Origin of the sequence: Bacteroides gallinarum DSM 18171 = JCM 13658, from assembly GCF_000374365.1 — a bacterium.
Lineage (GTDB): Bacteria > Bacteroidota > Bacteroidia > Bacteroidales > Bacteroidaceae > Bacteroides > Bacteroides gallinarum.
This window is the reverse complement of sequence record NZ_KB894115.1, coordinates 115,344-172,662: the sequence shown is the minus strand read 5'-3', so window position 1 is coordinate 172,662 and position 57,319 is coordinate 115,344. Positions and strand designations below refer to the sequence as shown.

Sequence of the window (57,319 nt, the reverse complement as noted above, 5' to 3'; positions counted from 1 at the left end):
CAGACCAGGAACGTAGAAACGGTAAAAAGCCGCATCTTCCTAGCCAAGACGCAGCTGCGCAAACTATTGACACGCGATGGAGAGAAAAGAATGGATTGACGGATGCCGGAGGCTCTTTACACGGCTGGTCCGCACCACGGTGTGGGCGGATTTTGTGTTCCCTACCGGCGGCAAGTCGGACAGGCAGCTCGGGATGTGTTTCGACGGCTTGTGCCGGGAGGTCGTCTCCGTCAGTGCGGAACGCCTGTCCGACTTCTGTATCTGCCAGACATATGCCATTTCCGGATATGATACCGCGTATCGCAGGAAATGGAACGTCTCCCATTCATTCGGAAAGAAAGCCATCGGCCGCTATCTCCGCTCGGGAAAGGAACGCCGCTACCGGGAGGACCGGTGGCTGAAGAGTTTCGGGCTGTCACGGCATGATTTGGCGCGGGCAGTGGAAGACCGCCGCAGCCATCCGTTCGGGCGTTTTATTTATCCGGAATACGAGGAGACGACCAAGCGGCGACTGCTCTCCACCGAAGCGGGATATCTCGTCTGTGCGCTCTCCACGCTGATGTGGACGCCTTTCTCCCCGTCATGCTCAAAATGTGCGAAAGCGGAGCCATGCCGCAGAAGGACACAGGCGCGCTATCCGGAACTGTACCGTATCCGCTGTGAGGCGTGGCGGAAAAAGGAGGCGAAGCCATGAGTGCCGTCAATCCGCTCAGTGCCGAGTTCCTGTATGAACTCTATGCCACGGCGCTCAGACAGGAACCGTTGTGTGCTGTCCTAGCCCGGCATATGCGTAAGGAATACCTGCCGGACCGTTCGTTCCAGCAGGTACAGGAGGCGATAGCCGTACACTTCAAGACATACAAGACACCGCCGTCGTATGCCGTGCTGGCACAGACCTTCCATGAGGATTACGACGCCATCGAGCTGATAGACACTTTCCGGGAGTATGACGAGGGACAGAGTGCCGAGGTGATGACCGACATGCTGGAGTCCTACATCAAGGGGGTCCGGTTGCAGTCGGTCTATGCGGAGGTCGGGAAACTGTATAACGAGAACAAACAGGACAAGGCGGAGAAGACTCTTCGGGAATATGCCGAGTGGCTGGCAGGGTTCACGCTGAAGAGTTCCTCGTTCGTCGATGTGGCCGCGACTTTCAAGGAGCGTTTCGAGAGGAACCGCCGGCGCGAGGAGGAAGAGGAACGCTCGGCCGCCCCTCGTGTGTCCCGCTTCTACATCCCGTATCTGGATGCGCTCAATGCCGGACGTAACCTGCGAGGTCAGCTGACCTGTTTCCTGGCCAGCACAGGCGTGGGAAAGTCGCACATCGCCAAATGGATCGGTGTCAGGGCGGACATCGATGACGGGCTGCATGTGCTGCATTTCCAGCTGGAAGGTTCGGAAGAAGAGGCGTTGAACGCCTATTCCGGCGGACTGATTTCCAGGAACGCCTACTATTACGAGCGGGGAAAGATTTCGGATACGGAGATGAGACATCTGGAAAAACTGGTCGCCTCGTATGCCGGAAGCATCACGGTGCGCAGTTACCCGCGTTTCAATGCCCAGGTCTCGACACTCGACATCAAGAACGGCATTTCGGAATACAGGAAGCTCAAAGGATATAATCCGGACATCGTGATTGTGGATTCGATGGACTTGCTGACGGATGCCAACCGCCGTTCATGGGGAGCCGACCATGAACGGGCGAAGCGTATCGCGGTGGCTAATGACCTGAAGGACCTGGCGGCGGACGAAAAGGTATGGATGGTGGTGACTTACCAGTCTACCATCGAAGACCGGGAGTGGCTGAATGACGAGCGGAACGTGCTGACCGAGTACAACTGTTCGGAGGCCAAAGGTCTGGCCCGCCCGTGCACGCACCTTGTTTCGCTCAACCAGTCATCGGCTGAAAGAAAGGAGAACGTTATGCGCCTGCACGTGGCCAAAAGCCGGTTCTTCAAGAAAGGAGACACTATCAGGATTGCCACCGACTACGACAATGAGGTGTTCTATGACGGGCAGAGGACACTGAATCTGAACAGGGAATAAAAAGCCATCGATCCGGATGCGGCGTGTCGGTGGCTTTTTGACTTGTAACGACTGGAATGTTGAGAATATATGGCAGCTTACATGCGTAAAACCAATTCCGGACAGATACGATTTTTATTGTATGCCCTTTGTATTCCGCCATATCGTCCGTTCCCCATGTTATCAACAGCAGGTTTTCACATTTCAATTCCTCTGCCGCCTCCAAGACTTTCAGTTTCCGCTCACGGGTCTTGGCGTTCGAGATATCATACGACCTTTGTTCGAGGAAAGTTCGAATGACCTCGCAAATACAAATCCGTTATTTGTAGTAATTGGAAAACGATACTTTTCATTCAGTATGTTTATTGTACTGCACAAAAAATACGCTTTTTTTATGTAGAGAGTGATCATTTTAGAAAAGTACATCTCTACACCTGATAATCAGCCAATGCTGATTATCAATCTCCTTATTTATATATTGTTTTATCGATTAGACAAAAGCAGTCATTTTTTGTCCAGCCGGGAAGACAATTTCTCTTTTCCTTTGGGTGGAAAGACCTTCCATGATTCTGCCGGTCTATTTTTATTGGGCTAATCCGGATTCTTTTTCCAAACATTTCAAACCAACCTGTAGCGGTCACGACTATACCTTAATATGGAACTGTCGGTACAGGAATATCAATATCTGGTTTCGGAGATAACCCGCGAGACGGGTGCCAAACGGGACGGGAGCGGTAAGAACCTTATCGTTCCGCGCTGCCCGTTCTGCGGAAAGTCGGGCGGTAAGTTCGGTATCTACATCGGCAAGGCGACTGCCCACCGCCGGCCTTTCATGGCCCACTGCTTCTCCTGCGGGGCATCCACCCGTACATTGGAGCAACTTCTGGCGGCTATCGGTCGCATGGACCTGATGGTTTTGCAGACAGCTGACATTGCCGCACCGTTGAACCTGCACCTGCTGGAGAAGGACGAGGCGGAAGAAATAGACGACGAACTGGTGCCGGTCGAATTGCCGGACTTTTACAAGCGCACTTTCCGGCATCCGTATTTGCAGCGGCGCGGCTTCTGTTTCGACGATTACGAGTATTTCCCGGTCGGGATAACCGGCAGGCTCAATCCGCGCTACGCGGACTATGTCGTCTTTCCGGTCATCGATGACTGTACGGTTGTCGGCTATGTCTCCCGCCATACCTGGCCGAAAGAGGATATAGACGCCCACAACCGCAAGACCAGACATAGCGGCGGGTACAAGATCCTGCGTTACCGGAACTCCACGGAAAACGACTTTTCCAGACTCCTTTATAACTACGATGCCGTCCGTATGGATGAAACCGATACGGTCATCCTCGCGGAAGGTATTTTCGATGTCATCGCCCTGACCCGCAGACTCGAACTCTATGACAATTCCCATGTCGCAGCCGTGGCCACTTTCGGAAAGAAAATATCCGATGTACAGATCTACAAGCTGCAATCGAAAGGCGTCAGAACCGTAGTCATCGGTTACGATGGTGATGCCGTCGAGTCGGTAAAGCGGACGGCTGAACGGCTGAAACCCTATTTCGAGGTTTTCATCGCGGACATTGCTGATGCCGCCAAAGACTGGGACGAACTCACGGAAGCGGAAATCTACGGGATTTTCGCCTGCCGCCTGCTGTCCGTCCTTGAATACAAACTCAAAAAAGTACAGGAAAGATGATACAGGAACTTTTCTCATGGCTCGATGCACAACGGATAACCTATATCCCGGTCGATACGGAAGTGGTGGATATTCCCGGCTTCGGGCGGCTTTTCACGGCCGACCTGTCGGGAGTGGAATCCATCTTCCGCGGCGACGGGGACAAGCTCGTGTTCAACCTGATGGAAAGTCCGGATGTGCTGATGGAAGAAGGAATCTTCCATGTGGCCTTCCCGTTCGGCAGGAACTGGTACTACTATGACCTGCGGGAAGAATTCCGTTTCAACCTGCTGAAATATATCGGCCGGCCCAAGCCTCCGGTACATGATGTACCTTTCGTGAACCTCGGCATCCATACCTCCTACGAGCTGCTGAACGCCTGCTGCTCGCCGGAAGATTTGTGCCGCAAGGCGAAATGGCTCGGGCATACGGCTGTCGGCATCTGCGACCGCAATACAATGGCCGCCACGCTGAACCTTCAGAAGGAGTGCGCCAATACCGGGCTGAAACATATATTCGGCTACTCGCTGACAATGATGCACGAAGAAGAACGTGTCGGGCTGAAGATTTATGCCTTGGATAACGAGGGGCTGCATAATCTGCTGCGCATCCAACGGGCCGTCATGGTCGATTCGGAAGACAACACCCTCCGCTATGAACAGCTGCTGATGTATGCCGCAGGTTGTGTGGTGGTTTTCGCCATCCGTTCCGTCTACTGGATGGCCGGACACCCCAAACAGGTGAAGCGTATCCGGAAAGGTGCCGAAGCGGTCTATTACCAGGTCGACGCCAACGAATACAAGGCGGACCGCATCGACAGGGAGCAACTAGAAGCCCTGAAATATTATTTCGGCAACTGTTATGATGCCGACACGGATTCATTTACAGTAGAACCAGTCCTGATTCCGGACTGCTACTACATGGACAAGGACGATGCAGGGTACAGAATCGTGGTGAACAAGATTGCCACGGGAGCCGCCCATGAACAGAGCGATGACCAGTATTTCAAGACAGCGGATGAATTGTATGACACGCTCCGTCCTCTGTTCTCCGGGCAATGGGACTTCGATTCCCTGTTTAGGCGCATGTGCCGTCCCACGGTGGAGATTGCCGGACGTGCGGACGCCTCATTCGAGACCGGGCGAATGTTCATGCCGGAATACCGTATGCGACCGGAAGAGCGGGAACGGTATGGTGACCGCCGTACGATGTTCCTCCGACTGCTTGACGACGGGCTGGACCGGAAAGTGCCGGAACCGGAGCGGGAACGCTATCGGGAACGGCTGGACGAGGAAGTCTATATCATTGAATCGACCGACAATGTGGACTATTTCCTGGTGCAGTGGGATATGGTGCGGGAGGCGCACCGGAGAGGCATCGCAACTGGTATAGGTCGCGGTTCCGCCGGGGGCTCGCTGGTTTCCTACTTGCTTGGCATAACCTCCATCGACCCGCTGAAATACGACCTTATCTTCTCGCGCTTCCTCGTGCCGGAACGCTGCGGGCTCAGCTGGAAAGACGAACTGACGGTGCTTGCCCCGGACATCACACTCGGCAAGGGCGAACGCTATGTGGAGATGGAATCTGAAGGCAAGACTTACCGTCTGTGCACGGATGCCCGGATGCGGGTAATCCGTAACGGAGAAGAGCGGACGATATACGCAGATGAATTGATGTGTGGCGACGAAATCCTTTTTGACCGCCGAGATTGCTTGTGGAACCTAAAGGAACTCGAAACCCATGAATCCGACCTACGAACACCACCGTCCCTATGACGGTTGCGACCTTTACCGGGGCGATGCACTCGATGTGCTGCCCCTGCTGGCTGAAGAAGGCATCACTGCCGACATGGTATTGTCAGACCCTCCATACGGTACGACACATTGTCGATGGGACGCCGTGATAGACATCCCCGGGATGTGGAATGCTGTACAGGGCATATCCAGACCTGACACTCCCGTACTGCTGTTCTGCCAGCATCCTTTTACGAGCCTGCTGGGCAGCTCCAATCTCCGCAGGCTGCGGTATGCCTGGGTATGGGAGAAGACGCAGGCGACAGGCTTCCTAAACGCCAGGCGTATGCCGATGAAGGCGCACGAGGACATTCTGGTCTTTTACGACAGGTTGCCGAAGTATCATCCGATCAAGACGGACGGGCACAAGCGCAAGGTCGTGATGGCCGAACATCAGCGGAAATGCGATGCCGGCGAGATATACCGGAAGCACGATAATTTCCGGGATTACATATCCACGGAACGCTATCCGCGCAGTGTGCTGAAATTCAAGACGGACAAGCAGCTCTCCTGCCTGCACGCGACACAGAAACCTGTCGCCCTGCTGGAATACCTGATACGCACCTACACCGACGAAGGAGACATCGTCCTCGACTTTGCGATGGGCAGCGGCAGTACAGCCGTGGCCTGCCGGAATACGGGACGCCGGTTCATCGGCGTGGAGATAGACCTGGGAATTTTTCAGACAGCACTAAACCGTATAACCCATGGCTGACACCCGGGAAATCTGGGTGGATATCAAGAACTATGAAGGAAAGTACAAGATCAGCAACCTCGGGCGTGTCAAGAGTCTGGAACGGCAAGTTTCGCATGACGGTATCACCTGGACACAACCCGAACGTATCATGTGTCATTGGTGTGGGACGACTTCGCTCTATGACTGTGTCCGACTCTACAAGGGCGGTGTCGGAAAGAAGTTCTCCGTGCACCGTCTGGTGGCACAGCACTTCCTGCCCGACTGGAATCCGGGACTGGAGGTGAACCATATCGACGGGAACCGCGACAACAACCGTGCGGATAACCTGGAAATGTGTACGCACCAGCGGAATATGGAACATGCCATAGCGGGTGGCCTCAAACGGGATTACGGCGAGAAAAGCGTGAACGCCAAACTGACCAACGGGCAGGCGGAAGAGATACGGGTGAGGTATTCCTCCGGCCAGGCTTCCCAGAACAGCCTGGCAAAACAGTACGGTGTCAGCCGCCAGACGGTAAGCGCGATAATACGATACAAGAAATATATCAGATGAAAGTAACACATATAAGAATCAGGAAAGCAGACGGACCGCTGACGGTCATGGATGCCTTTGTGGACAAAGGACTGACAGAAGGCGGCCACGCTTCGCTGCCGGACATAGATGTCGACTATGCCTCCGACCGGCGGCAGGAGATCAAGGATTACCTGGAAGAACGGTACAACGCGGACGGCCGCCAGCGTGTCTTTTCCGCCGGCACCTTTACCACGATGAAACTGAAAGCCGCCTTGAAGGACGTGGCACGCGTACACCGCGTGCCTCACTCCATCGTGAACTATATTACCGCCATGATAGATGACGGCACGGACTGGACAGGACTGTTCAGACAGGCTGCCTTCAACAGAAAACTTCGGGACTTTATCCAGACCTATCCGCTGGTCATCGAGGACGTGCAAGGATTGCTCGGACAGCCCAAAGCGGCCTCCATACACGCCTCGGCCATCGTTGTCACACCGGACACGCGGGACGGCAGGCCCGCCGAATGCTTCGATTTCCTGCCGGTCCGTAAGATGGACGGGGCACTGGTATCGGAGTTCGACGGCTATTCGGTCGATGAGATCGGATTGTTGAAGGAGGATGTGCTGGCGACAAAGGAACTTGCCAAACTGAGTGCCGTCATCGCGTTGGTCAACCGGAATTTCGGGCAGGAACTTACTATCGGGCGTATTACGCAGGATATGCTGGAAGACGGGAAGACCTACCGACTGCTCTCGGACGGCAACACGCAGAATGTGTTCCAGTTCTCTTCGCCGGGCATTACCCGGTTTATCCAGGATGTACAGCCGGAGTGTATCGAGGACCTGATCGCCATCAATGCCCTGTACCGTCCCGCCACACTCGACATCGGTGCCACCGATGATTATGTCCGTTTCAGGCGTGGCGAAGTGGCCCCGGTCTATAACTACGGCTGTTATGAAGCAACGAAGAACACTTTCGGAATCATGGTCTACCAGGAGCAGTTCATGTCCGTTGCTCATACGCTCGGGGGATTCGACCTCGGGAAGACCGACTATCTGCGCAAGGCCATAGGAAAGAAGAAAGCCGACCTGATGGCCACGCTGAAGGCGGATTTCATTGCCGGAGCCGTCGGGAACGGATGCCCGGACTATGAGGCGGAGGAAATCTGGCACAAGATAGAGGTAGCCGGGAAATATTCGTTCAACCGTTCCCATGCCGCGGCATACGCCCTTACAGCCTATTGCGGGGCATGGCTCAAGGCCAATTACCCCTCGGCATTCTACACGGTGGCATTGCAATGGGCGGACGACAAGGAGATTCCTTCGTTGATGGCGGAGATGGAACGCTGCTCGTCGGCCAAGATCGTGCCGCCGGACATCAACCGCTCCGGGACGGAGTTCTTCACCGACTATGCCACCGATGAAATCTTCTGGTCGCTTACCCGTATCAAACAGGTCGGTGTCAAGACAGTGGAATACATCGTCACGGAACGCGACCGGGGCGGGGCATATACCGGTATCGAGAACTTCATCCACCGCATATTCCGTTACAAACTCAAGAAATACAGTTACTGGGACGACCCCGACAACGCGGAAGAGGCCGTGAAAGTCCCCGTGAACGCCCGGCATGTCAAGCACATGATCCTTGCCGGATGCTTCGACCGTATCGAAAAAGTCGGGGCGGTTACCGAACGCTGCGCGCTGCTCGAACGCGCAGCACGGGAACTGGGATTCTCCCTTTCTGAAAAAGACTTCCCGCAGGACATGCGCGGGCGGCATTTCTTCTGGTCGCAGCAGCAGATTGCCGTGTCGGGCATAGGCAGCATCGATTATCGCCGCATCTTCAACAATTCGGAAGCCCGCAGGCAGGTCAAGGGAAAAGCCTCTTACCTGACCCTGGACGAGGTGGCACGGGACGAGAACGACGGCAGGCGTGCGACTGTCTGCGCCACGGTGGTGGATGTAACCGAACATACCTACAAGGACAGGGAGACGGGAAGCCGGAAGCGTTTCGCCAAGCTGACACTCTCCCAGAACAACCGTCTGGCGGAATGTGTATGCTGGAACGACTATTACATGGAACACCACACCGTGATCCAGTCGCTCAAAGACCGGGTGGTCATCCTCACTGCCGTCATCCGTTACAGCGACTACAACGGATGCAATACATTACAGACCTATAGGAACTCATTGTTATTCATTCAATCCTGAAAAGATATGGCACCCAAGACAGAACAGAAGATATATGTAGGCATCGGGCTGGACTTCGAGACCGGAGGGCTGGACTGCCGTGAATGCGCCTGTACACAGATCGCCCTGCAAGCCGTCCGTTTCGACACATGGCAGGTATTCGACCGCTATCAGGCGTATATCGCCCCCTACGGGAAACAGGACGCGGGGCTTCCCCGACGCAAGGTGTTGCGTACCCGCCATGAACAGGCGAAAGAACCGGAATATGTCCCGATGAAGTACGAACAGACGGCATTGGACTATTCCGCCATTACCATGGAGATGCTGCGCACACAGGGTGTGGACATGAAGAAAGTCGCCGGAGAAGTCATCGCCTTCGCCAAACGCAGCACCCTCTCGAAGGGCTATCAGTGCAAGCCCGTGCTGGTCGGACAGAACATCGCTTTCGATATCGGATTCCTGCAACAGCTGATGAACTATGCCGGACTGGCCGCCGAGTTTGAAAAGACCTTTTCCGGTACCAAGGACTATTACGGCAACTTCCAGCCGCACTACATCGACACGCTTGTCATGGGACGGTTGGCTTTTGCCGCTGATCCGGAGGTTACTTCGTATAAACTGGAACTGGTAGCCTCAAAATTGGGGGTGGAACTGGACGATGCCCACGATGCGGCTGCGGATGTGACGGCCACGCTTGACATCCTGGGGGTCTATACCTCCCGTCTGCGCCAGACGGAAGGGGCGGCAATCGCTACACAGAAGAAAGAGAAAACCCGTAAATATTTCAAGATATGAGTATGGACACGAATAAGGAAGCCCAAGGCATTGACCGGGAACAGATTCCCGAGACCATTACATTCCGTACGGCGGACCGGATGACCTACGGGGCGCTGGGCTATGACGGGAACGAACTGATGGCGTTCATATCGGGCTACGACCTGGAAATCAAGTTCAACCTGCGGCTCATCAACTCGCTAGCGGATGCGGAGGCGTGTGCCGATGCGTTGGCCCAGGTATTCTATGACGCATTAATGGAGCAGTTGCTCAATGAAAAGGCGGATTTTGTAAAACCTCCGGGATACAAACCCGCTACTCTTTCAGAAAAGGAAGGAAGAACCGATGTCAGACAAGATAACGAACACGCAGGATAGGCCGGAAGAGAAACCGCTCACGGAGCAGGAGCTGCAATTCTGCAACCTCTATGTGAACGGCGGGCTGGAATATGCCGGACGGCCGAAAAAATGCTTTGTGGAGGTATTCGGTGAGGATACGGTGAAGAACCCGTATGCTTCGGCCAATTACCTGATGAACAAACCGCATGTGCTGGCACATATCAAGGCATTGCTCTCCTCGGAACGGTTCGAGATGGAGACGATGGCTGTAAAGCTGCAGGTGACCGAGACTCTCAAGGCAATCATGGACGAGACGGCCACTTCGGACTATACAGACCGTTTCGGTGTGCCGCTCTCTCCGGCACCGCTCAGGGCCGTGTCGGTCAATGCCGCCAAGGCGCTGATGGATATCTTCCCCATCAGGCACAAGGAGGAGAACCGCCTGCGTATCGAAGGCAGCGACGGCAATGTTATCTTCAATGTAATCGTACCCCAAAATCCTGTAAAAGATGGCGAAGCGGAAACGTAAAATCACTAAGGAAGAAATCGCCTGGTGGGTCTATCTGGCGATGATGATCGCGCTTGTCATCTATGGGTTCCGGGATAGTGCGGCAGCCGAGACTCTGCTGAGGGCTATCAGGGACGCATTCTCACTTTTAATGGAATAAGATATGGAACAACTCAAAGAATTTGTAATGAAGTACTTCAAGATCATTGTCGTGGTACTCTCGTTCTCGCTGACACTGTACATACAGCATGTCAACAACACCGCCCAAATTGCAGAACTGGAAACCAAATGTATCGGTTTGGAAGTGGAAATCAAGAACCAGTATGACCGTATCAACGCCATGAAGCTGGACAAGTCCGTGTTCGAGGCAACCATGATGCAGCTCAACACGGTACAGAATGACCTGCACGAAATCCGTGCCGATATCCGTGAACTTCTCAAATGTCAGGGAACGCACAAGTAAAAACATCATGGAAAGACCAGTTATGAAAAAGAATGCATACGTTACCATCATCGCTTCGCCTGAACTCTCCGAAATGAGGTTGGACGAACTGGTCGGTCGCCGTGGACTGGTCGTTGAAGACCTCCCGCAGAACCGAAAAAAGAACCGGGGCGGCCTTGTATTGTTGGAAGAAATCTATATGGATGAATTTCTGTGGTTCATCCCCGAAGAATCAGTATCATATGAGTAGATTAAACAGAATACTTCTGGCAACGGTGTTGCTGCTCTGTAGCATCCTCTGGCTGCAGCACCGGCGGACAATACGCCTCACGGAAGAACGCGACCGATTCCGCATGAACAGCACCGCACTGCTTTCCGATGTGAAGCGGATGCAGATCGATTCAGCGACGATGGTCCTCGATGCCAAGGCATTGCGGCTGACTATAGATGAGTATAAAGAGTTCCGTGCCAAGGATGCCGAGACCATCGAAAGGCTAGGCGTGAAAATCAGGAACCTCGAAGTGGCTGCACGGCATGAAGTCGAAGTGAAAGCCCCGATAGATGCCGCCATCCGTGACACGCTCATTATCCGTGATACCGTTCCACTGCTGCGGCAGAAGGTGGAGATGGTTACACCGTATATCCAACTTACCGGGTTGATCGAGAACAAACGGCTCAAAGGCGACATCAAAGTTCCGGTAACCCTCAATCAGGCGGTTTGGGTAGAATACAAGGGATGGTGGTTCTGGAAGCGTGTAAAGGCTATCCATCAGTCCATTTCCAGTGACAACCCGTATGTGGAAATCAGGTATTCGGAATATATACGCATACAGTGAAAGAACATGTGTCTTTTATATGTGAAAAGTTCCTGTGACGCCGGTGCGCCAAGGGACTTTTTGCTTTTAGATGTGTTAAAGGCAGATGAATATTCATGCAATGGTTTCCCCGGGATTAGTTTTCAGGTGAAAAATTAAATAACAGATATATTCATGGCAACAATAAAAGTTAAATTCCGTGCCTCTTCCGTCGAGATGAAGGAAGGCTCGCTCTACTATCAAGTGATTCACAACCGTCTGGCAAGACAAGTACATACCGGCTACAAGCTTTTTCCCTCGGAATGGGATGCCGGCATTTCCGAGATCGTGATGGATTCCGGCACGGAAGGGGGGGCGCAGGAATTACCTGCTCTCCGTGAAGACTGCCCTAGCAGAAAACTTGTCCCGTTTGAGAAGCATCATCGCACAGCAGGGATGTTTTTAGAAAGCCTTTCAAGCTCCCGTCCGTGTTTCGAAACGATAAATATCTATGTATCTGACGCATGTATTGTCTCGTTCATCCATAAACCCAAATCGGTTTCCCTTGCGGCATTTTCAAGTCTCTCAAGTAAGACTATTGTTGTCTGTTTTCTTCACTTCTATTCCCTTTCTTGTCGATGTAATACCATTCGTCGCTTTTCCAATAGTGGTATTCTCCGTCCGAACCCGGCACTTCTTTCATTTCTCCCTTGTCGGTTACTTTTGCCTTGCCGTTCTCGAATGGGAAGCCGAAGGCGAAGCGGGGCTTGATGACCGTCCTGCCGCTTTCGTCCGCGTACCCGATACGCCCTCGCTTGTCCACGATACGGTACAATCCCTCGCTGACATAATCGTTGCCATTGTCACATTGAAACACGCCGTAGTGTTTCATGGAACTGCAACCGCATAATAACATTATCACAATTATCGTTGGAATTTTGCTCATTGTCTAAATTTTAAAATATCAGAACCATAAACTATTACCATTCTTCCCGCTCATTGATACACAAAGAAAAGCCAATAGGCTATGCCCAAATTAATCAGAAACAGACCAAGCGGCAATAGTAACTGAAGCCAGAAATAGTTTTTATCCTTTCTTTCAGGATAAAGGCGGTAATAGGCACGCTCCCGCGCTTTGGTAAAGTACTTCTTTTCAATCTTTGAATACACCTCTACTGCTGCCCAGACCAAGCCGACAGACAAAGCTGACGGCAGCCACAACGGTATTACCCAGTATAGGAATCTTATTATAAGAAGCGAAGGGACAACAGCGAAAACCCACAAGAAGATAGCATCCAACGGCATAGACCACCTGTTGTGGATGCGTCGTATGCGACCCGCATAATACAGGTGGTCTATTATGCTGAACTTATATTTCCGTTTGAAAGCCATAGCTGATTTCCATTTTTACAAAAATACTGTTTTTACGGCAGACAAAGAGCATCCGGCACATTGTTTTTCGGCATAACGTGGTGATTGAGTGGACGAAAAACATTATTTTTGCGTTCGGAATCACGATTATCGGCTATGGCGAGTAGATTTCTGCAAGTATTATTGTCGGCAACTGTAGTGGCTTTCATTGCCGTAGGGTGTGGCAACAGAGGTTTCAATCCTCCGTCTGACGAGGATATGATTCATAATTTCTATGCCCATGAAGATGCGTTTAATGAAATAACCGAAATTCTGTTGAATTGCCCGTATGGCGACATTTACCCTCCGTTCTATCCAATCGGGAGCGCAACGGATTCATTGTGTTTGTCAAGTCTTGGCAATGAAAAATGCACGCGTCTTGATTCCCTGCTTGCATCGGTGGGTGGTAGGAGATTGTATTTCAAAAGCCGGCATACTTTGTGGCAGATTGAACATGGCGATTTTAGCTCAATTCCTCCCATTGAGGAACTGCCCGACACCATTGTTCCAAGCATCTCTATCATTTACTATTCTGCCGGTTGGTCTGTCGGGCCGAGTGTGGACAAGCAGTATGCTTACAGGTTCGCGGAGGACTCAACCTATGCGGTCAATTGGGAACTGAACGACCTGATTGAGCTTGTTAGGAATGATCCGGATGCACCGGGCGGTATGGCATCAAGACACATTGAGGGCGATTGGTATATTGAATTATGGTATGACAAATGATAATTATGCAATGAAAGTTACCGATATATACGAAGCTATGAACAGCAAGGCGGAAGCGTTTTTCGAGTGGTTGCAGGCTCACCCTAAATACGGGTTGCTGTTTGGTGTCGGGTTGCTTGCCCTATGGCTTGCAGGGTTGCTGTTCCGTTGGAAATGGGCATGTGAGTGGCAGTTTCATGGAAAGCTATGGTTCTTTGATGATTGCAAACCCGAAACACGCCGACGGATTAAGATAGTGCTGGTCAGCGTTCTGATTATCCTCATATTGGTCGATTTCTTTGTATGGAGGTGAGAGCATGGATAAGGACAATCGCAAATACCGGTTCTGCTTCATCGACTATATGTGGTATGTAGCCGAAAAATGGAGCGAGCGAGAGCATAACAATCTCAATGGGAGAATGTTGCTTTTCCTATGCTGGCTGTTTGCCATAACCATACCGCTTGGAATACCGCTACTATTTCGCCTTTTCAGTTGGATAATTGCTTTTGCCATAGTAATGATTCTTTGCTTTCTTCCCGACTTATTTTGCCAGCTCCGTTACACAGCCGGGCGGCGTGAAGCGCTCCGTAAATATTACGGAAAGATGAAACACTCCGGCAGGAAGCTCGCCAAAATAGTCCTTATCGTCATCGCCCTGACCGTAGCGAATTTCCCACTAATGTTTCACTTCGGATTTATACATTGGGCATGACAATGCCTGCCACTACCGCCACTGCAATGACAACGGCATAGTACACCTCTATCGCCTTTTTCCAATATAGAGGACGCAAATCAAGTTCTTCTCGGATTTCCATTCTCCAATCAGAAGGTTTGAACTGAAATCCGGAGATGCACCATGCTGCGACAACCGCCCATCCGATCAATATGCCGGTAACTATTTTCTGACCGTTATTCGGGTCGTCTTTTAGCGTAAGTAATGCCACCAAAATTAATGAGAGATAGGGAAGTCCAATTATCCCACCAGCCCGACGCTCCACCCAATCATGCCCCCCTTTCCTTCGCAGCATATCGTAGGCAAGGATGTATGCGGTTTTATGTATCATCGCAATCAAGCGAAATAAATGAGGTCTTCCTGTTTCTGCTCTTTTCATACTTTTGTAGGTTTTAAAATTCCGTATCTTCCGTCCATTCCAGAGAGTCCACCGGACAAAGCCCGGTGTTTCTCACCTCGTACCACCCGGTCAGCAGTACCCTTATGCTGTCCGGCGTATATCCCTTGACCCATGTACATTCGACAAACTTCTGGCTGCCGTCTTGGATTTCATCAAAGGTGGCATGGTTCAATAGCCCTACACGGAACTCTCCTCCCATATCTTCCTCCCTTACCTGCATGACATAGACCGGTTGCCCGTATCGGGATGTGCGACCGTCCTGATTAATCAGATATTGCAAGGCTTCGCTGGGTACTTCCTGACGGGCTCCTACCGTGATATGCAGCGCAAGGTAATCCCTCCACCTTTGCGGAACTTCCGTCCGTGTGTTCTCCACCGGCTCCGCCTTGCGCCCGTCTATCCGCATCAGTGTGCTTGGCAACAGGTACATTTCGGCAATCATCAGAAAGCCGAGGGAGAACAGGAAGAAGTAACATCTGAAGGGGCTGAACCTGCGTCCCTCATAGTGCTGCATGACCGCTTCCCTTCGTGAAAACGGGTATATCCGACCATTCGATAGATAGTGGAGAATTGCGACGATTCCGGCTATCATGGCGACTGTAAACCACTCAAATACCGTGGAGTCGAAAAGGAAATGAGCGGTTGTAAGGAAGATCGGCTCATAGATAAATATCATGATGCAAAGCATCAGCATGGACTCCCCGTCGGGGCGTCTTGGCTCGCCCTTGTAATGCCTCTGTGCCATTTCTCCCAACCAGAACAGGTAGTCGAAGAAATAATAGCGCCGTTGTCGTTCTTGCTCCTTATAGTCCCGTTTCTTCATTCTAAATATAATATTTGGTGGCTAACCGACCTTTAGGGGAGGTTACGCCGTTTGCTATCTACCGTTGTTTGATTTCTTTCGTTTAATATGTCTTTGATTAATTCCGGTACAGAAACAAAACGTACCGAAAGACGGAAACAGGATTTATTTCGGTACGCTTCCCCGATCGGTACAAAAAACACGCAAAAAACGAAAATACTACTTTTAGTCTTTTAGTATATTAGTATTTTGACTATATTTGCGGACATGACAACCATTTAAAAAACTGAATTTATGAGCAAAGCAAAAGTAATCTCCGTATTGAATCACAAGGGGGGAGTAGGAAAGACCACAACCACGATCAACCTGGGCGGTGCGTTACGTCAAAAAGGGTACAAGGTTCTTTTGATCGACCTTGACGGGCAGGCCAACCTGACCGAATCGCTGGGCTTCTCTGCGGAGCTTCCCCAAACGATCTACGGTGCGATGAAAGGCGAATACGACCTGCCGATCTACGAGCATAAGGACGGCCTTAGCGTCGTTCCCTCCTGCCTGGATCTCTCGGCCGTTGAAACGGAGTTAATCAACGAGGCCGGACGGGAGCTTATCTTAGCCCACCTTATCAAGGGCCAAAAGGAGAAATTCGATTATATCCTGATCGACTGTCCCCCCTCGCTGTCGCTGCTCACGCTTAACGCACTGACGGCCTCGGATCGGTTGATTATCCCGGTTCAGGCTCAATTCCTGGCAATGCGTGGAATGGCCAAACTTATGCAGGTCGTCCACAAGGTGCAGCAACGTTTGAACTCGGATCTTTCGATAGCCGGGGTTCTGATAACCCAGTACGACGGAAGAAAGAACCTGAACAAGAGCGTTTCGGAACTGGTACAGGAAACATTCCAGGGCAAAGTGTTCAGCACCCATATACGCAACGCCATTACGCTGGCCGAAGCCCCGACACAAGGGCAGGATATTTTTCACTATGCCCCAAAATCTGCCGGGGCAGAGGACTACGAGAAGGTATGTAACGAACTGCTAACAGAAATAAAGTAACCATATGGCAAAGAAGAACGATTTAAAAAACAGTATGTCGGCCGGGCTGACCGGGGGATTAGACAGCCTGATCCAATCCACGGCCGGGCAAAAAGAGGCTCAAAAGCCGAAGAAAGCGAAAACCGTGCATTGTAATTTTGTCATGGACGAAACCTATCACCAGAACTTAAAGCTGATCGCGATCCGCAAAGGCGATTCGCTAAAATCGGTATTGCAAGAGGCTATATCTGACTACTTGGATAAAAACAGTTCCCTGCTATAACAGCGTATCGGGAATATACAGGGCAAACACTCCACAAAAGAAATTCTCCAGGAAAAAGGTACGCAAAAAGCACCCCTACACATCAAAAAGTATATTGAAAATGCGATTCCCTATAAAAAACCCGTTGGCAGGGTTAATCTTGCGTATGTTTAACCTGCCAACGGGTACGATATTAATAAACGTTTGGATTAAGGTTGGACGTTTACGTCTTTATCTGCATCAACCCAGCCTGTTGTCTCTGCATCAAACTGGATCGGATTCAACACAGCCTCTCCCTGATCATCATAACCACCACCGAAAATCAACGTGTAGATATGACGCTTGCCCTGTTCCCATGTATCTCCGAACGGAACATAAATTGTTTTGTATTCGCTTGCTGAACCCAACAGATAAGCTCCGGACTGCCGGATTTTGCAGGCGATCTCCAGATAACATTGCTTCGCATTATCGGCCTCCAACTTGCTTTTGGTGGCTGTTTCGGAAACTTTCCAAGCAGTCAGCTCCTGTGGTATATTCAGCATAGGAGTATTTGTGGTAATATCGGTAGCTTCGGTATTGCTATTGACCGTGATGTTTGCGTTTTTCACTACGGTAAATGCGTGTGGAAATGCTAAATCAGACGAACTCCAACTTCCCGTTCCATCGGCTGCCGCAGGCAATGTGAAGGCGCCGGCAAATTTGAAATTATGAATCTTGATCACGTCGATGTCCACCTGCATGTTATCGTATTGGGTCTTTGCTTTGAATACGACCTGTGACAGAATATGTTTGAAATTAAATTTCACTATTCCGTTGTTCATGTCTTTTGTCTGGCCTTTGGCCATGGCATACATCACGTCGTAGTTTGCATGAGTAGTACCGCTTCCATACTCATCCATGCAGGTATAACTTATCTTTTGGACATCCTTGGTGGCTTCCCAACTATAAAACACTATCATGTCTTCACTAACCGTTCCGGGATTGAACGCGTAAAAGTCCAAAGCCTCGGTAGGCCAATAACGAAGGTCGTTCGCATCGTCATAATCCCACTTACCATTTTTGTACACGATCTTCACTCCGTCATGTCCAAAATCCGTGTCTACCTTTCCCATGAAGGCAGTACCATCCGTCGTAAAAGCGAACACGTCGAAATCGGTGCTCGTCAAGTTGTCGGGGGTAGTAGGGATAGCCCTCGTTTCCGCCGCATTACTTAACACGTTAAAACCAATCGCATTCCGTGAGGAGGTTTCCACATTCGCAATCTCCTCGTCTGAGCAACCCATGAGTAGAGCTCCAAAGATTGCCCAAAGCATTACTGTACTTTTTTTCATAAATAAAAACAATTTAAATTGATACATATAATTAACAAACTCGTATTACAACACTATATCCATATTCACATCATCCCAATCATCAACGTCCACATCAAATCCCGCACCGTCACTTCCCGGCTCGGATGGTACCTCATAATCAAAATTCAACACCAGATGCACATCACCGACATGCCCCGCTACCGGGACATCATGCACTTGGTCGCTCACGTCCTGTTCCAATACAGACATGCTGCCGGAACGGTTCTTGAGATACAGCCGGAAAACATTGGGCTCTCCTTCAAGTGCGGAATGTCCAAACGTATAGAATCCGCCTATAATCTGATTCCGTGAAACCATTCCATCAAAGAGCAGGCTCTCCGAAAGACCGGCGGGCAAACTGTCGCCGGACATGTTAAGCGAGCCGGACATGCCGGAAAGAACAGCCCGCAAATCCGCCACCCTATCCAGTCCCCGAAGACCGTTCACCTCATACGTGTAGTGACATACCATGTTTACGGGAGTTAGCCGTACTATCTCCGCGCTTCCTCCCGGAATGTCCTTGAGGATAACTCTGTCTATATGGTCGCCACACAGCCAGGGTGGGGTGACAGCCATTGTCCGGTTATCCGGCGACTGAACATCACGCGTATCGGCAGTAAAAAGCGTGTAACTGCCGTTTTCTTTCCAAACCATCCCGTCGGTATCGTAGTTGAAGCAAATTACCCGGTAATCATTCTCGGGGAGCTCCACTTCCCCATCCTCTCCTCCGGGGAAATCAAATATCCACGTGTTGCTTTCATCGTCGGTCGGATAAAATACGACCCTCATGCCTTCAGGCTTGTCATGATTGGAAATCTTGGTCCAGTCGAATACTACCCGCACCTTGGCAAAGTGCGGATGATCGTAACATAAATCCTTATGCTCACAAGCCGTCAGTCCTATCCATAAAAATATGAACACCAGACAAAAGCGTATCCGTATCACTGCCTGCCTCCTTTCTTCTCGTTGTAGTTGCCACGGCCGATCAACCACACCAAAGAGATACCCGCCTTGGTCGGGCCGAACCAGCGGCGTTTTTTAGTGGTCTACCATACATAGTGACCGTCCAAAGGGATGTACTCCTTGTACGATCCTCCAAGGTAGCCGATTCCCAACGTGAAATCCACATTGAACCGATGTCCCACAGGTAACGAGTAGCCGTAAGCCACGCCTCCCCCGTAACTCCATTTATCCCCCAAGTAACCTTTCCCACCCAATTCGAAATCATAGGTGACGATCTGCCCGTACAATCCGACATGATGCCCGGAAAACGGTTTTTCCACCGCTCTCCGACCGAACCAGCGGCGCAACTCCACATCTCCCCCATAGATACGCCAATAATTATGCTTCCGATCACTTTTCCACCAGGCATACATCCAATTCCCGGCCACAGACCAGTTCTTCCCCAAACAGAACTCAACCCCGATGTCAGGTATCAAAACAGCGTCATAAAGCAAGTTTGTTTTCACCGCCATGCAAAACGGCCGTTTCTTTACCGGAGCTATGACGGTAACGGTATCACGGATGCACAACGTATCACGTGTATGTATATATACCGTATCTCTGACGGGATTTATCGGATCACTATCATAGCATATTTTCACCATCGACGAACGAAGTTTCGGAAAATGGAATTTATACAAATATGAGTATGGCCTCCCCCCTTTCAGTCTTTTCAGTTCTCCCCCAAATAAGGGCTGTCCTGGTTTTCCAAACGGACGATCTTCTCCAACAAACGAAGGACATCCTCCCTCTCCGGAACATTCACATCCGCTCTCACCATCGTTATAAGTCCGTTCCAGTCGCTTCCCGAAAAATGAAAATCCCTCTCCAATACCGGAATCTTTATATAAGGTGATATATACCGCCACAAAACCTCTGCTCGTTTTTCAGACAGCCTTCCATTCAACAGCCCCCCTCCTTCCGGGGAAGCTCCTCCTATTATTTGAATTTTCCTGATAAAACGGACGGAGTCGTTCAATGCGGAACAGATTTTAGCAAACCGCTCCATCTCGTTCCCATTGTCAAGTAAACATGTATCTATATTTACCTTTCCTTGATGAAAATAGATCCTTACCGAATCACGCTTCTCCTGAGCGGATATTTCTCCGCTTATACTCAACACGAGCACGAACAATACACATTTAATATAAAAACCTCTTTTCGTCATTTAATCATTTGTTAATATGACAATCCAAACCCAGGCTTTTACACCCCCTTGAATTTCGACCGCAAAAATACACACTTATAAACCAGCTTCCAAAGCAAAAAACAAATATTTTAAACTTATAAATACTTAAAAAGACGACCACACAACAACTACAACACTTACCACAGCAGCCAATCATGCTTACACAACAACTAAAAATACTTAACATCATAAAGAAAAGTACTTAAACATACAAAAAAACAGTTATCTTTGCAAGAAACATCATACTTAATAACACTTAAAACAATAAAATACATGATATTCAGCACAAAAGCCGCCTCTTTTCTAAGTTCAATAAAAACTCAAACTTACGACAAAAAAGAAAGAGAAATGATAATAACGTATCAACAAAAACGAGTCTTTCATCTATCCCTGCTCATGCTGGTCTTATGCGCACCCATATACATATATTCAGTTCCATTTCCCAATGAACAGTTTTATTATATTAACAGCGTATTATTCCTGTTTATCATTATGTGCACTCTCGCTTATTTTAAAAAGAGAGTAAATCTGACCACGACCTTTTCCATTATACTGATAGCCATACATATCGAGATTTTTATCGAAATAATTTATTGCTCAATATGTAGCGGATATGAATATAGTTATCAAAGAGCATTGATAATGAGTAACATTACTATCTCTCTCTTATTTACCATGCTTTCCATCTGTGCCTATATGAGTAATATCTCCATCCTATTGTCCTCCCTTACCATAGCTTCCTATACAATCTGCACACTTATCACCGACGAACCGTTCCTATACAGTTATCTGCCTTTGATCATCATCATATACACCATGATCCCCTTATTAGGAAGATCCTTACACAGTAATATCAGCAGCTTGCTAAAAAGTAGCAACTTGCTAAAAGAGGAAGAGGAAATGCTTTTGAAACGTCTCCAAATGAAAAAGGAAGAACTATTCGCGTTCGCCGAGTTGTTAAGCGAGAATAACCCGGAAGAAAAGACAAGCTCCCTGTTAAACATAATAGGGGAACAATCCAAAGAAAATCTTTTTACAGCCCTTGCCGCATACCAGAAAAAGGAAAAAAGTAAACTTGATACAATCAGGAGAATATATCCCAATTTATCCCCGTCCGAATTAAACATCTGCCGTTTAATACTGCAAGACAAGACCGTCAGCCAAATATGCGAATTATTACATCGGAGTAGCGGAAACATAACCAGCCAACGAGCGAACATACGTGCCAAACTCGGACTGAAAAAAAGCGACAATTTAAAAGAAGCATTACAAGAACGCATGAGGCTGTATGAAGAAGAACACCGGCAAGAGGACTTTTCAGCCATGCGTTAGGGATTGCAGAGTAAAGCCCACAGCCTTTAGGCGAGGACTTGAAACGTAAAGCCCGACCGTCCCACGGGAACGCCCAAAAGAAAAAAAATCCCCCGAACATTCATCCGGGGGTAGTGTAAACTGAACTGTGTCACGGCTCTGTTTTTTATTCTTTCCCTCTTATTTGTGTGCAGATTTCACATCTGCATACAAATAAGAGGAGCCTTTCACAAGCAAAGTTACATAATCTTGAACCTATCACCAAATTTTATGGCAAGTTGCTGTGATATCAGTGCCCAATTAGACAGTGGCATAGTCCATTTCCCACTAATGTCTCGATAGGCAAGATACACAAGCTTTTCAAGTGCGGTGTCTGACGGGAACACACCTTTGTTCTTCGTTACTTTACGCACCTGACGATGATAGCCCTCAACCGTATTGGTTGTGTAGATAAGTTTGCGGATTGCAGGAGTATACTGAAAATATTCCGTAAGACGCTCCCAGTTGTCGCGCCAGGATTTGATTACTATGGGGTACATCTCACCCCATTTTTCATCAACCATGTCAAGCTGTGCTAATGCAGAATCCTTGCTTACAGCACCATATACGGTCTTGAGATCCTTCAGAAACTCTTTCTGATGCTTGCTTCCTACATACTTGATTGAGTTACGGATTTGGTGGACTACACATAGCTGAACGGAGGTTTCCGGGAATACACTTTGGATGGCATCAGGGAATCCCTTAAGACCGTCTACGCAACAAATCAGAATATCACGTACACCACGGTTCTGAAGGTCGGTCATAACATCAAGCCAGAAGTTAGCACCCTCACTCTCAGATATATACATACCAAGAAGATCCTTGTGACCAGACTTGTTTACACCTAGGACATTGTATATTGCACGAGTGACTGCACGACCCTTATCGTCTTTTACCTTGTAGTGAATGGCGTCAAGCCAGCAAATGGCATAGACGGGGTCAAGCATACGGGACTTCCAGGCTGTTATTTCGGGAATAACTCGGTCGGTTATAGCACTGATGGTTTCTGCTGAAAGGGTTGTGTTAAACTCACGCTCAAAGTACTTGCTTATATCACGAGTGCTTGTACCAAGAGCATACATGTTGATGATTTGATCTGCCATACCTTCAGCAAGAATTGTCTCACGTTTCTTAACTGTCTCCGGTTTAAAAGAACCGTCACGGTCACGAGGGGTTTCGACTATCACCTCTCCATACTTTGTCTGTACGGTCTTGCTCATCTTGCCGTTACGACGATTGCCAGAACTGCAGTCAACGCTATTAAGGTGAGCATCCATCTCACCTTCTAAGGCTGCGTTTAGGATACGTTCTAGCATAGGAGCCAAAGCTCCGTCTTTACCGAAGAGTGCTTCACCGCTACGCAGCTGCTGGGCTGCTTTCTTGTAGTCTATTTCCAAATTGGCCATATTATAAAAACTGTGTTAAACTATTATTATTATAGCCTGACACAGTTTATTTTACACTCTCGAACGGGGCATTGAAAGCACTCTTGGAGTTTTTCATTTGTCAACAGGTTATTATCTTTGGATAGGTAGCTTTTTGACTTTGCTATTGGGCGAAATCGCATTGTTTGTATTAAAAAACAAAATAGGATGACTCACTATAATCTACTTCGTATTTTTCCATAAATGCAATCCTTGCCAAAAAGCAGTTTGTTCGGGTGGTTGTTTGGGCGTTCCCCCTTCGGGTCGGGCTTTCCGCTACAAGTCCTCGCTATGCTGTGGCTTTTCCCCTGCAATCCCTAACGTGGGTGAAAGGGTTTTCACTATCTTGCGCTTGCACTTTGACACACGGGGCTTCGGCTGTTCGCCGAAACTTCCCGCGCCCCGTCCCGCCCGAAAGAGTTCCCCGGCGTTTGTCCGGCAGCCGACATTATTCAAGGTAGTATTCTATAATATCTTTTATCAGTAGCTCTTCTCCTTGTTTCCATAATTTCCAGCCTTGTTCACTCTTTATTGTATCGCCTTGTACCTCAAACGGTTTTCGGACTTCTGTATTGTCCTTGAAGCAGACTACCGTCACCATGCGAAGATAGTCTTCCCAAGAGATATAGTAGGTGTCAAAGTCATGCGTTCTTTTCGCTGGAATACCATTTATCCGCATGAGGCTGCGGTTGCGTTGCATCCTGTTTCCATGCATCATAATCTGCCCAGATGAACAGTTGATCCATGCCGTTTTTCCGCTTTCCTCGTTCAGTACAATTTCAGCCCTTCCCGCCATTAAGCCCAACACTCTAAAACGGAGCATGGGAAAAGTGTAGATCAGACTTGCCGTCTCTTCTAAGTATTCATGTATGTTGCTTCCGGATCTCCATGCCAAGGGCATTAACGTATCTGATTCCGAAGAGTAACGATAGTAATATCTGCCATCTTTGCATGAAGCGTTATTCTGTCCGTCCTGCCATTCCTGCGGATTGTCATCCTTCCTTTTCCGCTCGGCAATATCCTTGTCAAACGGATACTGATGCAGTGCAATGCTATCTTCCGGCTCCTTGCACGTTGCTGTCCGGTATAATGGTATGACGGGGTTCTGCTCGGCTATGACCTCCATGAACCCAATACCCAAAGGAGCATATAATCCATTCTTGCGTTGGAACTGGAAATGATTGCCTTGTATGAAAAGGGAGGGAAAATCATCGGAAGCAATCCCCGTTATTATATCCGCTTCGCCAATAACATCCGCTGTCCGTTGGTCTTGTTTGCATGAAGATGTGCAGGCGGACTCATTGTCTGTCGGAGGCATAGGCGGCTTGCAACTCATGACCGATGCAGCCGTCAAAAGTAGTGTTATGATGACGGTTTTCATCTAAGTTTAAGCCCCACCTTCACCATGCCATGTGCAGGTTTGGGTATTATCTTGATAGTTATGCTGTATCCATTGCCCTGATTTCTCACCGTCGGTGTATTGTCCCTCAATGGTTATATAGGGTTTACCCTCCCATGTTGATTCCACACGATACGAACCGTCGAGTTTTCCATTACGGTAGTGGCATGTAGTCTTGCTGCGTATTGCGCGGCCGTCCTCGAAGATTTCCCATTCCTCGCCATCTTTTTTCCCGTCGATATAATGAGATTCAAAAATCTGCTTACCCGTCTTGTTGGCAAAGCGACGTTCCCGCCCGTTCTCCACACTCTGTTTGTACTCCTTTTCTATCTCTATTTTTCCGTTACGGAAATAGGTCTTTACAGTTCCGTCTATCTTGCCTTGTAGTATGGGTGTTTCCTTTCGGGGAGTAACGCCGTCTTGGTAGTATTCCGTGAATGTACCGTTACGCTTGCCCTTGACATATATGCCCGACTCACGCAATACCCCGTCACGGTAGCGATGATAGTCACCGTTTATCATGCCGTCTGAAAGTTTCACGTGTTCTTCGTCAAGCCCTCGTATAATGCGATATTTTCCCTGCAACGGCCGTTTACTGTCTTTTTTATAATATACTGTGCGGTGTGCATCATCCGTCAGGGGCTGCAAATCATTCCATTCTACTGTTTGTTGTGCGGAAACCGTGCCGCAAAGCAACAAAAAAATGTATAGTATCAACATTCTATTCATATGTCGTATATTTTTATTTTTCGAGGTTGATAATGTTCTGTGGCAAACTGATTTTCAGGGGGGGGGCAAACCGCTTATTATATTTATTTTGAAGAAATTTCTCCATTCTTATAGCTTTGCTATAAAATAAAGCATTAATCCAACTATTATATTCACTCTTCAAGTTTACTTTTCACCAATTTCAGGAATTCCTCCTTAGTCATGAACCTGTCGAGAAAATCATTCAGTCGTCCCTCATTGGTTACTTCCGTGAAAAATTCCTCATGATCCGTACTCCAGACGACAGGATTCTCAGGGTCGTTATCTGACAGGCAGATGAGATAGTAATTGGGATAACCGTCCGTATAAAGCAGCTCTACAAAATCCAGAGTGGCACAATTTGAATACTTGATGATTTCACCCAGCTCTGCATTATCCGTAAACCAACCATTCCATTCTTCAAAATCCGGTGTCCCTTTTTGGAATGGCGTAAATGGTCTGGCAACCCAAAACAGTTGGCGGCGAGGTTCTTCATCCAAGGTAAAGAACGTATCTGTCATTTCCTTATAGAACGCCTCCCTGTTAGAATTGAACAACTCCATATGCTCATCCACCCAATCGCCCAAACCTTCAATCGGCTCTGTATCTTCGGCAGCCAGCCAGGGCGTGTCCACCGGTTTAAGGAACAAGGCCGTATCGAATGTAATGGCACAGAGATCCTCTTTCAGTGAATTCCCTTTCAGGTTTGCTACGTTGCCGCCCAGTAGCCTGATTCTGTCTGTTATTTCCTTTTTCATGAGTGCCGTATAATTTTGTTATTATTTTTGTTTGAGATTCACATGCCCGGACAGCCATTGGAAATATTTCCAGTCTTCCTTGAAAATCTTTTCCCCTTCGAGCATATAGGCGCGGAGAAGAAATTCAGTTGCATTGGTTTCATCCTCCATTTCCAGATAGTTCTCGCCAAGGCGCAGCAGGATGAAAGGATTGTCTGTCTCTCCGATATTGTAGCATTTGCGGAAAAACTCCAGCGACTTGCCGTAGTTCCCCATCATGAAATGGGCGTCACCGATTGAGCCGACGAGCCAGAGATATGCTTCCCAGTCTTCCTTCGGTTCAGGAAGGATGTCCAGTGCCTCTTGGAAACAGGAGATGGCTTTCGCGTAATCTTCGCTTTCCATCGCCTCATTTCCCGTTTCTGACAGTTCTTCGATTCTGTCGTACAGTTCATCTGAAAGTTCCATATTCCTCTATTTTTCTTTGATATTCTTTGATGCCCACATCCCGATATCCTGCTTGCTCAATGCCGCAGCCATCAGGTCGGGGAATTTGTCAGGCGTACAGGCAAATGTGGGAACACCCAGACCGGCAAGATACTCGGCATTACGCTTGTCGTAGCAGGGCGCCCCGTCATCGTTCAGGGCCGGAAGCACAATCAGCTGCACACCGCTGGCCACAATGGAGGCGAAACGCTTGCGCATCTCCTTCTCGTCACCGCCTTCATAGAGGTCGGTCACCAGTACCAGCACAGTGTCCTGCGGCCGTGTGATCACACCCTGACAGTAAGTCAGGGCCCTGGCTATGTCGGTTCCTCCGCCGAGCTGGACACCGAACAACAGGTCAACCGGGTCCTGCAGGTCATCGGTAAGGTCAACGACCGAAGTGTCGAACACCACCATACGCGTATTGACGGACGGCAGGGAGGCCAGTACCGAACCGAAGATGCCGGAATATACGACAGAGGTTCCCATCGAACCGCTCTGGTCGAGACAGAGAATGATGTCCTTCAGGGCCTTGCATTTTCTGCCGTAGCCTATCCTGACTTCCGGAATGACGGTCTTGTACTGGGGCTGGTAGTTCTTCAGGTTCTTTATGATGGTCGTCTTCCAGTCTATCTCGTTGTAACGGGGATTGCGCCTTCTCGCCGAACGGTTCAAAGCACCGGTGACGGCCTGCTGGGTCGGGGAAGAGAGCTTCCGCAGCAGGTCATCCACGACCTTGCGTACAACCTGACGGGCCATGTCCTTGTTCTTTTCGGGAATGGCCCTGCCGAGTGACATCAGTGTAGCTACCAGATGTACGTCAGGGACAACTGTTGCCAGCATCTCCTTCTCGGTAAGCAGCGAATCGATATGCAGACGCTTGATGGCATCCCTCTGGATGACCTGCACGACGGTCTGTGGGAAAAACTCCCGGATATCGCCAAGCCAGCGGCTTACCTTTGGGGCCGACGACCCGAGTCCGCCGCGGCGGTCACTGTCATAGACGGCTTCCAGCGAACTGTCAAGGCGCTGTTCTTCCACCGTCAGCGTTACACCCGTCCCGTCAGCGGCATTCCCGCCGAGAGCCATACGCCATCTTTTCAAATATTCTGTTTCCATGTTCTGTTCCTTTTTTATCCGATTCCCAGAAGTCTGCCGAGCAGGGGTATTACTTTGGATGCATCCCCGTCATTGCAGGAATGTTCCCCGGAGGCGATTCCGGTATCGGTTCCGTTCAATTCGAATCCTTTGGCCTTCTCGCCGAGTTTGCGGCGCTCGGCTGTAGTGAAATTGCTGAATGTACGTCTGATCACCGGCAGCAGTTCTATGAAATTTGCGTCGCTCAAACCGCAGAGCCAGCCGTTCACGAGCTGCCACAGGTTGTCGTCCAGCAGCAGTACCGAACCTGATGCACGCAGGAATCCCTCAAACCAGTATGCGATGTCGGAAGGTGCGTTGCCCACCGATGAATAGAAGCTCAAGGTGTCACGCATCTCTTCACGCGATATCCTGCCCTTGTCGTAGAGTATGCGTGCCGCGTACCCGGAGAGCAGCGGATGCGCTCCTGATGAATTGCGGATCTGCTGCACGAACCCATACCACATGCCGTTCAGCTCTTCGTCATCAAGCGTGGATACGGCATAGTTGGTAGCCGACAGGTGTTCAAGAAGTTCTCCGGCTGCCTCCTCGTCGATGTTGATGCAGACGAGCAGACCTCCTGCAAGGATACGTGCCACCATGGCCCGGAGCATGTTGCCCACCTTGCTGAAATCCAGATTGCGGACATCGCCGTAACGGACGATGTTCACCAGGTCGGGAACCGCTTCCATCATCTCCACAATGTCTGTGGATGCCGCCGACAGACGGTCAAGACGGATGGTCATCGCTTCCACAAGCTCCGGAAGGTTGGCCGGAATGACCCGGTCAAGAAGTCCCGTCAGTTCGGGGATTCTGGTGATTCCGGTCATGCGGTCGGAGACGTACTTCTGCACGGCTTCCTCCACGGTATTGCCCCAGACTGCCCGTTCTATGATGCAGACAATCTGTTCCGGTCTATGGTAAAGACTCCATTTTTCCTTGAAAGTACCCTTGCCGCCTGCGGTTTCCGGCTTGGCCCAGTCTATGTCAAGCAGGGCCAGGCGGTGGAAGAACAGGCTGCGTTCCAGGTCGGTCTCCTTGCGCAGGTCAAGTGTCATCTCCTTTATTTCCGCCGTGAAAGGAACACGCAAGCGTTTCTGCTGCCGTTCCACGTCAATCAGGAGAGGGACTTTGGGTACCGCTTCCGGCACTTTGCCCAGACAGTTGCCCACGATGAGCGATTCCCTGACGAGCTGCAGCAGCATATCGTCCCCGAAGCCCATTACGGTGGTCACCGCCTCGTTGTATTCCTCAAGCGTCGGGGCGGGCAATCCACGCAACGCAGCTGTCGTCTGCGCCAGACGGACTGTCTCGATTACGTGGGCCACCGAGATGTCCATGTCCTTCTTCCTCAGAAGGGCCGCTATACGGCTGACCCACCAGGTGCCGTCATCTTCCGGATGATGCCACAGGTAATGATACCATCCCGGAGAGTCTATGCCGGCCCCGTAACCGCTGCGGAAGGTGAGCCTGTCATACGTCCACGGAATCCACGTGCATTCCGCCTTTACCTTCGGGAGCCCTTTCAGCAGCTCGTTGTCATCCTTCACCTTCGGCATATTCTCCAGTGCCGGGACATGCCATGCCCCGCAGATTACGGCTATGCACCCGAAAGGTTCCTTCTGGGCCGCTCGTATCATGCGACGCATCCACGCTTCACGGACAAGGTTCCTGCGGGAGGTATGTTCCGGGAGGGCTTCCCTGAGCGCGGTCACAGCTTCCTTGACGGCCTCGAAGATGCCGCTGCCGTCTCTGCGCTGTTCTATGTTCATGTTCCACCACGATTCACCGTCAGTATAGCCGGCAGCTTCTGCCAGCAGGTCAAACGGATCACCCGGCTGTTTAATAGCTTCATCATCCGCTTCTACAGGCTCGTTGCCATCCTTCCTTTCCGCTTCGAAGGCAAGGGAATGGGCAAGCGGGAGATCGAAGAAGCGTAAGGTGACATTCTCCCGGAGAGCATAGCGCAAAGCCTGCCATTCCGGCGAGAAGTCGGCAAACGGATAGAATACGGCATTCTGCGGCACATCGGGTTGATAGCCGAGCAGGGCTACCGGAGGCTTCATCTGCCCGTAGGAGACGAACGGCATGAGAGCCTCGGCCTCCGCCGGTCCCTCAAGCAGTATGAGGTCGGGACGGATACGCTCAAGTTCCTGCAGGATGTTCCGGCAGGAGCCCGGCCCGTGATGACGTATTCCCAATAGATGAATGTCTGTCATATTACTTGTCTCATGCAAAATACGTCAATCAAATCATATCTCTTGAAGCCCTGTAGATGTCTTTCCAGCCCTCACGGTTCTTGACCACTGTCTCCATGTATTCCTGCCATACCACTTTGTCCTGTACAGGGTCTTTCACCACGGCACCGAGGATGCCTGAAACGAGGTCCTCCGCATGGATCTGGCCGTCACCGAAATAGCCGGCCATGGCAAGGCCGTTGTTCACCACGGATATGGCTTCTGCCGTACTCAGTGTGCCGCTCGGGCTCTTGAGCTTCGTCTTGCCGTCGCCGGTGGCTCCCTGACGCAGCTCACGGAAAATGGTGACGACACGACGGATTTCATCAAGGGCAGGTTTCTCTGCCGGCAGCTGCATCACTTTCTCGAAGCTCTCCACGCGGCGGCGGACAATGTCAACTTCTTCCTCAAGCGTGTCGGGCAACGGGAGGATGACCGTGTTGAAACGGCGTTTCAGTGCGCTTGAAAGGTCATTCACACCTTTATCCCTATTGTTGGCCGTGGCTATGATGTTGAATCCGCGGATGGCCTGCACCTCCTTGTTCAGCTCGGGGATGGGCAGGGTCTTCTCCGAAAGGATGGTGATGAGCGTATCCTGCACGTCAGAACCGATACGGGTAAGCTCCTCAATGCGGCCGATCTTGCCTTCCTGCATCGCCTTCATCACCGGGGTCTGTACCAGGGCACCCTCACTCGGCCCCTCGGCGAGAAGACGGGCATAGTTCCAGCCATAGCGGATGGCCTCTTCTCCCGTTCCGGCGGTACCCTGTACTATCAGCGTCGAATCGCCTGATATGGCTGCCGCCATGTGCTCGCTGACCCAGCTCTTGGCCGTACCGGGAAGACCGTACAGAAGCAGCGCCCGGTCGGTGACAAGGGTGGCCACGGCAATCTCCATCAGGCGGCGGTTGCCTATGTATTTCGGTGAAACCTCAAAACCGTTCTTCAGTATCCCTCCCATGAGGTAGGTGACCACGGATTGGGGTGACATCTCCCAGTTTTCGGGAATCGGGTTGGTCTCGTTCTTTTTCAGTTCATGAAGTTCCTCTGCAAACTGTTGCTCGGCATGTTGTCTCAGTAAAGTGCTCATATGAATATCAATATTTATTTTTCATTTAACAAAGTGTCTATTTCAGATTTAAGATCCATGAATTCCAGCATCTTCGAGCAGAACTCGTTCATGGACGGCGAAGCCTCCGCCGAAGAGGCGGCCTTGGCCTTGATCAGGTTCCTTAGATGTGACGGGATATGCATGGCAAGCCGTTCCGCCATGTCTGCGGCATAGTACAGGTAATCCTTTTTCAGAATCCAAGACATGACGCTGGAAGAGAATTTCGGGCCCCATGCCTCGTAGTCGTTGCCGTACCATGAGTCGGGTATGAATCCGAAATCCCGGACCGTTTCCGGCCAGCTGATTTCCTCCCGCTGGGAGGGAGTGAGCATCGCCACGAGTTCCGGCTTGCGCAGATAGGAAGGGTCTTCCTTCAGGGTGTGGAAAGCCCACAGCCCGTCCGAGAAGTTGAGTATCGGGTCCTCCAGCTCCAGGAACTTCCTGAAAGGGGGATGCTTGGCGAATTTTCTCGCGGCCTCTTCCTTACCGCAGCCATATACCTCGCACCAGAAACTCAAAGGCACCCGTTCGGCGAGCTGCCTCAGGATGAATTCGGAATCGCCCTCTTTCTTGTTGGAGCTTACCTCGGACAGCCCCATGGCCTTCATCTCCGGGGTGTATCCGATCTCGTCGTATGACCATCCGGTAAGCATGTTGTGTCTGATATGTCCACGCAGGAGTTCGCAGCAGCGCATCACCATGGCTGAATCGGGAATCATGCACAGAAGTTTCCGTGCCGTTTCCTTGACAATGGAGCTGCGGTCCGACTCCAGCACTTCCTGTATGAAGAGCTCGTCGGCCTTGCTGATGTTTATCCGGAGACATTCAAGCAGCTCGTTGCGCTGGTTGGCCGGTTCGCTCTTCCAGTCTTTCCGCAGCAGTTCAAGGGCTGCGGCAGAATCCTGCTGCCTGAATCTGGCAAGCATCTCCTTACGCTCGCCGTGGGTGGCCGTATCCCAAGAATCGGTGATCCCGCATTCCTCTCCGACAAGGCCCATCTGCCTGATCAGCCATAAGCCTCTGTTCCCGACGAGATTTTTCAGCAGCCTGCGTTCTTCAAACCGCAACGGATTGTTGCGGTCATAGGCACGCCGGATAAGCGGCTGGAGGTATTCGGGCGAAATGATTTTTCCCGACCCCTGCGCCAGACGGTAGGCGTAGGCTAGCATATAGCGTGTACCGTGGAGTCTGGAAAAGAGTTGACTCCGGTCCTTGTCGAAATACGGCAGTTCCTCTTCCGGGGCTGTTTTCACGGGGACAATGCCTTCCGCTCCGGCCGGTTCCCATCCGGCACGCCTGTAGGCGAAGGCGGATGCGGCTGTCATGTACAGGAACGATTCCGTGTCTTCGGCTTTCCCGTGGATCCCGTCAACCAGAGTCTGAAGGGACTCGGGAAAGGCTCCGGGAACGAATTCACGGTTGGCTGTTCCAAGCAGTGCAGCCTGTATGATAGGTTCAGTTACGTTCATCTCTCCAAGTATGATATTCTTTGTTGTACCAAATGGATTTCAGTTCCCATATATCCCCGTTTACAATGACCAGCGAGGCGAACGGATTGCCGCCGGTAATGGCGAGGATGTCGATGAAGGTTTCCTCGGGCATCGCCACACGGACGGCATTGCCCGCGTTGTCCAGCAGCGTGTAGTCTTTCCCGTTACGGGCAACCCTCACGTCATCCACAAGCAGGGGGACGTCCTCGAAAAACGGATTCGTCAGCATGGCCGTGCGGTACACCGCGGCAGCCTGCTTCAGGTTAGGGCTGCACGCCGGCACAAAGTTTTCTTCCGCGAGTACGGACTCCCGGAACAATGCACGCCGGCATGTACCCGTGCCGTTGTAAAAGCATAGCGCCCCTTTATAGGCACTGCCCGGAATCCAGTTCTCGGTGGAAAAGGTACCGGCAACGGCAAAACTCAGGTATCTGGCGAAAAGTCTGCTTTCCTTTCCGTAAAACCAGTAGATGTCGGTATTGATATCGTTGACTTTACGGGACTGCTTGTGAAGCACGAGCCAGCTGTCCGCCACCGGCTCTCCGGCAAGGACGTTGCCCTTGGACTGGGGATATCCGATCTGCGTGCGTATCTCGTCCTTCCATTCTTCGGGAAGGCCGTCCATGTTTCTGTAGCTCTGCATGAGCAGGTACAGCCTGCCCATGCTTTCCGTCAGGTCGGATTTCCAGCTTTCCGAGTCGAAGTCTATAGCCTCCATGGCTCTCAGTCTCCCCGCAAGTCCCGGTGCCTGGGCATCCACCATCCTCCGGGCCATGTTGTCAAACAGGGTATAGGCACGTTCCGGAACATTCAGGAATCCGTTGCGCACCAGGTCCTTCATCCATACCTCAAGGTCGGATATGCCTCCCAGTACCTTCTGGTGCCGCTTCTCCTGCCTCTTGGCCTGAGCCGCTTCATCCACAGGGGTTTCGCTTTTGGCTTTCTGCTCCTTCTTTTCGGCCTTCTCCGTTCTTTTGGCAAGCCACGCCGTCACCCATTCCGGCTCTTCCGCCTGCGTGAACTGGTCAGGCTGGCGGGCGTACAGCAACAGCAGGCCAAGCCCATGCTTGCACGGGAATTTGCGGCTCGGGCAGGAACACTTGAACGCAATGTCATTCAAGTCTATCACCGTCTGGTAGGGATTCTTTCCGCTTCCCTGGCAATGACCCCAGACGGCACGTCCGCTGCATTCCTTCAGTACCCATTTGCTCAAGGTCGCAAGTCCTTTGCCGGCCTTTACAGATGAGTCGTCGGGAGCGAGCTGCAATATCTGTTCTTCTGTCAAGTTCAATGGCATACGCAACAAGTTAATTGGTCATTGGTAAATCATTCCCTGTTCCCGGCTGCATATTCTCCCGTGTTGATGTCAAGTACGGGACGCTTGGGCTGTATCAGCGCGTCTTCGTATTGGCATTTCCACTGGATGCTGCGGTCCATATCACCGTCTTTGATTCCATCGATGGTTTCTCCCGAATCTATTTCGTTGCCGCTTGTAAGCAGATAGGAAGCCACGTTGTAGGCATGGTTCACTATCCAGTTCGGATCAAGTCCGCGGAAGTGGTACTGCAGGTCAGGCAGGAACAGCGTGTTCATCCCGAGTGTATCGACCAGCATGTCGTCGGAACCCTGAATCGTGAAGAAACGGACGTTTACGGCATAGCGGATGAACCGGTCAGGACCTTCTATCTGATTGCCGCGGATTTCCTCCGCCTCGAACAGTTTCCCGCTGCCGCTGAAGAAGAACGCTTCGCAGGACGGGAACAGTTCGGCGAGCGCTTCAAGGTAGTCCATTTCCAGATTGGCACGTTCCAGAGAAGACAGGCCGCGGGCAAGGAAGTCCGTAGCGAGCATACTGTACCGGCATTCCTCAAGGATACGGTCACGGCTTTCCTGGCAGTCCCACATCTGGCTCCGGGTGAAGTCGTCCACGGTCTTTCCGTCAAAGTCCATGCACGAAGTCATCAGGAACTGCACGGGTGCTTTCCCGTCCTCAAACTCCACCATGTGGTCCAAAGCTGTGATGAAGACAGACTTGTCATCACCTTCGCGGCATTCTACATTGCCGAAATGCTTCCGGCATACATCAGCCACCCTCTGCGTATCCGGCAATTCAACCGGTTCCTTGAACAGAAGGTTTATAAGTAAAGGTCCTCCGGGCTGCAGTTCCTTTGTATTTAGGTCTTGTTGAAATACTTGATTCATATTGAAATGCTTTTGAATGTGAAAGAATCGGTTAATCCCACCAGAAATACCATATTCTGGATTGACGCAACGTGTCGGCAAGACTGCCTATGCCGTCACAGCTCTGGTCCATATCCGGACAGAAAGCATATTGCTGTATTGCGGCTTCCATTGCTCTGTCTTCCGGAACGGGAGCTGGAAGTTCATACTCCAGCTGGTCGCTGGTAAAGGTTCCCGGAACAGCACCGTATTCCTCGTACCAATACTTTGAGATGGCCATCAGTTCGGGGTTTGCAGGACAGTCGTTCCAGTTGCCGAATGGCAGGTACGCGAATATTTTCCACGGCTCCGTGACCGGAATACGGGCAAGGATCAGCGGATGCGTCATGTTCGTATCGGTATTCCAGTAGCTCGAATAACGGTTGTTGTCGAATCCGCCTTCAGGCTCTTCATCAATATCATCGTTGTCCTGCCCGGTCAGCTTGTCAAGGATGGATTTCCCGTCCATGACAGGAGCCTCAAGCAGCCTTCTGCGGAATTCATTGACTTTTTCCCGGTTGAATGTGTAATCATCCGAGCTTTCGCTGTCAGGATCCGAGTTCCCGATTATGTTTTCCCACAAACCTTCATCGACATTGACCAGAACGGGGATGAAGCCTTCCCGCACGCCGAGCCGTTGGGCATAGGTATAGGCTGACATGATAGGGTCATCGTCACTCATGGATGGGAAATAGGTGCATTCACAATCAAGATAATCCATGAAGGCACGGGCCAGTTCGTCTGGCTCAACGGTATCTTTGTCTATATGCAGCCCCTGCCAGTTGGCGAAGCGTCTGTCTATGCGTTGTGACATTGCCTGGTAATAATCCTCGTCATACGGGACAAACAGGTATGCTTCCTCTTTGAACTCATCGGAATGATACCTTTCCGGACCGAAATAATCCAGGGCGTGGTTGTCAATGTCTCCGGGATAAAATGGAGTTTCGTTGGCGCCATAGTAACTGCCATAATAGTAGTCGGCAAATGCACGGCCCTGTTTATTGAACAGGAATCTTGTAAGCTGCCCGTTCAGGTTGTCCTTTATGAACACCCTCAGGTCATCATCGGCCGAGCCGCTTTTGATCCGGGACACAAGGTCTCCGAACTGTTCAAGAAAATCATCCCTCATAAGGTCATTTACCATGCACCAGCGTAGATATATTGCCAGATGATTGTAGGCCGTAATTGTATCTAACGGCAGATCCTTCTCTTTGAACTTCTCCAGATGGCCTTCCGCATCGTCCATCACTTCATCCGTGTCATCCGGGAAATCGGGACCGCCATCGGCATCGTCTTCGCTGCCGTATGAGATTTTCAGAGTCACTTTGTCCGGAAGGGCAACACCCTGTCCACGTGTTATCCTATGTTTATCGACAGCAGAGAAGCCTATGGTTTCTCCGTCGTTGAGAACTGCATCGTATTCCAGAACATATCCTGCCATGCTGGCCAGGAAGTCTCTCACCTTTGACGGGTCGGCATCCACGTCAAGGACCTCCATTTCGTCCTTGCCGAAACACTCCATTCCATAGGTGTAGCCGCTGATTCCCTTTTCGGTACGGTAAAGCCCGAACCATATCCAGTTGTATATAGGCAGCGAATCCTCCTTCATCATTCCGGAAAAGCCTTCATAGAAACGGGGCTGGAAAACGACACCGCTGGTATAGATACCGGTTATATTCTTCTGGTGGCAGCAGACAGACAACAGCTTCACGTACAGTTTACCTCTTTCGATCAGGGACTCCTCTTTGCCGATAACGGCAACCATGATGTGAGCCTTATGCTCTTTGGCTGTTTTTTCGGCCTCCGACCACATGTAATTGTTCTTCGCGCATTCTTCGGCTTCGCCATTAGGTACGGGGGCAGGCATCAGGCTTACCGCCGCCATCATGTCACCCACGTCGAAGACCAGTGACTCGGGGTTCCGTTCCTCGTCAGATTTCTCTTCAGCGGTGATGTCCCACTGTTCTTTCAGATCTCTGATGTATTTTTCCTTGTCCCAGCTGTTGTCGGAGAGCAAGGCGAATCCCACGAATGTGCCGGCCTTTTTCTCACGTTCCTCGGCCTGCTTTGCCTGTTCCATCCAGTAGGAACGCACCATCTCGACAAGGGCCGTAGCATCCTTGACAGCCGTCTTTTCGTCATAGGGTTCCATCTCACTGAAGGTATGGCCGCAGTCTGACAAGCTGTCTCCTTCGTATCCACCATTCACGCCCAGCAGCCATTCACTGTCCTTGGTATCCTTGTATTTGAAAATGTAGTAGGTCATATCGTGCAGTACGAATGTTCCCGTACACTCGATCTCCGCTGGCTTATGTCCCAACTCCTGCGAGTGCGAGAGCCAGGCTATCATTGCAGCCAGAGCTGCTTCTTTCTGTCTGTTGTCCATATTCTTATCCCTTAGTTCGATATTTTCAGTCTCTCTTGTTTCAATATGCGTGTTGCTTGTGGCGCATGGCTCCACTGTATCGGATTCCTTCACGTTTGAACTGTTCTCCCGCTTCGAAATCTCCTCCATACACTCATCGATGACTTCCTTGGCACTGCTGTCCTCCGGATCAAGTTCCGCCCAGCGTTTGGCATATTCTATCGCTTTTTCTTCTTGTCTCATAAGATATTGGTATGCGTATGCCATACGCATGTTCCAGTTCGCATTTTTCTCACCTTCGTCACGCACGGTCTCCATAAGTCTTATTGCCTTTAGTAGAACTCTGTCTCCTTTCCAGCGTTCTGTTCCTTCATCATTGTCACCGATAATGGCATAATTCTCATATGCACTTACAAGCAACATTTTTATCCTGTAGTCTTGTTGCTCTTCAGGTATTGCCTCCAAAGCCCTGATAGACTTCGTGTATTCGTCCTTCTCATTCCACTCTTCTATCTGACTGAAGAATGTATCATCTCCCGGACTGTACGAAATGCCATCAGGACTTTCTCCTTTCCATGATTCGCTGTCTGAAAGTCTACATAACTGACCCTGCCTACAGAATTCGGAAAGGTAGAAAGAATACTCAGGATACTCATCAAGCAAAGGAAGCAAAGTTGAGATAAATACTTGCTGGTTATAGACAAACAGGTCGATATAGCTGTATTCCGTTCCGGTTGCACCCCCTGTTATCACACCGAGATTGCCCGGTTCAAGAATCTCTTCTGTTATCCTGTCTTCAAGATCATGACGGAAGTTCAATATATTATCTTCGCCAGCACCATTCTGGAAGACTATGTAAAGAGCTTGTGCACCGAAACCGTTGGCATGGTCAAATATCTCGGTTGAACCATGATAATAGTCAGCTACGATGGAGCTCAGACAGGTAGATCCTACTATCACATCGAAGCGCAGTTCATCACTTTCCTTCGGGGTCAGTTGATATCCCGTATAAACGTCCTTCGGATTCTCGAAGAATTCATGGCCGTGGGATTTCACGGTTTCCTCTATGTGCTGTCTCAACCCGGACAAGGCAATCATGCCTTCCTCAATGCCTGACGCTCTTTCTATACCATTGACATATTTGAATGAGACACCTTCTCCCAGTACAAGTTCCAAAATGACATGAAAGTTTCCGTCACTATTTTCTTCCGGTAAGGCACAAAGATTTTTGTCGTAATACCTGATGTTGAAGTTTTCTCTTTTTTCGTCATAGGATGCTTTTACCATGATCTTGCCCATATCGACATCGGTATCGTGTACACGGTATGCGAAAGACCCGACCTTGCCCGGGTTGAAGGGGAAGAACTTCCATTTGCCTTTCAGACACTCCGGCATACAGGATATGATGTAAGGATAGATGATGAAGAGATCCGGCCATCCTTCGACCGAGAACGTGAACTCATGGTCACCTCCGATATTGAAGTGCATGTCTTCCGATATCAGATTGGTTCCTTTACTGATAAACTCCATGAAGGCATCAGCTTCCTCCATGGATTTCGGATTCATCATGCCAGACAGCTTTTCTTCGTTTTCTACAAACCAGTTCCAGAATTCTTTCACTCGTCTGGTTAACGGCAAGTGCATATTGCACTGACGGATGATACTCAGGGTGTATTCATCTTCCGGATTAAGTTCCCTTGCCTTGCTGAAATAATCCAGGGCCTCCCGATAATTGTTCAGAAAATACTGGGCATATCCCATTCTGAAATTCCACCGTTCATCTTCAGCGCCTTCCTCCCTGACGGATTCGAGCAGTTCCGCGGCTTTGGCATATTCCTCAATATTGTTGTACGCCCTTGCAAGAAAGCCGGTCGTTTCAAAATCCCGTTCGGCTTCCGGAATCTGTTCCAGTGCATCGATGATTTCCTGATGCTTTTCGGCCTTGTGCCATTCGTCTATCTGCTCCATCAATTCGTCATTCATGTTCTCTCCGGTATATATGATTTGCTTTTTTTCCGGTTCTATAGGCTGGTCTGCAACCAAAGTCGGGAGGAATTCACTTGAAAGTTTTTTCAGGTCCTCTAACCGGGAGGCACACAACGTGAAGAGGGTGTACTGGTTGGGACACAGTGCATGACAGCTGTAAACGGGATAAGGTTCTTCATCCTCTGAATCTTGGTCGATACCCATGTCATAGAGGCGGTATTTTCCGCCGTCAAATTCCCTTTCTTCAATCATTTCCTCTTCCACATCAAGGAAATCCGGCTCACCATCGGTAGAGTATCCGGTGCATCTAACCGTGTGCCAGTTGTCTGCAGCCGCATCATAATAGACGAGGGTGCCTTCATCCGTATCTTCGAGATAGCTGCCCGGTAGGCTGAACCTGATCTTCCCGACCTTATGGTTGACAATTCCGCGCCGGTAGCCGATGGCAAATTCCGTTTCGTAGGGCGGTATCCCGTCAGTCGGGACAGGAACACAACCATGGAGTCTGCAAAGTTCCTCGTATTCCTTTTTGGGGAAAGGAAGAGACGGGTCAAGTGATGCTGTCGTTTCCAGCTCGCTTATGATGTACCCGTTGATACGGGCATCTTCTTCACTTCTTTCTGACGGCATGAAATAGCAGTCCTCCCACATGGCATTCAGGGCCATGCCTCTATGAAAACGTGCATCACGTTCCGAATTGTTCCAGATGAAGAAATCATCGGCAAAAGATTCGATTCCTTCTTCCCGGATACGCCTAACGACCTCTGAAAGACAGAAAGAACCCAAAGGTGAAATGACAATGCCGTTGTCTGATTGAGGGTAATATTTATTGATATCCCAACAGAATAACAAAGACGTGCTGCCTTTGTCCTTCTGCTCCTGGATGATTTCAAACAGTTTGGCCAGCCACTTGTGAAAATGTTTCTTCTTCATGGCCTCAAAGTCCCTTTCCGTGTAATAGTCCGTCTCGTCTTCAACCTCAAACCGGGTACGGGTCGCCTGTTGAAGTCTGTCGATGAACTCTATTGCTGCCTTGTGGAAGCCGGGACCAAGCATGTTGGTCTGGCAGTCTCCGTTTACGGAAATGACGTTGTCTGTATTTCCTTCTCCCTCATGTTGATAATTTAGGAACAAGTCGCCCAGCCTGCAAAAACTTACCGTCGAAGATGATTCATCGTGCTCTGCATTATAACCGGACTCAACAGCCTGACTTTCTACAGTCTGTTGAAACTTTTCAATATCCTTGATTTTAGTGTGAATGGTGAATCCAAGTCCCATAATTTCATTATTTTGTTTATAAATGCAAGATACCGATTTTATTCCAACTGGTCACATTTAATTTGTTAGGGATATTCAGTAAATGTCCCTAAAAATCAAGATGGCATATGAAGTGAGTATGCTCTATCATCTTCATATGCCATCTTGATTTTTAGGGACATTTACTGAATATCCCTAATTCGCAATATTTTGTGTATGAATTAGTTGGCTGATTTTATATTATTTACTGAATGTCCCTTGTTAATAATAACAGAAATTTGGCACTATTGTAATACAATACGCCTTCCACATGGAAATCCATGCTTTTAATCATAGTTTAGCAACATTTTGTCAGTTCACTACATTGGGGTACAAGTTCTTCCGTAACACAAAAAATCCCCCTCCCATGAAAATCATGAGGAATTTAAGCGCATTTGCAGCTTTGTGTCAGAGGATAGCAATGAATTCACTCATTCTTGTCATTCTGGCCCAGAAAGGCAAACTGAAGTCTCAGGATTTCATCCATCGGAACGACTTTTCGGACTCTGCTCTCCAGACTTTCCGCCTCAGCCCAAAGGAAAGGATAAAAAGCTACGCCCTCACTGCTCTTCAGTTTCGAAGCATCGTTCTGCCAGCCGTCCCATCTGTAATCGGTATAGAACTTATCCGTATCGCCATGCAGACACCAATAGACGAATTGTCCAAATTTTATCTCCATATCTTCCATCTCCAGACAGTCGGGGGCAAAATAGCCGATATTGCCGTCGTCAAGACAGATGAACAATCCTCCCAGTATGTCTTCGCCGATCACTATCTCGTTGAACGGGAACAGACTGTTTCTAGTGACAAAGTTTAGTTCTCCCGAACCGTACAGCCTTATCCAGTTGTCAATGACTATACCACCTGTGTTTTCAAGGATTGCAGCCATCAGGCTACCGCTCTTGATCCGGTACTTCTCTTTCATTGCCTGCCTTGCTGCTTCATCCAGAGGCAGCACATTTATCGTTTTTGACGAACTTTTTATTTCATCAAGTATTCTCTGAAACATTTCATCGTTCATAGTCTTTATTTTTTTTCTGCTTAAAATTCTACTTTTCATCATACTCATTCAAAATAAATTGCACATTTATCTTGAACGTTATACCCATAGCATTTGCCGGAGGCCGTTATTACTTTTTTCATGTTTCTGTAAATCTTAAAACTCCATATCCTCCGTCCATTCCAAAGAGTCCACCGGACAAAGCTCTACTTTCTTCATTTCGTACCAAACGGTCAGCAATATCCTAATGCTGTCAGGCGTATATCCCTTAACCCATGTACATTCTACAAATTTTCGTCTGCCGTCTCTGATTTCCTCGAATGTGGCATGGCTCAGCAACCCTACACGGAACTCTCCAGCCATGTCCTCCTTTCTTACTTGCATGGCATAGACTGGTTTCCCGTAGCGTATCGTGCGCCCGTCTTGGTCGATCAGACGCTGCAAGACTTCATTGGGCGTTTCCTGACGGGCTACTATGGCAAAACGTAGTGAAAGGTAATCCCTCCACCTTTGCGGTACTTCAGTCCGCTCATTCTCCGGCGGCATTGTCTTGTCCGAAAAAGTGGGAAACACAATATTCGCCGCCACCACCATAGCCACGATAACTGCCCAATAGACTGCTATTGCTCGTTTCCAGTAACGGGGACGTTCACGGAGTTCCTGCCGGACTTCCTTGCATATCTTCTTGTCGTCAAAAAATCCCAGAGGGATGGCTGACAGCAGCACCGCCAGACTCGCCAGACCGTAGAAAACAACCTTTTGTGGCACGTTTACCAGATGTACATACCCGTCTTGTCCCCTTGCCGCCAGAAATGTGCCGGCCAACAGGACGAATTCCGGGAGGATGCTCAGGAAGTATATTCCGGCAGCAAATGCCTTTCGCTTCCTTTTATTGTTCCATTCCGTGAAATGCGCGTAGGAAATTTTATGCAGCATCACCAACAGGCGGAAAAAACGGCTGAATATGTTTCTTCTATTTGTCATTTGAGTATTTCAGTTATCCATTTCAGAGCAGTTCCTAATAAAACCATTGCGGGAATAAGAAGCAAATAGAGAGGGAAAAAGAACAGGTTGCGCCGGAAGGGACTGAACTTGCGTCCCGCATAATGCTGCATGACCGCTTTCCGCCGGGAAGGCGGGTATATTTTGCCGAACAGACGGTCTGTCATGAAGACAGAAACGGAGAACACGATTAGAAGAACGGCTCCAAACACCTCGAATGCCAAGTCATCCAGAAAATGACCGCCTATGGTCAGAACCGGCATGAATATAAAAAACGTGATACAGGCCCACAGCATATCACTCCCACGGGGTTGTTTGAAACTGACCTTGTGATAATGCTCCCATGTTATTTCTCCCAACCAAAACAGATAGTCGAAGAAATAATAATGTCGTTCTTGCTCTTTATATTCCTGTTTCTTCATTCTAAACATAATGTTCGGCAGCCAATCGCTGTTTATGGCAATCTTTTCATTTCGCTCAATTACAAATATATATCATAAGGAAGAAACTTCAGAACATTCGGTCTTCCTTTTTTCTATGGTATGCTCAAAAGCATTTTTTGGGGATGCTTGTTTGGACGTTCTCCCTAAGGTCGGTGGAGCTGTCTCGCCCGAAAGTTTCCCGGCGTTTAATCGTTAGTTAGGGACAATAAAGCAAACCCCTATCCATAAATGACTATACAATTCCAACAACATCGAAGTAGTGTCAGTACAAAATGTACCAACAGTATTTTTCCGCTATACTTGAAACGATAGCAGGCAGATGCGACAAAGCCGATGGCACTCCAACCAATCGCCACCCGGCTTGTAAAGATATAGTTTTCGGAAGATTCATAGCTCCAACCTAATCCTTCACAACCTATCGGGTAAAGTTCCGGATGCTTTGAGAATTGTATAGAATCACTGACAACCATCCACAGCAATAGCAGACAGCATAGTCCCCACAATATCCTTAATACCAATCTTGATTTCATATTGTTTTGTTCATCATTTCAGGTTATCGTAAATGGTCTAACTCGATGTACCAACCTTCCTTGATGGGCTTGTAAAGCGTGGTGTCGTTGTACGTCCTGCGGTAGATCTCGTTTAGGTCGCCATGTTCGGTGATACGGATATTCCGACGGCTTCTCAATCCGGGATCGTAAACGAAACTCTTGGACGTTCCTGCATCTACGATACTGTGGGAGTAGTACGGCATAAAAAGGCTCACATATACCGAATCTGCCGTTTCCCATTCCCTGCGATCAACAAGGATAAAACCGCATCCAATCTCTGATAACAGGGAGTCGAGTAGGATTCGGTCTGGCTTTAACAGCCCATATACCGGGATGTCTTGTTCGTCATTTGATTCATAGGATGTATCACTTTGCTCTATTGAATCAAGTATAATGATCCCGTCAGGAGAAAGTGGCGGGTAGTGAAAACTACCTTCTGAACTCTCTGACATGATTTCGTACACCTTACGGAACGCCGCCTCGTGCGTGGCAAAGTGGCGTATCATTTCCTCATCGCTTGGCGGCATAGGCGGTTCTCCGCAGCTTGCAAGAAATAGTGTAATAAGAACCCCGATTACGTAATACATTCTCATGTTCTTCCAGTCTTATAACTACTTTAATAAGTAAATTAAGAAATTGCTTTCGCTATTTTGCCATTGAGTTTTACTTTCTCTTAAAATCGTATTTGGAATAAATCATGTCAAAATTTTCATTCTGTTCCCATGAATATCCGTAGAGAAAGAGCAACGTGTTTTCTGCTCCGCACAAAACCTCTGTCAAACCGTTATCGGACAAGATTTCTTTTACCTTTGGATATGTTAGATTAGGTAACTCAATGTTTAATAGCGATGAAATGTGATCGCGTTGGGCATCATCTATATTCAAGTGGATGGCAGTAACGTTTGGCGGGACAGGGAGTTGTGATGTCTCAAATTTTATTTCATCATCAGGATGTTCCTTGAAATACTTTTCAATCTTTCTCATAACAGCTTTGGTTACATGTTGGCACAGCGACAAATCACATGTGGACATTTCCATGTTAAATTTGAATGTATTGTTGAAAGCTTTCTGTAGCACAGCTTCAACACCAATTGGTTCGCCTTTGTGCAACCTGTCACAATCGAATGGTGAGTACTTCGGATGCAACTCTTTCACTTTCCAATAACCCGTTCTATATTGTGTAACCCAATCTCCAATATTGATTTTTTTCATGGCATTATTTTTTTTGTTCAATCTTTTCCTTCAAGCTTTGAATGTTCAGCAGGGAATGGCTTACCGTTATCCTGCGTTGTTATCAGTATTATATCTTTTTCATTATTTAATCTAATGGTTCTTAGTTTATTGTAGTTAAAACAATTATTCTAATTGTGTGTCTGTCTTCATTTCTCTCTGTTTGCTTTCCCTTATCGCATCTATCTCTTTATAGGTGTCGTCCACAATTTGATGGGATTCCGTATTTAGTTTCTTTGCATATTCCTGAACAATAGAATTTATTTCATGATAAATCCAGGCGGCTACAATCAGTATTGCAAAGACAGCCAATATTTTCTTTATCGGTTTGAAGCGGAGCAGATAACCTAAGAAGGCAAACAAGATATAAGCGATGTATATATACCCGGTATTGAGAGTCCTGCCAAAATATTCCAGTCTATGACGTCGCAGTTCGTTTGAAGTTTCCCATGCACCGATTGCGTGCTGGTACAATTCTGTATGTGCTACCAACCTCAGACTGTCTTCGTTGGCAACAGGATGAACGGCATCTTGATACACAACTCCGATTTCTCTCAATCGGTAGCTGTCATAGGCTTTTGATGCTAAGGTATCCGGAAGTATTGAGAGCAGCAGACCGCATGTGTCAATATCAGCCTGAAAAGATGTTTCAAGAGAATCAATCTGGGCTATCAGCTTTGTTTTAGACATAGACATCGGCTTTTTGTTCAATATCTGTTCTATGCTTATACCGTACTTGTCCGCCAGTGACCGGGGATAGCTGTGGTTCATATCAACTATTTTTCCGACGGATATGACCATCATCTGTGGACGCACAAACCAGTCATAATAATAAGTCATTGCCGACAAAGGAAGGACAAGAATCAGACCGATTGCCAATGTCCGGAAAAAACCGGTCCACTTTTCTCTATCCATAGCCCAAAAGACCAGGAAGGTTGCAACGCTCAAACTGTATGGAATCAGAGATGTAAATGCTGTCAGTCCTAGCTGCACACAAAAGCTAAGAGCTTCTTCTGTAGGCAGATCATAAAATGTACCTTTGTTCACTTCCTTGATTACAAGTCCCGCAAAGCCACACGCCACAGCGATAGTAAAAATCACAATAAAATAGATGCAATTCTTCTTCAAATGTTTCATATTCTTTTTACTGATAATGTTTGGTGGCTAACCGACCTTTTCTGGGGAGGTTTAGCCGCATGTTAATCGTCTTTATTGGATTGAATGTATTATTAAAGATACTTCGTCTTTTTGGTAATGATAAGTTTTTATTATACAAGATGTTTTTTGTAGTGATAAAAACACTTTAACCGATGCTTCACAATAGGGAGACAAAGAATCAAATAGGACTAATTCAGTAGAATCCCATTTTACTTCAACTTCTTCTATCGGTTCTGCCCCAGTTACTATATCATTCTCCAGAAGTTTTTCCACCGTTAGATAATCGGGAGCATACTTCCAACGAATTATTAAAATTGCTCCATCTTTATTTACTATGCGTGTAGCCATCGGTTCATCTCCCATTACCAATAAGACATGATTGTCTATATAGATTTTCCCCAAGTAATCTGTTACGCTACATATAGCATTGTAGTTTTCTTGACCCTTCCATTGATGGGCATATTGTTGCTCAACAATGACAAATGGGCTTCCTGATGTTTCAATCCAATTATTCATATTTTTTCTCAGCGATTAACGTTATACTATCAGCCGATTTGGTTGTTATTTTCTTTAAGTATCAGACCTCGTCTTCCTCCATCAACAGATCGTCCAACGGGCTTTTGATATTGCTTTTGAAAGTGTCGGCTATGTGGACATACCTTTCCGTTGTCTTGATGTTGTTATGTCCCATAAGCTCTTTCACAATTTTGATGTCGGTTCCTTGCTCCAGCAAGTGGGTGGCGAACGAATGGCGCAGCAGGTGCGGATAAATCCGTTTCGTGATTCCCGCTTCCCGAGCCGCAGCCTTCAACCGTTTCGACACGATACTCTCGGTGAAAGGTTCGCCCGGTCTGTGTTCAAAGAGCCACACTTTCGGTTTGTATAGTCTGTTATATTCCGTCAGCTTTTTCATCAACGGTTTTGACAGCAGGGTGTAGCGGTCCTTCTTGCCCTTTCCCTGACGCACCCGTATCAGGGAGCGGGGTTCGTTGATGTCGCCGGGTTTCAGTTCCAGCAGTTCGCTGATGCGCAACCCTGCGGAGTAGAGTATGGAGAACATACAGAAGAAACGCAGGTCTGTCACTGTCACGTCGAGTATTTTCTTTATTTCCTCCTTGCTCAACACGTCGGGCAGCGTCTTCTCCCGTTTGGCACGGTTCACCTTGTAACACCGCCGTTCCTGACCGAGAACTTTCTCGTAATAGAACTTGATGGCGTTGATACGCTGGTTTTGCTGGCAGGAGGATATGTTTTTCTCATGGATGAGATACAGCAGGTAGTCGTTTATCTCGTCGGGAGTAACCGTTTCAATCTTACGCCCCTCGAAATATTGTTGGAAATCGCGGAAATAGGAGGTATATACCCTTACGGTATGGTCACTGTAACGCACTTGCTGGAGTTTTTCCAGATAACCTTCCGGCAGTGGCGGCCGTTTGTCTTCCTCTTTACGGGGTGCGGTTTCCTTGATGGCGGAATAGTCTATAAACGCCATTTTCACATAGCGGTCGAAGAACTCGGCAAGCACGAAATTCTCTGCCGGCAGATAAGCTCTGCCACCGACAAGCAGTACGTTTTCTTCCTTCGACAGCGACAAGCGGATGTCATTGTCATTACCGAAAGTCACTTCGACAAATTCTCTCCCGTTTCTTACCACAGGAGAAAGTTTGATTTTGGGTTTTGGAGTATATATTTCCATGTTTTTTAAATTTTACCGGTCCCACTCGTTCAGGATTTCTCCGCTTATGATATCATATCGTATCCAGTGTCCCGTCTCGCGTCCCTCGGTGTATTCGCCTTGGACTGCGATATCGTCCCGGTCGATTTCTTTCCACGAACCGTGCTTGTAGCCGTTCTTGTACGAGCCGGATTTGTAGGCGTACAGCTTGCCATGTAGGTGGGCCGTGTATTCGTAGGGGCCGTCCAGTTCGCCGTTCTTATAGTGGCTGACGGTTTTGCTGACCCATCTCTCGGTGGTATCCTCGCTGATTTTCCATTGTTTTCCCTCTTTCCGGTCGTCGGTATAGTTTGCCTCGTAGATCTGCTTGCCGCTTTTCGGGTCAAAGCGTTGTTCCTTGCCGTTCCGCTTGCCCTGCCTATATTCCTGAACCATGTCCGGCTTCCCGTCGCTGAACCATGTCCTTACCGTACCGTCTATCTTCCCGTACTGCATGGGTGCTTCCCGTTGCGGTGTCTTTCCGTCCTGATGATAGGAAACGAACAGACCATGCCGTCTGCCGTCGGTATACTTGCCCTTTTCCCGCAGGCTGCCGTTGCGGAAACGCCTGTACTCGCCCTGCATAACCCCTTTGGAAAAATGCACTATTTCCTCATCCTGCCCCCGCAAGATACGGAATTTGCCCGATAGCGGACGTTTTCCGCCCTTCAGATAATGGACGACTGTTCCATGCTGTTCGTCCGTGGTGGTTCGCAAGTCACCGGATTCCACGATCCGCTGTGCGAAGGCAGAACAACACAGCAGCGTGAGAACGATGGCCGCAAGCATTTTTCTTATGTTTCCCTTTACCTTTCTCATTCGTCCGGATATTCAAGTTTCAATGTCATGCCGTCCAAAGCGATGCCTTCGCTAAGCGTGATGGCAAGTTTCTGTTCTTCGGAGCATCCTATGGTTTCCCCGTCCTGCAAGGTGACATCATCCGACAGGATATAATGCACGATGTCCATTAGGAAATCACGGATGTCACTCAGATCGGCAGGGGCATACACTTCGATTTCCTCTTTCCCGAATTTTCTCAGTCCGTAGGTATAGATGCCGGGGATTCCTTTCTGTGTGCGGTAGATGCCGAACCATACCCAGTCCATGACGGGCAGTTCATCTTCTTGCAGGAGTGCGGCCATATCCCTGTAAAATTCGGGTTGGAACACCATACCGTCGGTATATACCGCTGTAGCGTAGGACTGTTTCAGGCAGGAAGACGTGGCTCTGGTGAACAGTTTGGCTCTCTCCAGCAGGTTGGATTGGTCTCCGGTCACGGATACGAGGATATGAGCCTCGTGTTGTCGTGCCACTTCTGTTGCATCTTTCCACAGGTAGTTGCCCTGTGCATAGTGTTCCGCTTCTCCGTTGGGTACGGGACCGGGCATGATGGCTATTGCCAATGTCATGCCGCTGAACATTCCGACAAGTACGTCCCCGTTGTCGTCGTCATCGGTAAGGACGATTCCCCAGTCTTCCTCGAAGTCATGGATGAACTGTTTCTTGTCCCATTGATTTTGTGAAAGCAACACGGACGAGACAAAGCATCCTTTGATATTATCCTTTTCCATATAGTTCTTTCTTTTTGAGTCGTCAATTATTGAAGATTCTTGCGCAAGATAGGTATTTTACCCTGATTCCTTGGTACTTTCATCTGTTAATATACGATAAATGCAGGCCCTGCCTGTGACTTTACAGATAAAGGTTGCGCTCCGTTCAATAGATGCGCACATACTGTACTTCCCCGTCAAGCAGTTCAACATAGCGGTTGTCGGAAAAGCGCAATGTCTCCAGAGTCCTGCCTTCCTTCTTGACTTCCGATTTGTGGTATGGTTCGCCCCACGCGGCGATGACCATTTCCCTCGTCATGCCGGTATCGACCTTGCGGAAGGCAATCAGCTTCCCGTATTTCTCGCCGTACCGTTTTTCCAGCTGGCCGATACGTGCCGTGCTTACAAACTCGTACACCTCGTCACCGCCTATAGGAAATGCTTCCACACGGACACCGTCAGCACCTTCCATCAGCAGAAACGCCCCGTCACTGTTCATCTTCAGGCCGATGTCCACACAACGGTACTCCGCACCTTCAGCCGGGGTGATTACCTGACCGTCCTCGGTCTCGACGGCCTTGGCAAGTGACAGGAATGTCTGTCCGACAAAGCGTTTCAGTTTCTCATAATACCCTATACAGGTCATGCTCAGCGGATACCTGAATGGGTTGTAATACATCTCATCACCGCTTTCTTTTTCACGGAGCAGCAGGCAGCATCCAGCCGACAGGTAGTCTGTCTTTGTCCAGACCTTCACTACCTCGTAATATTTCCCCACTACCTCTTTAGAAGGGGTGGTACTGATGTTGACCGCCTTGTACACCGTTCGGTCATCCCCGGTAAGGAAATTGACCGTGTAGAAAGCATCCCAGTAGCCGTTCCTGTCATTTTTTACCCCATGCATGTACAGGGTCTGTCCCGGAAGGGAAGTGAAACTCCGCTTCTCCACGTTCGTCAGGCTGTCATAGGGGTGGGCATTTGTCACCGTGTACTCTTTCAGTCCATCGTTCTTGGGAACGATGTTAAGCTGTGCATGGGCATACATCACCGTGCACAGGAAGAAGGTTATAATTGGAATTGTTTTCATACTCAATCACTTTTTAAGTTTACAGGTGGCATCCGGGAAAGAGCACTCAGCTATTTGCCGGAAATAGAGAACAGGTACAGAGACAGTCCTATCCCGACGGCAAGAATCACTCCCAGCCAGAACCGGAAAGTTTTCGGACCGAGCAGATTCATCCAGAAGTTACCTCCTGTACTACCCGGACGGGAATACGTCCACTTCCAGCCACAGATGACACCGACAAGCCATATCAGAAGCAGGCCCGCCACGACCAGATAGCCGTAGCGGGGTTCCTGCTGTATCAGATTCGGAAAATCCTTTATTTTATCCAACCATTCCATATCTCACCGGTTTATTTTTTCAAGAGCGCCGCAAATTCTTTAAGCTGTGGCAGTCCGTCAAAGAAATCAACGTCAAATTTGGCCGTTGAGCCGTTGGCGAGGGTGATTGTCAGAATACCATTGTCGTAATTGTAGTTTGAACTGGATATTTCCGACAATGTAAAAGAACGCATCTCAACATTTCCTTTCACGATGACCGGGTATGTCACCTTATCGCCGTCAACCGTGATGATACAGCTTTTGGCAGCCAACTTGCGGGCCTTATGTATCTTCCGCCAGGCTCTGAACAGCATGTACAGTCCGACAAGGGCAAGGATGATGGCTGTTGGTAACGGTCCGAGGATGCGAAGTGTACCGACTTTTATACCGAAAGGATAAACTACCGGTACTATTATCAGTCCGGCACCGACAAGGATTTCAGTCAGATTGTCCTTGATGGACGATTTGGAAGAATAATTGAATGTAGCCATATTCGGATATTAGTGAAGTTATTCGTTCGGTGATATTATTTTATGAAAAAGTACCAGATAAGCAGAGCCGCGGTGATGATTATGGACAGGACCGTCATGGCCGACCTGTATTTTTCGACAGCAGGCGATTCCTGCGGAGCTTCAAATTCCAGTATCGTAGGTGCTTGGCCTATCGCGCTATTAGGAATAGCCTCTATCTTGAACTCGTTGGGCTGTTTTTCAATGCCGATCAAGGCATAGGCACAATCAAGCTGATTGGCCTTTCTTGGCGAGAATACCGATTTGCTGAACAGGATGACGCCGTCATAATGATCGCTTATTTCCATTACCGAATCCATATCCCGTTGTCCTGTCAGTATATGACGGCCTGTATCAGGATCTACTATGTAATAGTCATAGCCACAGGACTGTACGGAATCATAACGGATTTCACCGATTTCCAGCGTATCCACTTCAGCCTTGATGCTCTGAAGGGTGGCCTCGTCAATTTCAGTCCCTTTCAACGGGCAGGCATACAGGCAATAGCGGCTGTCTTCGTGCATCACGGTTCTGATGGGATAGAGGTTTACTACTTTGCGGTTTTCCAGTTTGAGGTATGTCTTAGACAATTTGCCGATTGCTTTCCCGTTATAACCGGCCGGAACAGCACCTCCTTCAAGAATGGCTGACAGATTTTTAAGTTCGCTCATGTTGTAATTCTTTTTATTCGTTTTCGATTATTGTTGATTATTTGATTCCATTTTCTACAGTGAGACAGAAGTTCACCTCCCTGTACAGTTGTTCCAGCAGATGTTCGTCATCCAGCGACTTCCTGCCGGGACGTAAGAAACCGTCCGGAGTGTCGGATGCGTAGTAGAACATGTTCCCGTTGAAGGAGAGCATCAGGTCACGGCTGAAGGATTTCCGCAGGGCGGTCAGCTTCCGCATCATCGCCGGGGTGAGCACCATGCGGGCTTCCACCTCGTCATCCGCGTACACGGCAAAATGCCTCTCGAACTCCGGGTCTTCCAAATGTACGAATTTTGCCCCGTACTTTTCCTTCATTCCCTGGATTGTTTGCGCCAGGTAGCCGATTTTGTTTTCCAGATGGTCGGGCAGCAGCATCACGTAGCCCCTGAAGGTGCGGTTCAGCTTGCAGCACCCGAACATGCCCCTGAAACTGTGCATCGTGCTCTCTATCCTGACTCCGAATATCGGACGGATAAAATACTGGTACGGCACTTCAAGGAAGTTGAAGGCCGAGAAATCTTTCGAATTGGCTGAAGTCACACCGGCATCCACGACAGTCATCATGTCATTTCCGACGGGAATGTCAAGACGGCCGTAACAGGTCGAACTTACCGAATTGCCCGATGACAATGCCGTTCCGAACAGGCGGCTGTCCGCAAAGACTTTCGGCTGTATGGAACCGGAAGGATTGTACCTTGCTCCCGGGAACAGCAGGTAGATGATGTGGGCCATCGTGTAGGTTTCCCTCTTGTTCAGCGCGGCAAAACATTTCATGAATGCGAAATGAAGTACAAAAAATACGGCAAAGCCTATCATGAGGTATTTTCCCGTGGTGACGGAAGTCTCATAGTCAGTACGGTCCACGAGGAATCCGCCGAAGATACAGAAACCGAACCACACGACGGTACACAGATAGACAATGGAGGTCAGGATGCGGAACACAATCCGGAGCATCCTGATACGGGACATCTCTTTCTTCATGTGAAGGGAAATGCCCTTGAAATCTATATTCTGACTTTCTTCCATGCTTTACTTGAATAATTCTCCCACTTTCACTTCCTTGATCTCACTTTCCGGGAACTCTATCAACTCCTGCTGCTCATGCTTGCGCCAGGATGCGATTATCGACGACGGAAACATTTCAATGTAATTGTTATAATCGGTAGCAGCGGCATTGTAGGTGCGCCGGATTGCCTGCAGCTCATTCTCCATGTCCTCGATCTGGACCTGAAGATGAAGGAACTGCTGGTTCGCCTTCAGCTCCGGGTAGTCTTCCACCGCCACATTCAGTCTTGACAGAAGCGAGGACATTTCCGTACCGCTTTTTATCTGCTCGGACTCTGTAGCGTTCGAAGCCCTTGACCGCAAATCGGCAATGCGGGTGAGAATCTCATTCTCGTGCCCCATGTATGCCTTTACGGATGCGACAAGATTGGGGATCAGGTTATTCCTCTGTTTGAGGACCACGCAGATACCGCTTCTGCATTGCTTGACCCGGTTCTTCTTTGCAATAAGGCTGTTGTTAGTGAATACTGCCCATAAAATAATTATGAGCAGTACCACGATAATACATATAACGGCTATAATCATATTTTCAGATGGATTTAGACATACAATTCAGCCGGTATGACTCTGATTGTCCCTTCCCAGTAGAAGTGGGGGACGATGCCGTCTGAAGGAAGATAGCCTTGGGGAAGTTCCTTGTAATAAAGGACAAGTTTCCTTACTTCCACATCGGCGCCTTCCACGATTTCACCACTCAGTTTCACGGTTGACCAGCAGTCCTCCTCCTTGGCAAGACTGACTACGCCCTCACATCCGGGAGCTACCGGCTGCCTGCCTTCACACATGTTGCGCAGCTTTTCCATCACTCTCTTCAGCCATTCCACATCGTTCATGTGTCCCTTGTCCAGTGCGTATATGCCAATACCATGGAAAGAGTCGTCCTTGTGCTTCACGCCTTTCCACGCCTCTGCCGGGGCACTGACAATCCCCGCGTAAACGATATATCCTTCCGTGAATTTTCTCAACCACTTGCTTTTGCCCAGCCATGGTGCCTTTCCTGCAAGTTTCTTGAAGAACTCGGTCTCAGAACTGCGTGGCGTCTGCATGTACGGTTTCATCTTGTCAAGCTGTGTCGGGTTCTTGTACAGTTCCCTGTCTCGCTTGGCTTCTTCGGCCTCCTTTGCACGCCGTGCGGCCAGTTTCTCCCTGTATTTACTTACGTCAAGACCTTGTGCTTCCATTTGGTCAAGATCATTCTCTGTCATGGTTTTCTCCCATTCTGTTGCTGCATTTTTGAAAAGTGCCATAATCGTAAAACTTTTAAGATATTGTTGATCCTATTTTTTTCGGATTCTACCATTCGATTGCCTTCCAAGGGGAATCTTCTTTATTGAGAAGCGCTCCCACGACTTCATCCGCAGTCTCGTAGTCATCTGTTTCGCCTCTCCATATTCCGCGTCCCACGGCAAAGCTGTTGCCGTATTCTTCCCACGAATTGAAGGATTCCTTGGCTATGCCGGCAGTGGTTCTGATGGCTTCCCACATTTCGTCTTCATTGATGTAGCCGCAGATGAAAGCCCAACGGGCCATGTTCACGGCACGTACAAGGTCCCATGCCAGCACGGTTTCGGGCAGGTCCGCTTCCGTCGTTTCATTTACTCCCATTACAAATTCAGCTATCGTGAACGCATCGCCGATCTTGCTGTCCTCGTCCGCCTTTTCTTCCTCGGTGATGGCCTCGATTCCACGCTGGCGGATTTCAGTCAAGGCCGGATCCGCACCGGCATGTTGGCCTTCGTTCAGCAGCCATGAGATGGTCTCCAGGGCACTCTTCCTGTCAGTAACTTCCCACCATTCCTCAAGCATTTCCTTAAGGGTGTCCGTGCCTGCTGTACTTTCAAGGGAGTCCACGTTGTCATCGTTGTATAGGAACAGAGGTGCCCCATAAGCCAGAAGTCTGTTCTGTTCAGGTGTCAGGCTGTTGTCGCCCTTGCGGGTGATTTCCCAACCTGCATATACGTCAAAACCGTCCGAGAAATCCGGTAAACCTTCCGGCATGAATCCGGCATTCATTGCCTGCTGCATCATGTTCCCTGCGAACTCGATGTTTTTGCTGTAGGTCTCCATTATCGCCTCGGGATCCTGGGCGGATTCTGCCATCATCTTTGCCTGGTATGCCTGTGCCTCCGCAACTCCCGGGAACATCTCGGCCGAGTCCTGCATCAGCTTTTCATGCATCTTCATCAGGTCGGTGCCTTCAAATCCGGGTACGTTGCCATACAAGGCTTGCGCCTGTTCCAGTGCTGCTTTCATGGCCTGAGCCTGTGCTTCTCTTGCGATTTCCTCGGGTGTCTGAGGTGTCTTCTTGGTTTCTTCTGCCATATCTTTCTAATATTAAATTTGTTAATGAATATCTTACCTGTTTATTCCGCTCCGTTTTCAAGAAGTTTTTCCACGATTTCGTTGAAGCCGCGCTCTCCTGCATAGTACAGGGCGGTGTGCTGGAGGTTGTCTGAGATGCTAACATTCGCGTGAAATTCAAGCAGGACGGACACAAAATCGTTGTGGCCCTCCTTGGCTGCAAGAATAAGCGGGGTTTCCCCGTTGTCATTCTGTGCGTCAACCGCAGCTTTGGCCTTCAGCAGAGCCTCGCCTATAAAGCGGTTACCTGAAATGGCCGCGTAATGTATCGGGGCATTGCCGCTCAGCATAGCTTTGCCGGGATCGGCTCCGGTCCCGAGAAGAAGGTTGACCATGACAAGATTCCCCTGCATACAGGCGAGTATCAGCGGAGTCTCTCCGCCGTCATTCGTCGAGTCAAGCATGGACTTGTCTGACAGGAGCAGCGTGCGGACAATTTCACCCTGTCCGTTATACACGGCCTGATGAAGCGGGGTGTTGCCACGTGCATCCCGGTCATTCCCGCACGAGAGTCGGGCGACCACTTCCCGCAGCCCGTGGGCTGTGGCATAGTCGATGGCCTTGTGGCCGGAGGCATCGGCGACCTCCGTATCGGCTCCCTGATCCATCAGGAAAAGGGCGGCATCTGTACGCTTGTTGTCAAGCAGGCATATTAGCGGGGTTCGTCCTTCATTGTCCGTCACGTTGATGTCGGCCCCCTTCTGGAGCAGCTTCCCGAGGATTTCCTTGTTGCCGCTCCGTGCCGCCGCGTGGAGCGGGCTTTCGGAACGGTTGTTGATACATGACGCGTCGGCATCGTTGTCAAGAAGCAGAGCCACTATGTCCCTGTAACCTTTCTGACAGGCATAATAAAGAGCAGTGTTTCCTTCCTGATCCCTTTTGTTGATGTCAATTCCTCCCTTTTTCAGGAATATCTGGACAATGCTTTTCTGCCCGTTTCGGCAAGCATTGAGAAATGTCTGGTTGTTGTCCATATATCTTTGTTTAAGAATATTTCAATAATAGTCTTACGAGATTGTCATTGTTGTAGTCTGCCGCCACGTCCATGGCCGTTTTGCCTTCATTGTTTACGGCATTTACGTCAGGCAGCTTGAAGTCCAGCAGGAGTTCAATCGCTTTCTGTGCCATGCTGTCACGACAACATGCCGCCACATAATGCAGGAGGGTGTTTCCCCGGTTGTCCGTCTTGTTCACGTCAGCTCCGGCTTCGAGAAGCTTTTCGAGGATTTCCGTGGGGTCGTCAGAACCGGCTGACCAGCCGTAAGGCACATATTTTTCGTTCGCCTTATGACCACCGAAGAGAATCATCATGGGAGTTTGGCCGGAAAGATTGGCGGCGTTGGGGTCGGCCTTTCCCTTGAGCAGCCAACCGAATGCCGTTTTACCCAACCTGTAGCCGGTATGGCGGCAGGAAAGGGCAAGTGCCGTGTTGCCTTCCGTATCAACAGGAAGCTCGGGATTCCAGCCTTTTTCCTTCATCAGGTCAAGCAGCCCCTTGTAAACCTCGGTATCCTTGCAGAAATAGTCCTTACTCACCCATACCGAAAAAGCCGTCTCTTCATTCGGGAAACGGTAATTCGGATTCGCTCCGCCGTTCAGAATCATGGCCGGAGCATCCTGTATGCTGTCAAACCAACTGAACGCACAAGCGAGGGGCGACTTGCTTTCAAAGTCATACATATCCTTGTGCTCACACACCGTCTGCAGGTCTGCACCCGAACGCAGAATGGCATCCAGTGCCTCCATATCCTTCATGTACATAGCCTGGAATATGTCCATGTTGCCGTGCAAGGCCGAAAGTTCGTCAACATCGGGGTCGCTTCCGGAAAGGAAGGCCGCGATCTTCATCGCCTTGTTCTCTATGGCGGCATCCCAGGCTGTCTTTCCACTGTTTGACTTGTCTTCCGGATCGGCCTTGTCTTCTTCAACAAGCCTTCTGGCAAGTCGGTAGGCGGTTTCGCCATCATCCTCCAGCCTTGCAATCCTGCTCCTGATTTCCTCTATCTTGTTTTCGGGG

Annotated in this window: 59 protein-coding genes and 1 pseudogene (2 of these 60 only partly in view); 21 read left to right on the top strand and 39 right to left on the bottom strand. The window is 49.3% G+C overall.

Annotation, left to right across the window (positions count from 1 at the left end; genetic code table 11):
* From C233_RS0100790 to C233_RS0100715, 15 genes are all read left to right on the top strand, one after another.
* Positions 1–99: the end of an RNA polymerase sigma factor gene (locus tag C233_RS0100790; protein ID WP_004322848.1), read on the top strand. The gene continues 504 nt to the left of window position 1, outside the view; the window shows 99 of its 603 coding nt (coding positions 505–603); the start codon falls outside the window, past its left edge; it ends in the stop codon at positions 97–99.
* Entirely contained in the window at positions 77–694 is a 618-nt protein-coding gene (locus C233_RS0100785) for a hypothetical protein (protein WP_008672745.1), read from the top strand. Before C233_RS0100790 ends, C233_RS0100785 begins: the two co-directional genes overlap by 23 nt.
* Positions 691–2,046, top strand: coding sequence for a DnaB-like helicase C-terminal domain-containing protein (locus C233_RS0100780; RefSeq protein WP_004293560.1), 1,356 nt, complete (start codon positions 691–693; stop codon positions 2,044–2,046). Before C233_RS0100785 ends, C233_RS0100780 begins: the two co-directional genes overlap by 4 nt.
* 634 nt (positions 2,047–2,680) lie before the next feature.
* A complete protein-coding gene (locus C233_RS0100770) occupies positions 2,681–3,721 on the top strand; it encodes a toprim domain-containing protein (RefSeq protein ID WP_004293559.1) in 1,041 nt (346 codons plus the stop codon).
* The gene (locus tag C233_RS0100765; RefSeq protein WP_004293558.1) at positions 3,718–5,475 is read left to right on the top strand and encodes a PHP domain-containing protein; all 1,758 of its coding nucleotides are present in this window, start codon (positions 3,718–3,720) and stop codon (positions 5,473–5,475) included. The genes C233_RS0100770 and C233_RS0100765 overlap by 4 nt, the downstream gene beginning before the upstream one ends.
* Complete coding sequence (locus C233_RS0100760; protein ID WP_009316563.1) at positions 5,441–6,208, top strand: DNA-methyltransferase; 768 nt, start codon at positions 5,441–5,443, stop codon at positions 6,206–6,208. Before C233_RS0100765 ends, C233_RS0100760 begins: the two co-directional genes overlap by 35 nt.
* Positions 6,201–6,743 carry an HNH endonuclease gene (locus C233_RS0100755; protein ID WP_004322855.1) on the top strand — a complete coding sequence of 181 codons (543 nt, stop codon included), beginning with the start codon at positions 6,201–6,203 and terminating at the stop codon, positions 6,741–6,743. Before C233_RS0100760 ends, C233_RS0100755 begins: the two co-directional genes overlap by 8 nt.
* Positions 6,740–8,917, top strand: a complete 2,178-nt coding sequence (locus C233_RS0100750; protein ID WP_009316564.1) for a helix-hairpin-helix domain-containing protein — start codon at positions 6,740–6,742, stop codon at positions 8,915–8,917. The genes C233_RS0100755 and C233_RS0100750 overlap by 4 nt, the downstream gene beginning before the upstream one ends.
* Positions 8,918–8,923: 6 nt before the next feature.
* Positions 8,924–9,691 carry a 3'-5' exonuclease gene (locus tag C233_RS0100745; protein ID WP_008860772.1) on the top strand — a complete coding sequence of 256 codons (768 nt, stop codon included), beginning with the start codon at positions 8,924–8,926 and terminating at the stop codon, positions 9,689–9,691.
* Positions 9,688–10,047: a hypothetical protein gene (locus tag C233_RS0100740; protein WP_009316565.1), complete on the top strand. Its 360-nt coding sequence runs from the start codon at positions 9,688–9,690 to the stop codon at positions 10,045–10,047. Before C233_RS0100745 ends, C233_RS0100740 begins: the two co-directional genes overlap by 4 nt.
* On the top strand, positions 10,016–10,537 hold the full coding sequence (locus tag C233_RS0100735; RefSeq protein WP_009316566.1) for a hypothetical protein: 522 nt from the start codon (positions 10,016–10,018) through the stop codon (positions 10,535–10,537). The genes C233_RS0100740 and C233_RS0100735 overlap by 32 nt, the downstream gene beginning before the upstream one ends.
* Positions 10,518–10,676 carry a hypothetical protein gene (locus C233_RS24360; RefSeq protein ID WP_008860769.1) on the top strand — a complete coding sequence of 53 codons (159 nt, stop codon included), beginning with the start codon at positions 10,518–10,520 and terminating at the stop codon, positions 10,674–10,676. Before C233_RS0100735 ends, C233_RS24360 begins: the two co-directional genes overlap by 20 nt.
* A gap of 3 nt (positions 10,677–10,679) precedes the next feature.
* Positions 10,680–10,979, top strand: coding sequence for a hypothetical protein (locus tag C233_RS0100725; protein ID WP_004322861.1), 300 nt, complete (start codon positions 10,680–10,682; stop codon positions 10,977–10,979).
* A gap of 22 nt (positions 10,980–11,001) precedes the next feature.
* Positions 11,002–11,208: a hypothetical protein gene (locus C233_RS0100720; RefSeq protein WP_008860768.1), complete on the top strand. Its 207-nt coding sequence runs from the start codon at positions 11,002–11,004 to the stop codon at positions 11,206–11,208.
* Complete coding sequence (locus C233_RS0100715) at positions 11,201–11,794, top strand: DUF6549 family protein (protein WP_008860767.1); 594 nt, start codon at positions 11,201–11,203, stop codon at positions 11,792–11,794. The genes C233_RS0100720 and C233_RS0100715 overlap by 8 nt, the downstream gene beginning before the upstream one ends.
* A gap of 553 nt (positions 11,795–12,347) precedes the next feature.
* Here C233_RS0100715 and C233_RS0100710 read toward each other — a convergent pair.
* Positions 12,348–12,698, bottom strand: coding sequence for a WG repeat-containing protein (locus C233_RS0100710; protein WP_009316569.1), 351 nt, complete (start codon positions 12,696–12,698; stop codon positions 12,348–12,350).
* Positions 12,699–12,748: 50 nt separating this feature from the next.
* Complete coding sequence (locus C233_RS0100705; protein ID WP_009316570.1) at positions 12,749–13,144, bottom strand: hypothetical protein; 396 nt, start codon at positions 13,142–13,144, stop codon at positions 12,749–12,751.
* A gap of 135 nt (positions 13,145–13,279) precedes the next feature.
* On the opposite strand from C233_RS0100705, the gene C233_RS0100700 reads away from it, so the two are divergent.
* Genes C233_RS0100700 through C233_RS0100690 form a run of 3 tightly spaced genes read left to right on the top strand, consistent with a single transcriptional unit; the run spans position 13,280 to position 14,580 of the window.
* Positions 13,280–13,888: a DUF4948 family protein gene (locus C233_RS0100700; protein ID WP_009316571.1), complete on the top strand. Its 609-nt coding sequence runs from the start codon at positions 13,280–13,282 to the stop codon at positions 13,886–13,888.
* A gap of 10 nt (positions 13,889–13,898) precedes the next feature.
* Positions 13,899–14,180, top strand: coding sequence for an Imm17 family immunity protein (locus C233_RS0100695; RefSeq protein ID WP_009316572.1), 282 nt, complete (start codon positions 13,899–13,901; stop codon positions 14,178–14,180).
* A 4-nt stretch (positions 14,181–14,184) separates the two neighbouring features.
* On the top strand, positions 14,185–14,580 hold the full coding sequence (locus C233_RS0100690) for a hypothetical protein (protein ID WP_018665652.1): 396 nt from the start codon (positions 14,185–14,187) through the stop codon (positions 14,578–14,580).
* On the opposite strand, the gene C233_RS0100685 is transcribed toward C233_RS0100690, so the two are convergent.
* Positions 14,564–14,980 carry a hypothetical protein gene (locus C233_RS0100685; RefSeq protein ID WP_009316573.1) on the bottom strand — a complete coding sequence of 139 codons (417 nt, stop codon included), beginning with the start codon at positions 14,978–14,980 and terminating at the stop codon, positions 14,564–14,566. The genes C233_RS0100690 and C233_RS0100685 overlap by 17 nt on opposite strands.
* Before the next feature lie 13 nt (positions 14,981–14,993).
* Entirely contained in the window at positions 14,994–15,824 is an 831-nt protein-coding gene (locus C233_RS0100680; protein WP_009316574.1) for a hypothetical protein, read from the bottom strand.
* 273 nt (positions 15,825–16,097) lie between these two features.
* Between C233_RS0100680 and C233_RS0100675 the strand changes: the two genes are divergently transcribed.
* Both C233_RS0100675 and C233_RS0100670 read left to right on the top strand, forming a co-directional pair.
* Entirely contained in the window at positions 16,098–16,856 is a 759-nt protein-coding gene (locus tag C233_RS0100675; RefSeq protein ID WP_005868802.1) for a ParA family protein, read from the top strand.
* A gap of 4 nt (positions 16,857–16,860) precedes the next feature.
* Positions 16,861–17,118, top strand: a complete 258-nt coding sequence (locus tag C233_RS0100670) for a hypothetical protein (RefSeq protein WP_005648607.1) — start codon at positions 16,861–16,863, stop codon at positions 17,116–17,118.
* 188 nt (positions 17,119–17,306) lie between these two features.
* Here C233_RS0100670 and C233_RS0100665 read toward each other — a convergent pair whose 3' ends face one another.
* From C233_RS0100665 to C233_RS22100, 3 genes and pseudogenes are all read right to left on the bottom strand, one after another.
* Positions 17,307–18,428: a fimbrillin family protein gene (locus tag C233_RS0100665; RefSeq protein ID WP_026314684.1), complete on the bottom strand. Its 1,122-nt coding sequence runs from the start codon at positions 18,426–18,428 to the stop codon at positions 17,307–17,309.
* Positions 18,429–18,473: 45 nt separating this feature from the next.
* Positions 18,474–19,394, bottom strand: coding sequence for a DUF5119 domain-containing protein (locus tag C233_RS0100660; protein ID WP_026314683.1), 921 nt, complete (start codon positions 19,392–19,394; stop codon positions 18,474–18,476).
* Positions 19,391–20,619 (bottom strand): annotated as a pseudogene (locus tag C233_RS22100) (DUF3575 domain-containing protein). The gene C233_RS0100660 and the pseudogene C233_RS22100 overlap by 4 nt, the downstream one beginning before the upstream one ends.
* A 294-nt stretch (positions 20,620–20,913) precedes the next feature.
* Between C233_RS22100 and C233_RS0100650 the strand changes: the two are divergent.
* A complete protein-coding gene (locus tag C233_RS0100650; RefSeq protein ID WP_018665648.1) occupies positions 20,914–21,972 on the top strand; it encodes a helix-turn-helix domain-containing protein in 1,059 nt (352 codons plus the stop codon).
* A 218-nt stretch (positions 21,973–22,190) separates the two neighbouring features.
* Here the strand turns inward: C233_RS0100650 and C233_RS0100645 are convergent, their stop codons facing one another.
* From C233_RS0100645 to C233_RS0100485, 32 genes are all read right to left on the bottom strand, one after another.
* A complete protein-coding gene (locus C233_RS0100645) occupies positions 22,191–23,396 on the bottom strand; it encodes an IS256 family transposase (RefSeq protein ID WP_009316578.1) in 1,206 nt (401 codons plus the stop codon).
* Positions 23,397–23,862: 466 nt separating this feature from the next.
* A complete protein-coding gene (locus tag C233_RS0100640; protein WP_004328511.1) occupies positions 23,863–24,795 on the bottom strand; it encodes a hypothetical protein in 933 nt (310 codons plus the stop codon).
* Positions 24,796–24,801: 6 nt separating this feature from the next.
* Positions 24,802–25,542, bottom strand: a complete 741-nt coding sequence (locus C233_RS0100635; RefSeq protein WP_004328512.1) for a toxin-antitoxin system YwqK family antitoxin — start codon at positions 25,540–25,542, stop codon at positions 24,802–24,804.
* Between the two features lie 152 nt (positions 25,543–25,694).
* Entirely contained in the window at positions 25,695–26,318 is a 624-nt protein-coding gene (locus C233_RS0100625) for a hypothetical protein (protein WP_018665645.1), read from the bottom strand.
* Positions 26,319–26,339: 21 nt separating this feature from the next.
* Positions 26,340–26,765 carry a tetratricopeptide repeat protein gene (locus C233_RS0100620; protein WP_004328514.1) on the bottom strand — a complete coding sequence of 142 codons (426 nt, stop codon included), beginning with the start codon at positions 26,763–26,765 and terminating at the stop codon, positions 26,340–26,342.
* A 6-nt stretch (positions 26,766–26,771) separates the two neighbouring features.
* Positions 26,772–27,902, bottom strand: coding sequence for a vWA domain-containing protein (locus C233_RS0100615; protein ID WP_004328515.1), 1,131 nt, complete (start codon positions 27,900–27,902; stop codon positions 26,772–26,774).
* Positions 27,903–27,916: 14 nt separating this feature from the next.
* Positions 27,917–30,139 (bottom strand): DUF5682 family protein, encoded by a 2,223-nt coding sequence (locus C233_RS0100610; protein WP_004328516.1) that lies wholly within the window; start codon positions 30,137–30,139, stop codon positions 27,917–27,919.
* A gap of 28 nt (positions 30,140–30,167) precedes the next feature.
* Positions 30,168–31,247, bottom strand: coding sequence for an ATP-binding protein (locus C233_RS0100605; RefSeq protein ID WP_004328517.1), 1,080 nt, complete (start codon positions 31,245–31,247; stop codon positions 30,168–30,170).
* A gap of 14 nt (positions 31,248–31,261) precedes the next feature.
* A complete protein-coding gene (locus C233_RS0100600; RefSeq protein WP_004328518.1) occupies positions 31,262–32,737 on the bottom strand; it encodes a DUF5691 domain-containing protein in 1,476 nt (491 codons plus the stop codon).
* A complete protein-coding gene (locus C233_RS0100595; protein WP_018665643.1) occupies positions 32,724–34,055 on the bottom strand; it encodes an SWIM zinc finger family protein in 1,332 nt (443 codons plus the stop codon). The genes C233_RS0100600 and C233_RS0100595 overlap by 14 nt, the downstream gene beginning before the upstream one ends.
* Before the next feature lie 29 nt (positions 34,056–34,084).
* Positions 34,085–34,960, bottom strand: a complete 876-nt coding sequence (locus tag C233_RS0100590; protein WP_009316579.1) for a DUF4261 domain-containing protein — start codon at positions 34,958–34,960, stop codon at positions 34,085–34,087.
* Positions 34,961–34,991: 31 nt separating this feature from the next.
* Positions 34,992–40,607: a DUF4253 domain-containing protein gene (locus tag C233_RS0100585; protein WP_018665642.1), complete on the bottom strand. Its 5,616-nt coding sequence runs from the start codon at positions 40,605–40,607 to the stop codon at positions 34,992–34,994.
* 445 nt (positions 40,608–41,052) lie between these two features.
* Complete coding sequence (locus C233_RS0100580) at positions 41,053–41,634, bottom strand: DUF2625 family protein (RefSeq protein WP_244149047.1); 582 nt, start codon at positions 41,632–41,634, stop codon at positions 41,053–41,055.
* Positions 41,635–41,781: 147 nt separating this feature from the next.
* Positions 41,782–42,609, bottom strand: coding sequence for a hypothetical protein (locus C233_RS0100575; protein ID WP_018665641.1), 828 nt, complete (start codon positions 42,607–42,609; stop codon positions 41,782–41,784).
* Positions 42,606–43,049, bottom strand: a complete 444-nt coding sequence (locus C233_RS0100570; protein ID WP_018665640.1) for a hypothetical protein — start codon at positions 43,047–43,049, stop codon at positions 42,606–42,608. Before C233_RS0100570 ends, C233_RS0100575 begins: the two co-directional genes overlap by 4 nt.
* Positions 43,050–43,623: 574 nt before the next feature.
* Complete coding sequence (locus C233_RS0100565; RefSeq protein WP_009316585.1) at positions 43,624–44,214, bottom strand: DUF4948 family protein; 591 nt, start codon at positions 44,212–44,214, stop codon at positions 43,624–43,626.
* Positions 44,215–44,284: 70 nt separating this feature from the next.
* Positions 44,285–44,833 carry a hypothetical protein gene (locus tag C233_RS0100560; protein WP_009316586.1) on the bottom strand — a complete coding sequence of 183 codons (549 nt, stop codon included), beginning with the start codon at positions 44,831–44,833 and terminating at the stop codon, positions 44,285–44,287.
* A gap of 144 nt (positions 44,834–44,977) precedes the next feature.
* The gene (locus C233_RS0100555; protein WP_009316587.1) at positions 44,978–45,988 is read right to left on the bottom strand and encodes a hypothetical protein; all 1,011 of its coding nucleotides are present in this window, start codon (positions 45,986–45,988) and stop codon (positions 44,978–44,980) included.
* A 72-nt stretch (positions 45,989–46,060) separates the two neighbouring features.
* On the bottom strand, positions 46,061–46,525 hold the full coding sequence (locus tag C233_RS0100550) for an Imm21 family immunity protein (RefSeq protein ID WP_018665639.1): 465 nt from the start codon (positions 46,523–46,525) through the stop codon (positions 46,061–46,063).
* 61 nt (positions 46,526–46,586) lie between these two features.
* On the bottom strand, positions 46,587–47,705 hold the full coding sequence (locus C233_RS0100545; RefSeq protein ID WP_009316590.1) for a tyrosine-type recombinase/integrase: 1,119 nt from the start codon (positions 47,703–47,705) through the stop codon (positions 46,587–46,589).
* Between the two features lie 12 nt (positions 47,706–47,717).
* A complete protein-coding gene (locus C233_RS0100540; protein ID WP_009316591.1) occupies positions 47,718–48,542 on the bottom strand; it encodes a toxin-antitoxin system YwqK family antitoxin in 825 nt (274 codons plus the stop codon).
* Entirely contained in the window at positions 48,539–49,294 is a 756-nt protein-coding gene (locus C233_RS0100535) for a DUF4261 domain-containing protein (protein ID WP_009316592.1), read from the bottom strand. Before C233_RS0100535 ends, C233_RS0100540 begins: the two co-directional genes overlap by 4 nt.
* Before the next feature lie 145 nt (positions 49,295–49,439).
* Complete coding sequence (locus C233_RS0100530) at positions 49,440–50,360, bottom strand: hypothetical protein (protein ID WP_004328541.1); 921 nt, start codon at positions 50,358–50,360, stop codon at positions 49,440–49,442.
* Positions 50,361–50,410: 50 nt separating this feature from the next.
* Positions 50,411–50,677 carry an immunity 17 family protein gene (locus C233_RS0100525; RefSeq protein ID WP_004328542.1) on the bottom strand — a complete coding sequence of 89 codons (267 nt, stop codon included), beginning with the start codon at positions 50,675–50,677 and terminating at the stop codon, positions 50,411–50,413.
* A gap of 11 nt (positions 50,678–50,688) precedes the next feature.
* The gene (locus tag C233_RS0100520; RefSeq protein WP_009316593.1) at positions 50,689–51,147 is read right to left on the bottom strand and encodes a hypothetical protein; all 459 of its coding nucleotides are present in this window, start codon (positions 51,145–51,147) and stop codon (positions 50,689–50,691) included.
* Between the two features lie 35 nt (positions 51,148–51,182).
* Positions 51,183–51,836, bottom strand: a complete 654-nt coding sequence (locus C233_RS0100515; RefSeq protein WP_004328544.1) for a hypothetical protein — start codon at positions 51,834–51,836, stop codon at positions 51,183–51,185.
* A gap of 37 nt (positions 51,837–51,873) precedes the next feature.
* Entirely contained in the window at positions 51,874–52,902 is a 1,029-nt protein-coding gene (locus C233_RS0100510) for a DUF3137 domain-containing protein (protein WP_004328545.1), read from the bottom strand.
* Between the two features lie 3 nt (positions 52,903–52,905).
* On the bottom strand, positions 52,906–53,466 hold the full coding sequence (locus C233_RS0100505; protein WP_009316594.1) for a LemA family protein: 561 nt from the start codon (positions 53,464–53,466) through the stop codon (positions 52,906–52,908).
* A 14-nt stretch (positions 53,467–53,480) separates the two neighbouring features.
* A complete protein-coding gene (locus C233_RS0100500; protein ID WP_018665638.1) occupies positions 53,481–54,188 on the bottom strand; it encodes a hypothetical protein in 708 nt (235 codons plus the stop codon).
* Between the two features lie 46 nt (positions 54,189–54,234).
* Positions 54,235–55,263, bottom strand: a complete 1,029-nt coding sequence (locus C233_RS0100495) for a DUF1266 domain-containing protein (RefSeq protein WP_009316596.1) — start codon at positions 55,261–55,263, stop codon at positions 54,235–54,237.
* Between the two features lie 41 nt (positions 55,264–55,304).
* Complete coding sequence (locus tag C233_RS0100490; protein ID WP_009316597.1) at positions 55,305–56,276, bottom strand: ankyrin repeat domain-containing protein; 972 nt, start codon at positions 56,274–56,276, stop codon at positions 55,305–55,307.
* 10 nt (positions 56,277–56,286) lie between these two features.
* Positions 56,287–57,319 carry the 3' portion of an ankyrin repeat domain-containing protein gene (locus C233_RS0100485; protein WP_009316598.1) on the bottom strand. Its footprint extends 527 nt past the window's final position, so 1,033 of the gene's 1,560 nt are visible here — the last part of the coding sequence; its start codon lies off the right edge, out of view — the gene reads right to left on this strand; it ends in the stop codon at positions 56,287–56,289.

What these genes read in the sequence shown, in the direction of transcription:
- C233_RS0100595 (WP_018665643.1), bottom strand. Translation starts at nt 34,055, where the DNA reads ATGCCATTGAACTTGACAGAAGAACAGATATTGCAGCTCGCTCCCGAC.
- C233_RS0100530 (WP_004328541.1), bottom strand. Translation starts at nt 50,360, where the DNA reads ATGAAAACAATTCCAATTATAACCTTCTTCCTGTGCACGGTGATGTAT.
- C233_RS0100585 (WP_018665642.1), bottom strand. Translation starts at nt 40,607, where the DNA reads ATGGGACTTGGATTCACCATTCACACTAAAATCAAGGATATTGAAAAG.
- C233_RS0100650 (WP_018665648.1), top strand. Translation starts at nt 20,914, where the DNA reads ATGATATTCAGCACAAAAGCCGCCTCTTTTCTAAGTTCAATAAAAACT.
- C233_RS0100690 (WP_018665652.1), top strand. Translation starts at nt 14,185, where the DNA reads ATGGATAAGGACAATCGCAAATACCGGTTCTGCTTCATCGACTATATG.
- C233_RS0100520 (WP_009316593.1), bottom strand. Translation starts at nt 51,147, where the DNA reads ATGGCTACATTCAATTATTCTTCCAAATCGTCCATCAAGGACAATCTG.
- C233_RS0100685 (WP_009316573.1), bottom strand. Translation starts at nt 14,980, where the DNA reads ATGAAAAGAGCAGAAACAGGAAGACCTCATTTATTTCGCTTGATTGCG.
- C233_RS0100765 (WP_004293558.1), top strand. Translation starts at nt 3,718, where the DNA reads ATGATACAGGAACTTTTCTCATGGCTCGATGCACAACGGATAACCTAT.
- C233_RS0100740 (WP_009316565.1), top strand. Translation starts at nt 9,688, where the DNA reads ATGAGTATGGACACGAATAAGGAAGCCCAAGGCATTGACCGGGAACAG.
- C233_RS0100665 (WP_026314684.1), bottom strand. Translation starts at nt 18,428, where the DNA reads ATGAAAAAAAGTACAGTAATGCTTTGGGCAATCTTTGGAGCTCTACTC.
- C233_RS0100620 (WP_004328514.1), bottom strand. Translation starts at nt 26,765, where the DNA reads ATGGAACTTTCAGATGAACTGTACGACAGAATCGAAGAACTGTCAGAA.
- C233_RS0100590 (WP_009316579.1), bottom strand. Translation starts at nt 34,960, where the DNA reads ATGAATCAAGTATTTCAACAAGACCTAAATACAAAGGAACTGCAGCCC.
- C233_RS0100705 (WP_009316570.1), bottom strand. Translation starts at nt 13,144, where the DNA reads ATGGCTTTCAAACGGAAATATAAGTTCAGCATAATAGACCACCTGTAT.
- C233_RS24360 (WP_008860769.1), top strand. Translation starts at nt 10,518, where the DNA reads ATGGCGAAGCGGAAACGTAAAATCACTAAGGAAGAAATCGCCTGGTGG.
- C233_RS0100525 (WP_004328542.1), bottom strand. Translation starts at nt 50,677, where the DNA reads ATGGAATGGTTGGATAAAATAAAGGATTTTCCGAATCTGATACAGCAG.
- C233_RS0100600 (WP_004328518.1), bottom strand. Translation starts at nt 32,737, where the DNA reads ATGAACGTAACTGAACCTATCATACAGGCTGCACTGCTTGGAACAGCC.
- C233_RS0100565 (WP_009316585.1), bottom strand. Translation starts at nt 44,214, where the DNA reads ATGAGAATGTATTACGTAATCGGGGTTCTTATTACACTATTTCTTGCA.
- C233_RS0100750 (WP_009316564.1), top strand. Translation starts at nt 6,740, where the DNA reads ATGAAAGTAACACATATAAGAATCAGGAAAGCAGACGGACCGCTGACG.
- C233_RS0100545 (WP_009316590.1), bottom strand. Translation starts at nt 47,705, where the DNA reads ATGGAAATATATACTCCAAAACCCAAAATCAAACTTTCTCCTGTGGTA.
- C233_RS0100710 (WP_009316569.1), bottom strand. Translation starts at nt 12,698, where the DNA reads ATGAGCAAAATTCCAACGATAATTGTGATAATGTTATTATGCGGTTGC.
- C233_RS0100720 (WP_008860768.1), top strand. Translation starts at nt 11,002, where the DNA reads ATGAAAAAGAATGCATACGTTACCATCATCGCTTCGCCTGAACTCTCC.
- C233_RS0100555 (WP_009316587.1), bottom strand. Translation starts at nt 45,988, where the DNA reads ATGAAACATTTGAAGAAGAATTGCATCTATTTTATTGTGATTTTTACT.
- C233_RS0100755 (WP_004322855.1), top strand. Translation starts at nt 6,201, where the DNA reads ATGGCTGACACCCGGGAAATCTGGGTGGATATCAAGAACTATGAAGGA.
- C233_RS0100785 (WP_008672745.1), top strand. Translation starts at nt 77, where the DNA reads ATGGAGAGAAAAGAATGGATTGACGGATGCCGGAGGCTCTTTACACGG.
- C233_RS0100725 (WP_004322861.1), top strand. Translation starts at nt 10,680, where the DNA reads ATGGAACAACTCAAAGAATTTGTAATGAAGTACTTCAAGATCATTGTC.
- C233_RS0100580 (WP_244149047.1), bottom strand. Translation starts at nt 41,634, where the DNA reads ATGTTTCAGAGAATACTTGATGAAATAAAAAGTTCGTCAAAAACGATA.
- C233_RS0100760 (WP_009316563.1), top strand. Translation starts at nt 5,441, where the DNA reads ATGAATCCGACCTACGAACACCACCGTCCCTATGACGGTTGCGACCTT.
- C233_RS0100735 (WP_009316566.1), top strand. Translation starts at nt 10,016, where the DNA reads ATGTCAGACAAGATAACGAACACGCAGGATAGGCCGGAAGAGAAACCG.
- C233_RS0100680 (WP_009316574.1), bottom strand. Translation starts at nt 15,824, where the DNA reads ATGAAGAAACGGGACTATAAGGAGCAAGAACGACAACGGCGCTATTAT.
- C233_RS0100515 (WP_004328544.1), bottom strand. Translation starts at nt 51,836, where the DNA reads ATGAGCGAACTTAAAAATCTGTCAGCCATTCTTGAAGGAGGTGCTGTT.
- C233_RS0100770 (WP_004293559.1), top strand. Translation starts at nt 2,681, where the DNA reads ATGGAACTGTCGGTACAGGAATATCAATATCTGGTTTCGGAGATAACC.
- C233_RS0100645 (WP_009316578.1), bottom strand. Translation starts at nt 23,396, where the DNA reads ATGGCCAATTTGGAAATAGACTACAAGAAAGCAGCCCAGCAGCTGCGT.
- C233_RS0100560 (WP_009316586.1), bottom strand. Translation starts at nt 44,833, where the DNA reads ATGAAAAAAATCAATATTGGAGATTGGGTTACACAATATAGAACGGGT.
- C233_RS0100615 (WP_004328515.1), bottom strand. Translation starts at nt 27,902, where the DNA reads ATGGAAACAGAATATTTGAAAAGATGGCGTATGGCTCTCGGCGGGAAT.
- C233_RS0100490 (WP_009316597.1), bottom strand. Translation starts at nt 56,276, where the DNA reads ATGGACAACAACCAGACATTTCTCAATGCTTGCCGAAACGGGCAGAAA.
- C233_RS0100695 (WP_009316572.1), top strand. Translation starts at nt 13,899, where the DNA reads ATGAAAGTTACCGATATATACGAAGCTATGAACAGCAAGGCGGAAGCG.
- C233_RS0100510 (WP_004328545.1), bottom strand. Translation starts at nt 52,902, where the DNA reads ATGGAAGAAAGTCAGAATATAGATTTCAAGGGCATTTCCCTTCACATG.
- C233_RS0100605 (WP_004328517.1), bottom strand. Translation starts at nt 31,247, where the DNA reads ATGAGCACTTTACTGAGACAACATGCCGAGCAACAGTTTGCAGAGGAA.
- C233_RS0100575 (WP_018665641.1), bottom strand. Translation starts at nt 42,609, where the DNA reads ATGACAAATAGAAGAAACATATTCAGCCGTTTTTTCCGCCTGTTGGTG.
- C233_RS0100625 (WP_018665645.1), bottom strand. Translation starts at nt 26,318, where the DNA reads ATGAAAAAGGAAATAACAGACAGAATCAGGCTACTGGGCGGCAACGTA.
- C233_RS0100675 (WP_005868802.1), top strand. Translation starts at nt 16,098, where the DNA reads ATGAGCAAAGCAAAAGTAATCTCCGTATTGAATCACAAGGGGGGAGTA.
- C233_RS0100780 (WP_004293560.1), top strand. Translation starts at nt 691, where the DNA reads ATGAGTGCCGTCAATCCGCTCAGTGCCGAGTTCCTGTATGAACTCTAT.
- C233_RS0100505 (WP_009316594.1), bottom strand. Translation starts at nt 53,466, where the DNA reads ATGATTATAGCCGTTATATGTATTATCGTGGTACTGCTCATAATTATT.
- C233_RS0100495 (WP_009316596.1), bottom strand. Translation starts at nt 55,263, where the DNA reads ATGGCAGAAGAAACCAAGAAGACACCTCAGACACCCGAGGAAATCGCA.
- C233_RS0100540 (WP_009316591.1), bottom strand. Translation starts at nt 48,542, where the DNA reads ATGAGAAAGGTAAAGGGAAACATAAGAAAAATGCTTGCGGCCATCGTT.
- C233_RS0100670 (WP_005648607.1), top strand. Translation starts at nt 16,861, where the DNA reads ATGGCAAAGAAGAACGATTTAAAAAACAGTATGTCGGCCGGGCTGACC.
- C233_RS0100535 (WP_009316592.1), bottom strand. Translation starts at nt 49,294, where the DNA reads ATGGAAAAGGATAATATCAAAGGATGCTTTGTCTCGTCCGTGTTGCTT.
- C233_RS0100700 (WP_009316571.1), top strand. Translation starts at nt 13,280, where the DNA reads ATGGCGAGTAGATTTCTGCAAGTATTATTGTCGGCAACTGTAGTGGCT.
- C233_RS0100745 (WP_008860772.1), top strand. Translation starts at nt 8,924, where the DNA reads ATGGCACCCAAGACAGAACAGAAGATATATGTAGGCATCGGGCTGGAC.
- C233_RS0100550 (WP_018665639.1), bottom strand. Translation starts at nt 46,525, where the DNA reads ATGAATAATTGGATTGAAACATCAGGAAGCCCATTTGTCATTGTTGAG.
- C233_RS0100640 (WP_004328511.1), bottom strand. Translation starts at nt 24,795, where the DNA reads ATGAAAACCGTCATCATAACACTACTTTTGACGGCTGCATCGGTCATG.
- C233_RS0100635 (WP_004328512.1), bottom strand. Translation starts at nt 25,542, where the DNA reads ATGAATAGAATGTTGATACTATACATTTTTTTGTTGCTTTGCGGCACG.
- C233_RS0100715 (WP_008860767.1), top strand. Translation starts at nt 11,201, where the DNA reads ATGAGTAGATTAAACAGAATACTTCTGGCAACGGTGTTGCTGCTCTGT.
- C233_RS0100500 (WP_018665638.1), bottom strand. Translation starts at nt 54,188, where the DNA reads ATGGCACTTTTCAAAAATGCAGCAACAGAATGGGAGAAAACCATGACA.
- C233_RS0100610 (WP_004328516.1), bottom strand. Translation starts at nt 30,139, where the DNA reads ATGACAGACATTCATCTATTGGGAATACGTCATCACGGGCCGGGCTCC.
- C233_RS0100570 (WP_018665640.1), bottom strand. Translation starts at nt 43,049, where the DNA reads ATGAAGAAACAGGAATATAAAGAGCAAGAACGACATTATTATTTCTTC.